The following is a 56,839-nucleotide window of genomic DNA, read 5'->3' as shown; positions in this document are numbered from 1 at the left end:
ATTGGCGCAATACTTAGGGTTGCCAATCGACTACGCCTTTGTCGATCTGCGCAAGGGCGAACATACCCGAGCGGACTATCTGGCAATCAATCCGAACGGCAAGGTGCCTTGTCTCGTCGATGGCGACAAGATCATCTGGGAGGCCGACGCGATCCTGTGCCATCTTGCGCAGCGCGCGGAATCCTCGCTTTGGCCGCGGAGCGCGCAGCAGCAGATCGACGTCGTCCGCTGGTTCAGCTGGAATAGCCAGCATCTGCTAAGGCATGCCGGTGCGCTGTACTTCGAGTATCTGATCAAGCCGTGGGTCGGACTCGGCGAGCCCGATCCTTCGAAAGTCGCCGAAGCGCAAGGGTTTTTCCGCAAGCATGCCGCCGTGCTCAACCAGCATCTGAAGGGACGCAAGTGGTTGCTTGGCGACGACCTGACGGTCGCGGATTTCTCGGTCGGCATCTCGCTGCCGTACGCGAAAGGCGCGGCGATGCCGCTTGAAGAGTTTCCGGAAGTGGTGCGCTGGCACGATCAACTGAACGCGATCGGCGCATGGCGCGATCCGTTTCCCGCGCGTCAGGAGCGCGCCACGGCGAACGCCTGAGGAGGAGTCATGTGCTGCGCGATAGTTGCACTCACCATGACCTTGCTGGCCAGCTGGCGCAGCGAGTCTGGCTCGCTCGCGGGCCGCATCGGGCGGCTGCGCCGGATTGCGATCGCGGTCATCGCAATCGGTGCCGCAGCGGGGTCCGCCATGGCGGCGGACGAGTTTGCGGCGGCGGGTGGCGGACAACAGTCGTCGTTGATCGCGCGGCTGGCGAGCATGCCGATTTGCGGGCACTTTATCCGCTAGTGGCGTGTGACCTGCGATCGTCGAGGCAGGTCGCTTTGAGTCGCATCGACGTGCTGTGCCGATTTGCCGTATCGTACGAAGTCACTGTACTGCGCGCGAATCGGGGGTACGTCATGGCACTTTTGTCGAAAAACGCCGTTGAGAGTGCGGGCAGACGCCGTTTTCTGCGCACGGCTCGTCATACAGCGATCGGCTTGTCGGCGTCGCTCGCATTGCCGCGCATGGCGGCGGCTCAAACGCCAACCCAAACGCCAACCCAAAGGTCATCGCCAACACCTGGCTCGCCAACGCCTCAGTCGCAAACCGAATCCGCCGCCACATCGCTCCCACGCATGTCGCAACGCGTGATTCCCGCCACGGGCGAACGCTTGCCCGTGGTCGGCTGCGGCACCTGGCGCACCTTCGATGTCGGCACCGATCCCGCCGGCCGCGCGCAACTCGCCGACGTGCTGCGCATTCTGTTCGCAGCGGGTGGCTCGGTGATCGATTCATCGCCGATGTACGGCTCGTCGGAAGCGGTGGCCGGCGCTTTGCTTACTCAACTGGATGCGCACAACAAAGCCTTCGTCGCCACCAAGGTCTGGACCGAAGGACGCGAGGCGGGCATCGCGCAGATGGAGGAATCGCTGCGCCGCTTTCAGCAGCCGCGCATCGATCTGATGCAGGTTCACAATCTGCTCGACTGGCGCACGCAAATCGCCACGCTGCGCGACTGGAAAGCGCGCGGCCGGATTCGTCACATCGGCATCACGCACTACACGTCGAGCGCATTCGACGACGTGGCGTCCGTCATGCGCAGCGAGAAACCCGACTTCGTGCAGATCAACTACGCCGCGGACGACCGCGCCGCCGAAGCGCGCATCTTGCCGCTCGCGGCGGACTTGGGCATCGGCGTCGTGATCAATCAGCCTTTCGGTGGCGGCGGCCTGCTGGCACGCGTTGGCAAAACGCCGCTGCCTGGGTGGGCAGGGGAAATCGGCTGCACGAGCTGGGCGCAGATTCTTCTGAAGTTCGTGCTCGCACAGCCGGCGGTGACAGTCGTGATTCCCGGCACGGGGCGTCCGCAATACATGGCGGACAACGTTCGAGCCGGTTCGGGCCCGTTACCCGACAAGGCGATGTGCGCACGAATCGTGGCAGCGGTGAATGGCTAGCCGATTGTTTGCGTATTTATTCGCGCTAATTCCTGGTGAACTCTCCAGCTAGTTCAAATTAAAACCTCATTCGACGTTATTCGCTTAAGTCCTCGCGCTATAGCACACTCTCTCGCAAAGAAAAATAAAGTTTCCCGTAGTCATGCGCGATATTGCAATTCTTAGAGGATTAACTCGGCTTCATTACCGATGCCATTCGATTTGCATACGCGTCGCGCGAATGAAAGAAAGTTTGTGAAAGGAAGTTGACACGGGAACGTTTGCCAAACTAGGCTACGCACTGTCGTCAAAAAACTGATCCGGTTTAATCCGCCTGCCCGGAGACGTAGGTAAGCCGCGGCTTTGCCGATCAGCCGGACGATCGAATAACAGCCCGGGAAAATACCCAGGTCTGTCGAAATGAAAGCATTGTAATAAACGTGTGTCGCAATTCTAAAATCAGCCACAAGTGCTGAGGCGCCAACACGTCTTTATATTCTCGCTAGCAATTCGGTGCTGGTGCGGGAGACCTTTGCCGCTGAAAAAAGAGAAATCCAGCTTAAGCACTCAACGCACTTTATTTTGCCGATATTGTCAGTCGAGGATTAAATTATGCGTATAAATTTCCGATTGCAGATGCAGTGCCTCGCATTAGCCGGAGTTGCGATTCTGGCGGGATGCGGCGGTAGCGACGGCTCGTCTGCCTTGACGAGCAAATCCGGGCAGGCGCCCGCGGCCGCGTCAGGCGCGTCCGAAGTGGCGCTGGTCCCGCCCGCCGCACCGGTCGTGGCCGACACCTCGATCAACAAGACGGTGCCTCCGGTCGAGTTGCCGGACACGGTGACGCCGCTCAACTACAAGCTGTGGTTCCGGCCGAACCCCGCGCTGTCTTCGTTCGACGGCCGCGCCGACGTGCAGATCAAGGTGCAGAAGGCCGTCAACGCGATCACGATCGCCGGGCACCGCGTCAAGTTCACCAACGGCACCATCACCCTTCAGCCGGGCAATATTCCGTTGATCGCCACGCCGCAGGACGACGGCGACTTCTATCAACTGCGCCCCGCGAGCGGGCAGATCGCCGCCGGCAACTACTCGCTGCACATGGAGTGGAGCGGGATCATCAACTTCAAGACCTATGACGATCCGGTCGCGAAGACCGGCGGCAGTTGCGGCGACGATCCCTATCCGGGTTGCTCCGCGGCTGAAGGCGTATTCCGCGTCGACCTGAAGTCGACCGACGGCACGACGAGCGGCGCGATCCTCACGCAAGGCGAATCGAACCTCGCGCGCCAATGGTTCCCCGGCTGGGACGAGCCGGCTTTCCGGCCCACCTACGAGGTGAGCGCGGAGGTCCCGCAGAACTGGAACGTGGTCTCGAACGCGGCCGAGAAACCGGCGGCGACCGTGGATAGCGGCTACAAGCTGGTGTCGTTCGAGAAAACGCCGCCCATGCCGTCGTATCTGCTGTTCTTCGGCGGCGGCCAGTTCGACATTCTCGAAGACGACTTCACGAGCCCGCTGCCCGACGGCAAAGGTCTGCATCTGCGGATTTTCACGCCGCCCGGCATGCGTGACTGGGCCAAACCGGCCATGCAGCAAACCAAGCAGGCACTCGATTACTACTATCGCTACACGGGCATTCCGCTGCCTCTCACCAAGTTCGACACGATCGCGGCCAACGACGCGTTCAAGGAGCAGAAGGACCTGAACTTCGGCGGCATGGAGAACTGGGGCGCCATTCTTGAATTCGCCGACGACATTCTGCCGGCACCGGGCACGACCATGTCCGACTACGGCGTGACGGTGCTCACGCATGAAGCCGCGCACCAATGGTTCGGCGATCTGGTCACGCTCGACTGGTGGGACGACGTGTGGTTAAACGAGTCGTTCGCGACGTTCTTTGAGAACAAGACCAAGGTGCGTTTCTTCCCGGACCGCTTCAGCTGGGTCGACGACGTGAAGAACAAGTACGCGGTGATCAATGCCGACCTGAAGTCCACGGCGTTCCCGGTGCAGCCGAATTTCAACGGCTGGGCGTCGAACGACTTTGTGCTGAGCGCGAGCGCCTTCACGTACGACAAAGGGGGTCACGTGCTGAAGATGCTGGAGAACTACCTGGGTGAAGAAGTGATGCGCAAGGGCCTGCAGTCGTATCTCGCCGACTACTCCCTCGGCAACGTTACGCCCAGGCGTTTGTGGGACGAACTGTCGAAAGCGAGCGGCCAGCCGATGGTGGCGATCGGCGACAGCTTCGTGCGGCAAACAGGCGTGCCGCTGATCACGCTCGACACCCAGTGCGATCTGACGACCAACCAGACGGTGGTCACGCTGAAACAGTCGCCGTTCCCGAATCAGAATCAGTATCCGGGCACCCAGTGGACCATTCCGCTGACGCTCGCATACGGCGACGGCCTCACGTCGCGCAAGACGTTGGCGATGAAGGACACGCAAACGCAGGTGCGTCTGAACGGCTGTTCCGCGGTGCTCGCCGATCCGAGCGGTCTCGATTACTACGTGACCAACTACAGCAATAACGCATGGAGCCAGTTGCTCGCGCAGGGTAGTGCGCTGAAGGATCCGGTCCTGCTGACCAGCCTGCAACTCGAGGCGAAGCTGCTGGTGAACAGCGGTCTCGCGGATCCGTCGCGCGTCACCAGTATCGGCTCGCTGAGCCCGGCGGCCACACCGCTTGCGCGCCAGTTGCTCATGACGGCGCCGACCACGCAGTCGCAGCGTCCGACGATCCGCTATCAGGGCAAGTTCAAACTGAAGCCGCAGGCGCAGCAAGGCCAATAAGCGGCCGTACCGGGTAGTCCAGCGGCCCGCATCGTGTTGCAGCGATGCGGGCCGCTGTTTTGATGCCGCTTCAGATGCCGCAGCAGGTCACGCCGTAGCGCTGGGTCGCGAGGACACTGTGTCGTACCAGCGCCTGAGCGATTTCAGCTCAGCCGGCACTTGCATGTCGATTGCTTTGGCTGCGAAGTCGATCGTCACGAGTGCGGTAATGTCGGCAACCGAGAAGCGCTCGCCCGCCACGAACGCGGACTGTTTCAGACGATCGTCGAGGTCCGCCAGGAAATGAGCGGCCCGTTGCCGGCTGCGCTCGGCGAGCGTCGCAATCTGCTCGTAGTCATGCGGGCCGGCAATCGCGCGACCCTTCAAACCGGGAGCGGTGTTGCGGATCGCTTCCATCACCGAGGCAAATCCCTCCTGTTCCGCGCGCCGTTCCCACATCGTGATCAGCGCCTTGTCTTTCGGCGTGGTACCGAATAGCGGTGTGTCGGGATAGACGTCCTCGATATAGCGCTGGATGGCGGGGACCTCTCCGATCGACGTGCCGTCTTCGAGCACCAGCGTCGGCACCACGCGCCGGGGATTGATCGCGCGATAGGCGTCGCCGTGCTGTTCGCGATTGCCGAGGTCGACCGCCGCGAGCGTGACCGTCACGCCTTTTTCAGCGAGAAAGATGCGTACGCGCCGCGAGTTCGGTGACGCAGTGGAATGGTAAAGCGTCAATGTTTCGGTAGCCATGTTGTTAGTCCTTTGAATGATGCTTCGCGGCGCGCGCTCTTGGCCGCGCGCGCCGCTGCGATCGGGCGAGGATCAGCCGGCCGTCTTGCCGCCGTCGACGGTCACGATCTGCCCCGTGACGAACGAGGCCGCTTCCGATGCCAGGAACACGATGGCGCGCGCCACATCGGCCGGCTGGCCGACCCGGCCGAGCGGCACCTTGGCGGCGAGCGCGGCTTTGTTCTCCGGCGTGCCGGTGAAACGGTCGAGCATGCCGGTATCGGTCGGCCCCGGCGCGACGGCGTTGACCCGCACGCCGATGGACGCCACTTCGAGCGCCGCCGACTTGGTCATGCCTTCCACCGCATGCTTGCTGCCGGCGTACACGGAAGCGAAGGCCGCGCCTTCGTGACCGTACGTCGACGAAACGTTCACCACGCTGCCGCTCTTTTGCGCCGACATCACGCGCAATTCGTGCTTCATGCTGAGCAGCGTGCCGAGCACATTGGTGTCGAACGTCGCGCTGTAGCTCTCGACGGTTTGACTGGTGATCGCGCCGGGTTGGCCTTCGGTGCCGGCGTTGTTGACGGCGGCGTCGAGGCGGCCGAAGCGTGCGACCGTCTGATCGACGAGGTTGGCGACTTCCTCGTCGCGGCGCACGTCGGCCTGGACGAAGTGGGCGTCCGCGCCGAGTTCGCGCAGCTCTTTTTCGAGTGCCTTGCCTTCGGCTTCGCGACGGCCGGACACGACGAGACGGGCGCCGGTTTCGGCGAAGGCGACGGCAGTGGCGCGGCCGATGCCGGTGAGTGCGCCGGTGATCAGAATGACGGGCTGGCTCATTTCGAACTCCTGATGGGTATGTGTTTGCGGTATGGGGCGAAGCGGGCCGCAGCGGGTTGAGCGCGTTGCGATCTGCCCTGAATCGTTGCCTTGAGTGCAATTTAGTGACTTTCCGGGCGGAGTAAAAAGACTTTATAAGCTGGCGGGCATGCCTGTCAGGCATGAGTCGCTTGGGCAGCGCAAACGCTCGACGCGGGCCGTGCGTTCGCCCGCCACGTCGGAAGACCCTCTGTCCATCCATCAGCGCCGCAAGGCGTTTCATCCACTCATTGATCGAAGCTGGAATAAAACCGACGCCGGCCTGGTCATGCCTGACGAACGACTCGCGAGGGCCGCCGGATGATCCACGGCTCGACTGCGACTCTTAAACGTGAGGTCGACATGTCATCACATGATTCATTCAACGCGTCGCGGCGCGGCGCGCTCAGGTGTCTTGCGTTCGGAGGTCTCGGCACGGTGTTCGTTCTGACGGGCGGCATTCTCACGCCCGTGGAACTGGCGCTCGCGGCCGACCAGAATTCATCCGCCGCAAAAGGCGGTGTGCCGCTTTTCCTGCAGATCAGCGACTCGCACATCGGCTTTAACAAGGAAGCCAATCCCGACGTGGCGGGCACGCTGAAACAGACCATCGAGTACGTCAACGCGATGCCGGTCAAACCCGCGCTGACCATCCATACCGGCGATATCACGCATCTGTCCAAGGCGTCGGAGTTCGATCTGGCCGCCCAGTTGATGTCCGGTCTGAATATCACGGAGTTGCACACCGTGCCCGGCGAGCACGACGTGACGGACGGCCCGGGAACCGAATACTTCAGCCGCTTCGGCAAGGCCTCGGACAATAAGGGCTATTACAGCTTCGACCATCAGGGCGTGCATTTCATCGGCCTCGTCAACGTGATGCACTTCAAGCCGAACGGCCTGGGCGGGCTCGGGGACGAACAGCTCGAGTGGCTCGAAAACGATCTGAAAGGACGCTCGTCCAGCACGCCGATCGTCGTGTTCGCGCACATGCCGATGTGGACGATCTACGAGCCGTGGGGCTGGGGCACCGGCGATGCGGGCCAGGCGATGAGCTATCTGAAACGCTTCGGCTCGGTGACCGTTCTGAACGGCCACATCCATCAGATCGTTTCAAAAGTGGAGGGCAACATCACGTTCCATACGGCGCGCTCGACCGCCTATCCGCAGCCGACCGCCGGTAACGGCACCGGCCCCGGACCGTTGACGGTGCCCAGCGACCAGCTTCCGAAAATGCTCGGTGTGACCAGCATCAAGATTGCCCGGCATCCGCTCAAGGCCACGCTAGACGACACGACGCTGGTTTAAACGTCAGTTCTTTTCTATTGCAGGAGATCAGTTATGCAAACTAAAAAAATTCGCCGCGTTTTGCTCGCAATGGCCGCGAGTTCGGTATTGTTCGCGGCCTCGTCGGGGTTGTCCGTGGCGCGCGCGGAGACGCCCAACACAGTCACCATCAAGAATTTCATGTTCACGCCGATGGAGATGACGGTCAAAGCCGGTTCGACGGTGACCTGGAAGAATCTCGACGGCGAGCCGCACACGGTGGTGAACGACTCGGGCATGTTCCGCTCTGCCGCGCTCGACCAGAACGACACGTACCAGTTCAAGTTCGACAAGCCGGGCGTGTACAAGGTGTTCTGCGGCATTCATCCGAACATGAAGGAGACCATCACGGTGCAATGAGCGTGGGCGTTGCAGGAAACCCTCGACAGACTGCGGCCAGGGATCGATGCGCTTGCAAGGACGGCTCAGGCTCACCGCGTTCGTGGAAAACTGCCTCGCCGACGAAACCGCTCCCGCTGCACGCGCGGCGAGCCCTGCGCTCGAATCCGCCAGTCCGGTCTAGAGCGTCACGACGATCTTGCCGAACTGGCCGTTCTCTTCCAGATAGCGATGCGCTTCCATCATGTCGTCGAATCTGAAGGTGCGGTCGATCACCGGCTTGAGCGCGCCGCTCGCGAAGCCTTTCAGCACATAATCCACTGCGGCCTTCTGCCGTACGGGGTCGCCGCTCGTGAGCCAGATGTTATGGGCCTTCACGGTCAGCACCTTGGCGATCATGTCGAGCAACGGCAGCGTCGTGGCTTCCTCGCTCAGCGCGCCATAGATGTAGGCGGTGCCCTGAAACGACAGCGCCGCGAGCAGCTTCGCGAAGCCCGGACCGCCGACCGGGTCGAACGCCACGCGCGCGCCTTTGCGGTCCGTGATGCGCATGACTTCCGCCACCAGATCGGTTTCGCCGGTCGCGACCACGTGCGCGGCGCCGGCTTCGAGCAGTCGCTCGCGTTTCGCCGAAGTGCGCGTGAGCGCGATCGACGTCGCGCCGGCGTAGTTGGCGATCTGAATCGCGGCAAGGCCGACGCTGCTCGACGCGGCGGGCACGATGACGAAGTCGCCCGGGCCCACCTTCGCGTCTTCGATCAGCGCGCCGTAGGCTGTCACGAACATCATCCAGACCGATGCCGCCTCGGCGGACGAGAGCGACTCGGGATGCTTCACGACGGCACTGTCCGGCACGACGATCACTTCGCCATACGTGAAGTACTGGTTCATCGAGAACGACGGCATCACGTTGACCTTGTCGCCGGGCGCGATACCGGTGACGTCGGTGCCGATCGCATCGACGACGCCCGCGGCTTCATAGCCGAGTCCCGCGGGAAACCGGACGGGCTCGATATAGGCGTCGCTGCGCCACATCGACTCGGCGCGATTCAGTCCGATGGCCTCGACCTTGATGCGAACTTCGTGCGGACCAGGCGTGACCACCGGCGTCTCGATGAATTCGAGCACTTCAGGGCCACCGGCTTTCGCAAACATGATGGTGCGTGACATTAACAATCTCCGGGTTGGGTGAGCGCCCTCGCCACGAACAAGGAAAGCGAGGCAAGCGAGGCGCGTGCGCTCGGGCTGTTTCAGCGGTTTGTTCAGCGGCTTCTACAGTAGGCGAATAAACCAGAAAATCCGAGTAGTGCTTTTCGTTGCCGCCCCAGAATGCCGCGCGGGCGTACGGCGTGACCGGCAGTTTCTGCTGGAGGCGGTACGGCAGGCCTTGAGGCAGACGCTTTCCGCAAAGGCTGGCCCCACTGCGAAGCAGACCGTCGGGAACAGCACTTGCGTTTGAAATGCAATCCCCGAAGCGTTGACACCTCCACTGTGTGTGAAGTGGTGGCCGCATGATCGCAGCCATGAGCGGAGCCCTGCCGCGCGCGCCTGCATGTTTTGTCAGGGCGCCCGGCGCGTCTCTCGCGCACATTGCGCGTAGCTATGCGCGGTGTGGAACGTTTTACATGTTTCTTCCGCGCAAAACTGCCTCGCAAAGACTGCGTTTAAAGCGCAGCATTGCCGTGTTGATGTCGTCGTGCGAAGGGCAGGTTGCGTGCTTCGAGAGGCTTTGCATGCACCTGAAATCGTCTGAATAAAGTCGGCCTGCCGGCCGAACGTAAGGATTCCGGAGCGTATTGCGATGTACAACGATACAGACTCGCCAAAATCGGTGCTCGATGGCCAGCATGCCGGCGGCCAGGCGAGCGGTCTGTCAAATTCCGCCACGCCGCCGCCGAGGTTCGGACGCCTCGCGATGTGCATGGCCGCGGCCAGCGCGCTTGCGATCGGCGTATTGGGCACGGTGGCGTATAGCGTCTGGTTCAACCACGATCAGCAGGCGTACGCCGAAGCAATGGCCGGCGCACGCCGGGCGCTGGGCAACGGTGTGTCGGCGAACGCGGCTGTGGCGGCTGTGATGGCGAAAAACGCCAGTGCGACCGCGGTCCCAGCCGCAATCGCGTCGGCCAAGCCGGCGCAAGCGCTGCCTTCGTCACAGGCAATGACGACAGGCGGCGCGACCGTGCCGGCATCGCCAGCGGGCACGGACCCGGAAGCGGGCGGGCAGTTCGCGTCCTGGTCCGGCGAGGTCAAGGCCAAGGCCTTCGCGGCGCAGCCTGTGCGTGTTGCCAATGCGGCATCCAGCACGTCCGCGTCTACGGCGCCGCCGCCCACGCCCGCTCGCCGGTCCACGAACGCCAGCGCTGCACCGACGCAGCAGCTCGCCGCGTCGCATCCCGGCAAGGACGGTCGCGCCGCGCTGCAGGAGCGCCGCGCGCCTGAAAACGCGCGCCACAAAAACAACCTGTTCGCCCGCATGGGGCTCTTCTTTCGTCGTGTGAATTACCGGCAACATGGCAACGCAAATCGGCAAGACATCTATTCCCATCCGTGAGCCGCGTCGTGCCGGACGGGCCGGTTCAGATGGCGCTTTCATGAGCCCCTTCAGACGCGCTCCCGCCATGCTCGCCGGCGCGTCACTGCTTTGTCTGCTCGTGGGCCTGCTTTATCTCGCGTTGCAGATCAGGACCATCTTCTCGGATCAGTTGAAGCAGGAATACGCCGGCCTCGTGCTCGAAGCGGCGGAGCGCGCGGAAAGTGCTCGCGCAATCGTCGACGTATGGCAGCAACACGCGCCGCAGCAAGCCGGCGACAGCCAGGCGCAAACGCAAGGCTACCGCCGTGCACGTATCGAACTCGCCGATCGCCTGAAGTCGCTCGCGGCATTGGTGAATGCCAGCCCGTCGGCGGCGCCGCGGATGCCGCCATCGGCGTTGGCGCCCGATGCCAGTCTGAATGGCACCGATGCGTTGCTCGCCACAATCCAGTCGTATTGGCGCGCGCAACGCGATGCCGATGGCGCCGACGTGCGCCTGCGCATTGCCCATGTGGCGAACGTATTGATCGCGCTGGCCGCGCTGCTGTTCTGCATGTTGCTCACCGCGCTCGGCATGTACGCGAAACGCAATCGTCAACTGGCGGGCGAATCGCATGAATTCGAGTACGCGGCGTTGCACGATTCCCTGACCGGCTTGCCGAACCGGCGCAACCTGTTCGCCACGCTCGACGAGGTGGCGGCGAATTTGCACGCCGGCCCGACGTCTCGCCAGATCGCCGTGCTGTATGTCGATCTGGACGGTTTCAAGCAGGTCAACGACACGCTTGGTCACCGCGTCGGCGATGAATTCCTGGTTGCGGTATCGCGGTCCTTTCGCGAGTCGGTGCGCAAGGAGGATATCGTCGCGCGCATTGGCGGCGACGAATTCGCGGTGCTGATTCGAGAGTATTCGACGGCGGATGAATTGGCCGAGATTGCTCAAAGGCTGATAACGTGCGTGGTCGAGACCGACGCGGAGATGGGCATCGGCGTGGTGCGAGCGAGCATCGGTATTGCCAGCTACCCCGATCCCGTCAGCGATTATCAGCGCCTCGTCGCCGCCGCCGACGACGCGATGTATCACGTCAAGCGCGGCGGCAAAGACGGTTACGCGTTCGCGGCTCGGGCTGAGTGAGCGGCGCGCTCAGGACGTTTGAGTCTCGGGTGCCGGATGCGCCGCTTGCGCCCCTTGCGTCGCCCGTTTCAGTATCGCTTCCCGGCCTGACCGTTCATTGATGACCGCGAGACGCACGTCGTCGCTCATGGTCTTCCACGCGCGGATTTCGTCGCGCGTACGCAGACAGCCGAGGCAGAAGCCCGTTTCGCCGTCGAGTTTGCAAATGTCGATGCAGGGTGACTGGATTGTCATGATCCGACCAGCGGTTCCGTGGGGTTGACCTCGCCGGCGATGGGCGAGAGTCGGTTGGAAAATGCTGCAGCATTGTAGGGGAGAAGCGCGCTTCGCGTGCCAAAGCGCGTGCACCGTCGCGCACGCCGAGTCTTGTTTCGTGTTACAAAACTGAGGCTTGCGCGCGCGCGTCGATGCACGCGCCCGGCGCTGCCGCAGTCATCCGGGTTCATCCACAGCGGAAAAATCCATGTTCAAATATTCATTGATGCGCGCCATCGGGCGCTTGAGCCGGCCTGAGTGGATCGTCACCGTTATGGCCGCGGCGTTAACCGCGTGTGCGCCGGTGCCGCCGGCCAGCAGTCAGGCCGCCGTTCCGCCGGCCGTTATTCAGTCCGCCGGTCAGCCCGCTGTTCCTCCCGCTGGTCTCCCCAATAGCGAAGCGTCCGCGCGCCCGGCCGACGGCCCGCTGCCGGTGCCGCCGAACCTCGTCGCGTTGGCGCAGCCGGCCGGCCAGAAGCGGCTGACGAGTTCCAGCTCCAACCAGTCGTACTGGCCCCTCTCGCAGTATTTCGAAACCCAGCGCAACCAGGCCTATTGCTCCGTCGCGACCTCGGTCATGGCGCTCAACGCATTGGGCATCCGCCGGCCCCAATCGACGCAGTACCCCGACTTCCCGTTCTTCTCGCAGGACGATTTCTTCCAGGGCATCGATCCGCAGGTGGCCAACGCCGCCAGGGTTTCGCAGGAGGGCATGACGCTCGATCAGCTCAGCACGGCTTTGAATTCCTTCCCGGTCGAGGTCAGGAAATATCACGCAGCGGACCTGTCGCTCGGCCAGTTCCGCGATCTGGTGCGCGCGACCACGGGCCACAGCGACCGCTTCGTGCTATTGAATTTCAGGCGCGTGGAAATCGGCGAGGCGGGCGGCGGACATTGGTCGCCGCTCGCTGCGTACGATTCGGCGAGCGACAGCGCGTTGCTGCTCGACGTGGCGCGCTACAAATATCCGGCTGTCTGGGTGCCGATCGCGCAGTTGTACGCAGGCGCATTGGCGGTGGATAGCGTGAGCGGACTTTCACGCGGCATTGTGATCATCGGCAAGCGGCCGACTTGAAGCCAGCCTGCCGGGGCAGCCACGACAGTCAAGTGCGCGACACGAGAGACGGCTCGCGCGAGTGAGGCCACAGCAAACCGGCCCCCGCGCGATCTCGATCAAGCGCGCGTCACTGTTCCTCGTTACGCCATTCGGTCAGGCCTTCGCGCGCATTCAATTCGATGAACGAAGGCCGCGCGCGTAGCTGTCGGATATAACGTGCGAGATTCGGCCAACCGAGCGCGGGCCGCGGCATATTGCGAGTCCAGCGCATCAGCATGACGGCCATGAAGTCGGCGGTGCTGAGCTTGTCGCCGATCAGATAGTCATGGCTTGCGCCGAGATGGGCATCGAGCTTGTCCCACGCCGCGTCGAGACGACGGCAGGCCAGCGCGCGAACCGCTTCGGCGCCGGCAGGGTCGCCGTCGGAGTCCGCATAGAACCAGTCGCGCATGGCGGGCAGAATCGTGTTGGCGAGATAGATCATCATTTCGAGCCATGCGGCGCGATCGACGGAACCCGGCTCCGGGGCGAGCGCCGCCTCGGGATGCCGCTCGGCCAGCAGCATCAGCAACGCGGCCGATTCGTGGCGCGGCGTGCCGTCGACGACCAGCGTGGGCACGCGTCCCGCGGGATTGAGCCGCAGATACGCGGGGTCGTGCTGCCGGCCGGAGTCGATGTCGATCAGTTGCGATTCGAACGAGATGCCGAGTTCGATCAGCATCCAGTGCACGGCCATGCTCGCCGCGCCGGGCGAATAGTAAAGCACGTAAGGGGTGGAGTCGCTGTGCATAGTGGCTTGAGGTCCGGTTTCGATCCGGCGGACAGTCTACCCCCGTTCCCGGCGGATGCCCATGCGCCGGCGCCGAGGAAACGGGACTCGCGGTGCAAGCGTCTGCGTGCAGCACCTTGCCCAACGGTGGCATTAGCTTGTCAAGCAGCTTTCTGTTTATACCCACGCCGCTTGCTGTAAAACGATCCGATACCCGTCCGGGTCTTCGAACGTTTTGCCTTGACGGTCCCAGTAAGGATTCTCCGATGCGCACGCCGGCACGCCGAGCGCTTCGAGCCGGTCGATGGCCGCGCTCCATGCATCGTGTTCGGGGAGATAGAGCACGAGAAGGTGCTCGGTGGTCGGCGCGCGTTCGACGGTCACGCCATGCTGATGAGTGAACTCGATGTGCCAGTGGCAGTCGCGCCGTCCGACAATGACGCCATCGAAGCCTTCATGATTCTCGAAGCTCGCGAGAACTTCGAAGCCCAAGCCCCGCGTATAGAAATCGGCAACCTTGCGCAGATTGTTGGTAGGACGAGCGACTCGGAGAACGGGCGGCTGCATCGGCAACTCCACGAAACACGGATGGGCCGCCAAGCATACCGTGCCGCGCGCGCCGGAGCGCGCCCGAGTGCGTCAAAACCGTTCAGGCGCTGCGCGCCATCTCGCCGATGCCCGCGTTGAACTCTTCCCTGCGTGTACCCGTGGCGGCCGCCGTATGGGCTCGAACCGGGCTCTTGCGAACTTGCGTATCGCGCAGCGCCGGACGTGCGTCCACCAGATCCGCGTACAACGCAAGATAGTTCGCGCTCGACGCGTCCCAGCCGAAGTCGCGGCTCATCGCATTGCGCTGCAACACGTGCCACGACGACGGCTGCACGAACGCGGCCAGCGCGCGGCCGAGCGCATGCATCACGTCGTCCGGGCTTTCGCCGTCGAACAGGAAACCCGTCGCCTGATGTTCGCCGCGAGGATCGTGCGGCGCGTAGTCGACGATCGTATCGGCCAGACCGCCGACGCGCGAGGCTACCGGGATCGTGCCGTAGCGCATCGCATAGAGTTGCGTGAGTCCGCACGGTTCGAAGCGGCTGCCGTGAAGCAGAATGTCCGCGCCCGCGTGCAGCATGTGCGCACGCCGCTCGTCATAGCCGATCTGCACGCCGACGCGTCCCGGCCACGCCGCCGCGACGTCCTGCAATGCCTGTTCGAGACCATGCTCGCCCTGGCCGAGAATCGCGAACTGCAGCCGGGGATGCCGTTCGAGCAACGCCGGCAGCGTATGCACGACGACATCGGCGAGCTTCTGTTCGGTCAGACGGCTGCCGATCGCGACCAGCGGCGCGAACGGATCGCGCGTCAAACCGAAGGCCTGCTGCAGTTCGCGCTTGCAGGCCTGCTTGCCGGCGGTGTCGTCGACGGAGTAGGGGCGCGCGATGTGTTTATCCGTCGCCGGATTCCACACGCTTGTATCGATACCGTTGACGATGCCCGACAGCTTGCCGGCCTGGGCTTGCAACACGCCTTCCATGCCGTGCCCGAAGCGCGGCGTCAGGATCTCGCGGGCATAGCGCCGGCTGACCGTCGTGACGCGATCCGCATGGACGATGCCCGCTTTCATCATGCTCAGCGAGCCGTAGAACTCGATGCTGCGTTCGTCGGACAGCGCGGGTGCCAGCAATTCAGGCGGCACGCCGATCCAGCCGCCCATGGCGAGCGGATGATTGCCCTGGAACGCCAGGTTGTGAATCGTAAAGACGCTTTTCGCGGCGACGCCGGCGAGCCGCAGGTACAGCGGCGTGAGTCCTGCATGCCAATCGTGCGCGTGCACGATGTGGGGGCGCTTCACGTTGCGCACGCCGCGCGCGACTCGCGCGGCCGCTGCCGCGAGCGAGGCGAAGCGCGTGAGGTTGTCCAGGTAGTCACGCCCTTGCGGATCGCGGTACAGGCCTTCGCGCGCGAACAGGTGATCCATTTGCAGAAGCAGCACCGGCACGCCGGTATCGGGCATCTGGCCGCGCAGCAGTCGCGCGTCGCCGCCGGGCAGGCCGGTCATGCGCGCGACAGGCTCGACGTCGACCGCGCGTTCCAGCGCGGCCGGATAAGCGGGCATCAGGATCGAGACATCGACGCCGGCATCGCGCAGCGCGGCAGCATAGGCGCTGACCATGTCGCCGAGGCCGCCGGATTTGGCGAGCGGCAGGGCTTCGGAAGCGACGAGAAGAACGTTAAGCGGCAAAGTGGCCCCCAAGGACGGGTTTTTTGCACTTGCACAGTGCGGTGGGATTCGCGGACGCGTCTGTTCAGCAAGGGGTGTGCCTGAGGTCCGCGGTTTTGCAGGGGGCGGCGAGGTGGGTTTGTGTTGCAGTGCGGATGGGCGAAGCTTTGGCTTGAAAGGCCTATTTATCTGGCTTGACGCCTGGCCGCCCGAAGCGCGGTTTTTTCATTCGTGTGTAGGTTTGACACTTAATTTCAGAAGCCGGAGCGGCGTCTGAAAATAAAAAGGGCTGTCGTCGGAACGACAGCCCTTCATTCACTACGCAATCCGCAAAGTCTGTATCAATGCACCGGCGCGTGCGTCTGCTCGACCGGCCGCGGCTGCGTCATCGCGCTCACCACCGCGAACACGATGATGTTCACCGCCAACGCCAGGAAGCCGATATTGATGTCCTTCAAGGCATCGGGCAAGAACGGCATCAGCTGGCCGATGCTCAGGTGCATCGTGGTCGTCACGGCCACCACGGCCACGCCGGCCAGAATCCCGCAAAACGCGCCTTGTTTGGTCGCGCGGTTATGCGGACGCAGGCTGCAGATCACCGCCGGAAAGAGCTGGGTCACGAAGCTGTAGCCCATCAGCAGCAACGCGACGATGGTTTCGCCGCCTTGCAGCGTGAAGCCGACCGCCACCAGCGCCACCACCGGCACGAGGAAGCGCGCAAGCTTCGCCACCGTGGCGTCCGAGGCGTTGCGGCTCACCATGCCGCGATACACGTCGTTGGCGAGCAGCGTCGACGCGGAGGTGAGGATCATCGAGCCCGGCACGAGCGCGGTCAGAATCCCGGCCGCGCCGATCACGCCGACAAACCATGGGTCGAAGGTCTGCAACGACAGGCGGAACAGCGAGAGGTCGATGTCGCCGCCCTTCAGGCCCGGCACCTTCAGCGTCGCCGCGAAGCCGACGAAGAACACGAACAGCAGAATCAGCTGATACAGCGGCAGCACCATCGCATTGCGACGGAAAATGCGTTCGTCTTTCGCGGTGAAAATCGAGCCGAACGTATGCGGCCACATGAAGAAGCCCAGCGCCGTCAGCAGCACGGTCGACTGGAACCACGTCACGCTCGAGCCCTTGGCCGGGAAGGTCAGGAAGCCGGGGCGCGCGGCGTCGATGGCGCGGAACATGTCGCCGAAGCCGCCGTAATAGTGCAGCGGCAGATAGATTCCCAGGAACAGCACGATCGCGAGAATCAGCATGTCCTTCACCACCGAATTCCACGCGGAGCCGCGCACGCCGGAGACGATCACATAGGCCGTCACGACACAGGCGCCGATCCACGCGGCCGCCGTCGACGAAATCGCGCCGTACGAGGCCGTCGCGACGATAATGCCCAGCCCCTTCAATTGCAGCACGAGGTAGGGAATCAGCGCGGCCACGCCGACCAGCGCGACCAGCGTGCCGAGCGCCGGGCTGTCGTATTTGCGCGTGAAGAAGTGCGGCTGCGAGACAAGGCGGTGATTCTTCGCGTAGCGCCAGATGGGCGGCAGCATCCAGTACGAGAGAATGTACGCGAGCGTGCCGTACGCCAGAATGTAATAGACCGGCGCGCCCTTGCCATAAGCAAAGCCGCTGCCGCCGAGAAAGGTGAAGGTCGTATAGATTTCACCGGCCATCAGCAGGAACACGAAGGCGGTGCCGAAGCTGCGGCCGCCCACGGTCCATTGCTCCAGACTCATGTCGTGGCCGCGCTTGGCGCGCACCCCGAGGTAAAGCGCAAACAGCGTGATGGCCGCAATGATGACGAGTGCGCTCATGAACGGGCCTCCTCGCCATCGGCGGCGAGCTGACGGTTGGACGGATCCAGACGGTAGACGATCGCCATGATGATCGAACTGAGCACCACCCACATGACGATCCAGGCCAGCACGAACGGCATGCCGAGCATCAGCGGCTCGACACGATTCACAAACGGAACACCGAGCAGAATGCCGATGAACGGCAGCGCGGCAAGTACACGAAGCAACATGGGGGCAACTCCTCGAACCGGTAAGTACGTCTCGTTGAAAGTGCGGCTTCGCTGGGGACTGTATGCCGGATGCTTCGGTCCCGTAAAGCTGGTCAAAAAAGTGTAGGCTTTCTGAAAGTTGCGGACGCATCTTTATGGGGACGGTTGCTGCGCTGCAAGGCGGCGTGCATTGCGTGGAGCGCTGCGGCACGCCGCCGTCGGCGCCTGGCTTTTTACCGCTTTGGCTGGCGCGGCGCGATATCATCTCGCCACGCAACGCAAGCAACAGTCGGGCAACATCCGGCGCGCCGGAGAGAGTCCGGCTTCATCAACATGGCGCGGCGCGGCCGGTGCGCAACGCAGCCGCCCGAGCCGTCGCTCGACACGGAACGCATATGGTCGAAAGTCTGATCTCGGACATTCTGTTTGGCTTTACCGGGTTGATCAGCATCATCAACCCAATCGGCATTGCATTCGTCTTCCTGGACCGGACCGCTTCGTTGACCACGGAGGAGCGCACCGCGCTCGCCCGCAAGATCGCCATCAACGTGATGTGCGTGCTGCTGGTGGCGTTTTTCATCGGTACGCCGATCCTGCATTTCTTCGGCATCTCCATGCAGGCGCTGCGCATTGGCGGTGGGCTCGCCGTCGCCGTGGGCGGCTGGCAGATGCTCAATGCGCCCGACACGCAGCCGGCCGAAAAACCGGCGGTCAAGCGGGTGGACGCGGACAACGCGATGTCGAAGGCGTTTTTCCCGTTCACCATTCCGTTGACCACCGGGCCGGGTTCGATTGCGACCGCCGTTGCGCTGACCGCGAACCGCACGCACAAGCTTTCGGAGTTTGTGATTTCGAGCATCGCGTCGGTGGTGATCTCGCTGACAGTGGCCGTCACCGTGTATCTGGTCTATAGCCGCGCGGTGGTGTTCGCCAAATACCTCGGCGTGGAAGGCACCAAGGTCGCCATGCGTGTATCTTCCTTTTTGCTGTTGTGCATCGGCGTGCAAATCATGTTGACCGGCTTCTCCGAATTCCTGATTCCGATCGCGACGATGCAGCCTGTAGCGAAGTAGACGCGCACCCGGCGGCACGCTGTGCCGGGGCGCTTAGGCGTACCCGACAGCCATTTTCTTGCATGGGACCCGACAGGAGAGAACCTCATGTGCCGCTGGCTCGCTTATACCGGCAACCCGATTCAGCTCGAAACGGTGTTGTTCAACGCAAAACATTCCCTGATCGACCAGAGCCTGCATTCCCGGCTCGGCCACACCACGACCAACGGCGACGGCTTCGGCATCGGCTGGTACGGCCATCCGACCGATATTCCGTATCGCTACCGCTGCATCCAGCCGGCGTGGAGCGACCGCAATCTGCGCGAAGCCGCGCGGGCGATCCGCGCGCCGCTGTTCGTTGCGCATATCCGCGCAGCGACGGATACGCCTTCGCAGGAAACCAACTGCCATCCGTTCCGTTATGGGCGCTGGCTTTTCGCGCACAACGGGCTGATCCGCAATTATCCGTCCGTGCGCCGCGATCTGATGCTGGCGATCGACCCCGATCTGTTTCCGTCCATTGAAGGCTCGACCGATTCCGAGGTGATGTTTTTTCTCGCGCTGAGCTTTGGTCTGGAACTGGCGCCGGTCACCGCGCTGGAGCGGATGGTGGCCTTCGTCGAGGAAACCGGTCGCAAGCACGGCGTGGATGAGCCGTTGAACATGACGGTGTGCGCGACCGACGGCGAGCAGATCGTCGCCGTGCGTTATTCGAGCGAGGGGCAGTCGCGTTCGCTGTTTCACAGCACGTCGTTTCAGCATCTGCACGCGCTGTATCCCGACGATCCGCGTATCGTGGCCGCCGGCGAGCATGCGTTTCTGGTGCTGTCCGAGCCGCTCGCCGACCTGCCGGGCTGGTGGCAAGAGATTCCCGAGAGCACGGCGGTGGTGGCGCGCGGCGGTGTGATCGATCGATATCTGTTCAAGCCGCAAGCGGCGTGACTTGTGTGAACCGCGCGAGCGGCGGCATCAGCGCGTGAGCAGCATCGAACTCAACACGGAGAACACGGTCGAGGGCAGGTCGGCGAGGCGGCTGACCACCACGTTGTGCGGATAGAAATCCTCGACCGCGTCCGTCAGCACGCCGATCCCCACCAGTTCGATGCCGCGCTTGCCGATGGCCGCGACGCGCTCGCGCAGATCGCTGCGCAATACCTGCGGATCGCCGTCGCCGGTGGAGGGATAACCGTCGGAGAACATCATCAGAATGCGCCGTTCGGCCTGACGGTCGGCAAGGCGCGTCGCGGCCCAGGCGAGCGCCTCGCCGTCCGGATTCTCGTGGCCGCAGTCGATCGCGGCGATCCCGCTCAGGTCCGTCGCGCCGAAGCGTTTATAGACTTTGAGATCGAGCCGTTCGACGAAGCGGTTGTAGCGCCGCAGATCGGCGCCGCCGGCGAGTTGACGCTCGTAGAGCTGTTTCATGGGCGCGGATTCGACCGAGCAATAGCCGAGCACTTCGCAATCGAACGACAGTTGCGTGAGCGCGTCGCACAACGCAGCCGCGCACTGGCGCGCGAGTTCGATCTTGCGGCCGGCCATCGAGCCGCTGCGGTCGATCAGCAGCGTCACGGCGACATCGCGTCCTTTGGCGGGCCGCTGCGTGCGAAACGGCGTACGGTAACCGGGCGAAGTTGCGAGCTTCGCCAGCGCCGCGCGATCGATCTCGCCACGCTCCTGCTCACGCCGCCAGTGCGTGCGTTCGTCGGCGCTCAGCGCGCGTTCGAGCTTTTCCTTCAGCGGCGCGGTGTCCGCGCGAGCCCGTGCGCGCAATTCGCGCCAGGCGGCGCTGTCGCCCTGGCCCGTGAGATCGCGGATGTCGTCGAATTCGGTGGCGAGCGGAATCGACAGCGTGGCCCGCGATACGCTCGACGTCGCGTTTCCGGCTCCGCCATCTGAGCGCGTGGACGGCTGTCGCGCATCCGTTAGCGACTGCCCCATGCCGACCGCGTTGTCCGCCTGCGCACCGCCGCTTCGGTCGGACGGCGGCGAATTTGCGCTGTCCTGATCGGGCAACACGGCGTCGTCGCCATCGAGCGGCGCGGACGACGAAGCCGCCGTTTCCGTATCGATGTCCTCGACTGGATCCGCCGTGAACATCATGCTATTCACCTCACCCGCCGACAGCGCGCGCACGCGCGCCACCAGCGCCTGCGCCGCCGCGATGCTCTGCGCGGTCGAGCGGCTCGCGCGCGCTTCGTGCAGCAGATCCTCCGCGGCATGCAAGGCGGCGAGCAGCGCATGGCTCGCTTCGATCCGGGCGGGCGGTTCGTTCCACATCGCGCGCTCGACCAGCCAGACCAGCCGGTCGCGCCAGTGCAGCTTCGGCCAGCGCTGCCGTACGCGCTCGGCCGCATGCAGGCGCAGCTTGCCGATGAACCAGCGCGCGCCCGGATATTCGTCGAGCAACTGCGCGCAGACGCGACGGTCGTCGATTACTTGCGCGAGATTCGCCGCGACGCCCGCGGGCAGCGCGTCGAGTTGCGCGAGCGACGCATGTTTGGCGCGCGCGACCAGCAGATCGAGATAGCCGATCAGCACGTCGCGTTCGACCTCGCCATGCAACTCGTAGTCGGGAATCACAATGCGGCCCGGCTCCACGCGCGGGCCGTCCGGACTGAACACGACCGCCACGCCATATTGCCCGGTCAGCACGCGGGCGACCTTGCTGAGCGTGGATTCGAAGGCGAAGCCGCGGGTGTCGCGGCTTGCGTGCATCGCGCTCACGCTTCAGGGGCCGGCGCGATGTGATGACGAATGATGCCGCGAATCAACGCGGCGTCTTCCGGGCTCACCTTCGCGTAGAGGGCCGGCCCGGCGGCGCGTTCGGGATCGCCTGTACGCAGCATCAGTTCGGCCCAGTCCAGCAGGCGCCGGGTGGAGAACGCGCTCGAGAGATCCTCGCGAGCGAACGCCGCGCGGCAGTCGGCGGCAATCGCGGCGAGCGTGGTGGCGAGCGCGCGCGTCATATGCGGGGCGAGGGTGGCGATCAGGACGTCGGCTTCTTCGGCGGGCGTCAGATAGTCGAGCAGATACACGCGCCAGCGATCCAGAAACGCCTCGTTCATCAGATTGGCGCCCTGATACAGATGGCGGAACTGACTCATCGCGCCGACCGCATTCGCCGTGGCGAACAGGCGGAAGGCCGGATGCGGCGCGACGATCTCATTGCCTTTTTCCTTCAGCACGAGGCGGCCGTGCGGTTCGAGCACGGCGGTGAGGGCGGCGAGAATCGACGGTTCGGCAAAATCGATTTCGTCGACGATTAGCCAGAGGCCCTCGCGCATGGCCGTGGGCAGCACGCCGTCCACCCACAACGTCTCGCCGCCCTTGACGGTCCAGAAGCCGACGAAGTCGCCGACGGTGGTCTGCCCGTTCATGTTCGAGCGCAGCACGCCGTGGCGCGAACGCGCCGCGACCTGTTCGATCAGGCTGGTCTTGCCGGCGCCGGTGTGGCCGATCAGCATGACGCGCCGGTTCTCGACAATGTCCTCGACAATGTCGTTGAAGCGCTCGGAGAACAGATAGGCCGGATTGATGCGCGGCACGAGCGGATTGCCGACACCGCACGGCACCTCCACATGACCGATGCGCACGGTCTCGCCGGTGCCTTCCCGCTGCCGATGTTTGGCCGCCGAAGCCCGCGCCGCGGCGCGCTGCAATTCCCGCATGAAGGCGACCCGGCCGGCTGCCGACTGCTCGCTCGCGGCGGTGTCCGTATCCATCGCGAAGCCTTCGCGGCGCCATTTCTTCAGCTTCGCGCGCAGATTTTCCGCGTCCACGACGAGATCGATATCGACCGTGCCAGGGCCGCCGTCACCGTCGACGCCATGTTCGAGCCGGTAGTTTTCCGGCCGGTCGGCCACGCTGACGCGCCACCATTCCGCGCCGTTCTCCGTGGCGCGCTGGTAAAGGCCAAGGTTTTCGTCTTCGGTCAGTTCGGGCGCATTCATGGCAGAGGTTGAATAGTCCATAACGAATCATGCATTGCAATTTGGCTGAGGCCGAATCACCGACTATCTTATCTTGAGCGTCTTTTGATCTTCCCGATCCATTTGCAAGCGAGGTTTGTCGAGCGCATGCCGGGCAAATATTTATTGCGTCAAACGAATAGGCCATGAAGCGCCTGTCGCCTATAGTTCGTCGGACCCGGCGCTATCGTTTTACAAAAATCTTTCACGCCGATCTTGTTGGAAAGCATCCGCAGTCCGCTTTGGCCCGTATCGTGGACACAAAATTTGACGGCACAACAATGAGACTACATACAAAATTAATGGCGGCTCTCGCCGTGGCAAGTCCGCTGGCATACGGTCAAACCAGCGTGAGCTTATATGGCCGCCTCGACGCCGGCCTGGAGTACCTGAATCACATCAACAATGGCGCGGGCGGCAGTTCGAGCCGCTGGAGCGCCGAGGGCGGCGACTGGGGCACCAGCATGCTGGGCCTCAAAGGCAACGAAGATCTGGGCGGCGGCCTCAGTGCGGTCTTCAACCTCGAAACCGGCTTGCAGGTCATGAACGGCACGACGAGCGGCGGGCGGCTCTGGTCGCGGCGCGCCTTCGCCGGTTTGAAAAGCGAGCAGTGGGGCACGTTGCAAGCCGGCCGTAATCTGTTTATCGACAGCGACGGCGTCTGGGAATTCGATCCGTTCGTGCAGCAGGCGTTTTCGTCGGCCTCGCTCGTGCGTGGGCGCAACTGGCAGCAAACCAGCAACAACGTCGAGTATCACAGCCCGGTGTTCTGGGGCTTCGACGTGCAGGCGCAATATGCGTTCGGCAATCAGCCGGGCGCGTTCAACAGCGGCGCGGCCGGCGAGTTCGGCCGCTCGGACGGCATCATGCTGACCTATCACTCGCCGCTCTTCGACGTGCGCGGCATTTACGACGAACTGCGCGACAACAATGGCCGCTTCAGCAACATCTTCCAGGCATCGCGCGAATATTTCGCCGGCGTCAACGTGCATTTCGACGCGGTGAAAATCCAGGGCGCCTACACGCATTACTCCGCGCCCGACTCGCCGGTCGGCGTCGCCGACTCGGCCGATCACTACTGGCTCGGCGCCACTTACAACTTTCTGCCGCGCTGGGCCATGACGGCGGGCGGCTTCTACGTGAAGGTCGGCGACGGTTCCGGCGATGCCGCGCACGACCCCTCCGGACACGCGATGATGTACGTGCTCGGCACCACCTACAACCTGTCGAAGCGCACCTTCCTGTACGGCACCGTGGGCTACGTGCGCAACGGCAGCAACTCGAATTTCTCGCTCGAAGCGTCACCGCGCGACGCGAGCAACAATACGAGTCCGCTGGTGGGCGAATCGCAAACCGGTGCGTATGTCGGGATGCTGCATCAGTTCTGACGCGGTGTAGAGAACGGGTAGTTCGGCATGGCAGAAAGGGCGCCGCGGTTCATGCCGGCGCGCCCTTTGTACTTTCTTACGCCACCAGATCCTCGCTCACCGCCGACTTGCGCAGCCGCACCGGAATCGACTTCGACGCCGGCACCTGACTTGATTCCGCGTGATGCGAGAGCGGAATCAGGCGATTGCATTCCGGGTAATAGCCCATGATGCAGCCTCGCGGAATGTCGAACGCGTGGACATGCATGCCGTCGACTTCGCGCGTCACGTCGTCGTTCGAGACGGTGGAGATGCACACCGCGTCGCCCTCCGCGAAACCGCGCTGCGCCATGTCGTCCCGATGCATCAGCAGCACGTTGCGGCTGCCGTGCACGCCGCGGAAGCGGTCGTCGAGACCGTAGACGGTGGTGTTGAACTGGCTGTCGCCGCGGGCCGTCATCAGGCGCAGCACGTCCGGGCCTCGCGCCGGCATATCCGCGTCTTCGTCGAGCGTTTCGGGCACGATGAAATTCGCCTTGCCGCTCTCCGTCTTCCATTTGCGCTCGCAGGCCGCGAGCGGCCGGTGAAAACCGCCGGGTTGCTTGAAGCGCGCGTTGAAGTCCTTGAACTGATCCGGATAGGTGCGCTCGATTGCGTCGCGCACCAGCGAATAGTCGCCGACCCAGGCATCCCAATCGATCTTCGGGTTGCGCGGCAACAGCGCCTTGGCAAGACCCGCGACGATGGCGGGCTCCGACAGCAGCATGTCGCCGGCCGGCTCGGCGAGCCCGTGCGAGCCATGCACACAGGCCGTGCTGTCCTCCACACTGACCCATTGCTCGCCGCTTGCCTGACGGTCGACCTCGATGCGCCCGAGGCATGGCAGCAGATAGGCGACCTCGCCATGCAGCAGATGGCTGCGATTGAGTTTGGTGGCGATCTGCACCGTGAGCCGCAGACGCTGCCACGCGGGGTCCATCACATGGTGGTCGGGAATCGCCACCTGAAAATTGCCGCCCAGGCCGATGAACGCTTTGACCTTGCCGTCGAGCACGCCGCGGCAGGCATCGACCGTGGTCATGCCTTTGTCGCGCGGCGGCTCGAAGCCGTAGAGCTCCTTCAGCTTGTCGAGGGGCGCGAGTTCCGGCTTTTCCGTGATGCCGACGGTGCGCTGTCCCTGCACGTTCGAGTGACCGCGAATCGGGCAGATGCCCGCGCCCGGCCGGCCGATATTGCCGCGCAGAAGCAGCAGGTTCGACAGCATCTGCACGTTGTGCACGCCGCTGCGGTGCTGGGTGATGCCCATGCCGTACAGCACCATCGCGGCATTCGCTTTCGCGTAGACGCGTGCCGCGTCTTCGAGCGCGGCGCGGCTGAGGTGCGAGTGGTGTTCGATCTCTTCCCATGAAGTCGCGCGCATGGCCTGCGCGAAGGTTTCGAAGCCGTGTGTGTGTTCCGCGATGAAAGCGGCGTCGAGCACGCGTGGCTCACCGTTGCGTTGCGCGTCGTCGTCCCATTCGATCAGCAGCTTGCAGAGTCCCGCAATCGCTGCCGCGTCGCCGCCGATCTTCACCTGATGATATTGCGTGCTGATCCGCGTGTCGGCCGGGGTGAGCATGTCGAGCGGCGACTGTGGATTCGCAAAGGTGACGAGCCCGCGTTCCTTGAGCGGATTGAAGGTGATGATTTCGACGCCGCGTTTGCGTGCATCCTGCAACTGATGCAGCATGCGCGGCGCGTTGGTGCCGGTGTTGTGGCCGAAGAACAGCATGCAGTCGGTATGCTCGAAATCTTCGAGTTGCACGGTCCCGACCGGCACGCCAATCGACTTCGGCAAGCCGACCGAAGTGCTTTCGTGACACATGTTCGAACTGTCCGGCAGGTTGTTGGTGCCGTAGAGGCGCGCCAACAGTGCGTACATGTAGGACGTTTCGAGCGATGCGCGGCCTGACGCATAGAACACCGCTTCATTCGGATCCATTGCCTGCAGTTCGCTCGCGATTTCGGTGAACGCATGTTGCCAGGTGGTCTGCACGTAGCGGTCGGTAACGGGATCCCAGCGCATCGGCGCGGTCAGCCGCCCGCGCGATTCGAGTTCGAGGCCGCTCCACGAGCGCAATTCGCTCAGCGTATGGCTGGCGAAGAAATCCGCGTCGACGCGTTTGCTGGTGATTTCCCACGCGGTCGCTTTCGCGCCGTTCTCACAGAATTCGAAAAGATGCGGGTCCGCGGGTTTGGCCCACGAACAGCTCACGCAGGCGAAGCCGTCAGGCTTGTTCTGCTGCGCAAGGATGCGGCTGCCGTTCAACGTCACGTGTTCCTGCACGAGGATCGACGCGACCGCTTTGACCGAGCCCCAGCCGCCGGCGGCGTGGCGATATGGCTTGATGGGCGCGCTATCGGGTGTGGTGGATGCGCGTTGCGCTGGACTTTCGGACGCGGGTTCGACAGTCGGGCCGGTACTCATGCTGACTCCTCAACGGTTGGCGGTGCTTGCGCACCGGTTTAACCGAAGCCCCGCAATTACCGGACCGCTGGATTAATTTGCGCTTACAACCGTCCCGCAGGACCTTCGGTGTGCGCAAGCGCGTGAGATAGGCACGCGAAGGCACGCGACGCTCTGTGGCGGCGGCCTGCCAGGCGGATCGCCGTCGGGCGCACGATCCGGGTCGTTCGGCGGCACATCGTCGGGCGGCGGCGACGGATCGGGATCGCTGGTCGGGGGCGGCGCGTCGGGGTCGACTTCCGGCGGCATCGGCGTATGCAAATGCAGATCCGGCATGCAACTCGTGTTTGTCATCTTCGTCGTCATGGTGGGTTCCGTGGTGGGCATGCATGTGAAACGCAACCGGCATGCCACCGGCTCGAACCGCCGCCGACGCGGGCGCGCCGCGTGGAACGGCTATTGCTCGACCACGGCAGGCGCGTAGCCCGCAGCGGCGGTACGCGCCGCGATATCACACCGAACATGACGCACAGATGTGCAGGGATAAGGGAAAGACAAATGGCGCGACATAAGGCCGACGTTGCTGACGACGAGTTCGAGATTTACGCCAGCTATCACGGAACAGGCGACGGCCGTTACGTAGGTGGACTGAAGGTTGTCAGAAAAGCGGACAGAAAAATTCTGTTCCCATTCGATGGCGCGCCCGAACTCGGGCCCTACGCGACCGCCGACGAGGCGCGCCGCGCCGCAATCGACTATGGGCGCGAAATCGTGGCCGCCGATCGCGCGACCCCTGAGAAGTGAGGGAGCAAGAAGGCAGGCGGAGGAGGGCGGCGCACGCGCGCCGCTCGCCGGAAAGACGGAATCCTTATGGCATGCCGCCGAGCGACGGTGAGATCGTGCTGCCGCGGCCCGGATCATTGGGATGTTCGTCGGGCAGGGTGGGCTTCGCGGAGACGGGTGGATAGGTGCGGTAGCAACTGTCGATCGAGGAATCGGCGAGGCAGCGCTGGAATGCGTCCGCGTCGCTCTTCTGCGCGAATGTGTACAAAGTGCGTTCGACCTGCACTTCGGTATCGGACACGCGAATTGTGGTCATCGTCATGAAGTTCTCCTTTTTACAAATGTCGGTCCAGACCTTCGCCTCGTTTTTCGCAACGGCCGTGCCCGGCCATACGTTCCTGCGTAATGCGGGAGCGTTGCCCGGGAGGGACCGGATGTTGCTTCAGCGAAGATATATCCCACGTCACGAGGAGAGCGACATGCAGGGCACCAAATCGCAGGACGAGCTGGACGCATTGGTCACCGATGAGGTGAAACAGCGCAACAAGCCAAGCGGCACGCATTATGTCGAACCTAGTCCGCTCGGCATCGAGCCGGTCGAGCAGACCGGCGTCGACAAGGCGACCAATCCGCCACGCTCGAACGAGCGCCCGGCACACAGCGCCGAAGTGCCGCTCGGCACCGGCACGCATGCCGAGCCGCCCGGAGGCGGCGGGCGTGAATCGCAGCGCAAGGAATGACGCAGCAACGTAACCAAGGCGAGTGATACTTCATATGTTTGCGAAATTCGTCCACCGTCACGGCAGCGCGTCTAAACATGCCCGAAAAGAAGCGGACGCGAAGGCAGGCGCGCTTTATGCGGCGCTGAAACGATCGCCGGAGCCGGCCAGCGCAGCGTCTTCCACGCCGGCTTCAACGGAGCACCGCGATCCGCAGGACGCCAAGGAGCAAACCATGTTCAACGATTCAAAGCATGGATTCGACGCCGCCAAAACCGAATACGAAGCCTTCATGCTCAAACCGCACGACTGGGTGCCGAATAACCGCAACTTGCCGGTCGTGATTTACCGGCGCGCCCTCATGCCGGATAGCGGCGACCTGGCGGCCGCCTTCGAAATCCTCTTCGAGCGCAACGCATGGCCGCCGCAGTGGCGCGACGGCATCTTCGACTATCACCATTTTCACGCCACAGCGCACGAAGTACTCGGCGTAACGGACGGCTCCGCGCAGGTGATCATCGGCGGTCCGGGCGGTAAAGTGGTGTCGCTGTCCGCCGGCGACGCGATCCTGCTGCCGGCCGGCACTGGCCACTGTCTGCAATCGTTCGCGCGGCACTTCCGGGTCGTCGCCGGCTATCCGGAAGACCAGCAGTGGGACATCCGCCGCGAGGCGCTCACGCCGGACGAACTGGCGGCCATGGAGGCGTTGCCTTTTCCGCCCCTAGATCCAATCGACGGCAAGCACGGGCCCCTGGTCGAATATTGGCTGCGCGCGGCTTGATCTCGGCGCACGCCGGCTTTTTCTTCGTGTCGGCGCCGCACCGGACGGGTTCCAGTCGCAAGCCGGCTGAAATGACCGCTTCCCGCAGCAAGCCCGCCCGATGCCGCGTGTAACGCTCCGTGCAGATTTGCGCGCATCGGCGCATCATCGTTGAGCCTCGCAGCGGTTCCTCATGCGTTCTTCCACGTAACACGGTTCGCCGGGTGCGCCGACACAGCGCGTTCCGGCTTTCTCTTCAACCGCCGAACAAGGAGTGTCCCATGCAAAACGATCCCGCCCTCGATCAGCTGTGCATCAACACGATCCGCACGCTGTCGATGGACGCTGTGCAAAAGGCCAATTCCGGTCACCCCGGCACGCCGATGGCACTGGCACCCGTGGCCTATCATCTGTGGCAAAACCATCTTGTTTACGATCCGGACGAGCCGTTGTGGCCGAACCGCGATCGCTTCGTGCTCTCGGTGGGGCATGCGTCGATGCTGCTGTATTCGCTGCTGCATCTGGCCAACGTGAAAGCGGTGGACGAGGAGGGCAAGCCGACCGGCAGGCCCTCCGTCTCGCTGGACGACATCGAGCATTTCCGCCAGATCGACAGCAACACGCCGGGACACCCCGAGTACCGCATGACCACCGGCGTCGAAACCACCACCGGCCCGCTCGGCCAGGGGCTCGGCAACAGCGTCGGCATGGCGATGGCGGGGCGCTGGTGCGAGAGCCACTTCAACCAGCCGGATGCGCCGCTCTTCGGCCATCGCGTCTACGCGCTATGCGGCGACGGCGACATGATGGAAGGCATCTCGCACGAGGCGGCATCGCTCGCCGGGCATCTGAAACTGTCCAATCTGATCTGGATCTACGACAGCAACCGCGTGACGATCGAAGGCCACACGGACCTCGCGTACAGTGACGACGTGGAAAGCCGGTTCCGCGGCTACAACTGGCACACGCTGCGCGTGAACGACGCCAACGACGCTGCCGCGCTCGAGGCTGCTCTTGTCGAGGCGAAAAGCATCACCGACAAGCCGACGCTGATTGTCGTGCATAGCATCATCGGCTGGGGTTCGCCGCACAAGCAGGACAGTTCCTCGGCGCATGGCGAGGCGCTCGGCGTCGAAGAAGTGGCGCTCACCAAGAAGGCGTATGGCTGGCCGGAGGACAAGTTCTTCTATGTGCCCGACGGCGTGCACGAGCGCTTCGCGGCCGGCATCGGCGCGCGCGGCAAGGCGGCGCGCGAGGCATGGCAGGCCCACTACGACGCATACACCAAGAAGTACCCGGAACTCGCGCGTGAATTCGCGCAGATGGAAGCGCACGAATTGCCCGCGGGCTGGGACAGCGACATCCCCACGTTCGACGCCGACCCGAAGGGCGTAGCGTCACGCGATTCGTCGGGCAAGGTGCTCAACGCGATTGCCGCCCGCGTGCCGTGGATGATCGGCGGCTCGGCGGATCTCTCGCCATCCACCAAAACCAACCTGAAATTCGAGGGCGCCGGCAGCTTCGAGCACGATAGCTACGGCGGCTGCAATCTGCACTTCGGCATTCGCGAACACGCGATGGGCGCAGCGGTGAACGGCCTGGCGCTGTCGAATCTGCGGCCGTTCGGCTCCACGTTCCTGATTTTCAGCGACTACATGAAGCCGCCGATCCGCCTCTCGGCGATCATGGAAGTGCCGTCGATCTTCGTGTTCACGCACGATTCGATCGGCGTGGGCGAAGACGGTCCGACCCATCAGCCGATCGAGCAGCTGGCCTCATTGCGCGGCGTGCCGGGTCTCACCGTGCTGCGTCCGGGCGATGCCAACGAAGTCGCCGAGGCCTGGCGCGTGGCGCTGTCGGATCCGCGCCGGCCGTCGTGCATCGTCGTGTCGCGCCAGGCGTTGCCCACGCTGGACCGGAGCCGCTATGCCGCCGCCAGCGGAACGCAGAAGGGCGCGTATGTGCTCGCCGACGCAGCCGATGGACAAAAGCCGCAAGTGATCCTGATGGCGACGGGCAGCGAGCTCTCGATCTGCGTCGACGTGTACGAGAAGCTCAAGGGCGAGGGGATCGCGGCGCGCGTAGTGTCGATGCCGTCGTGGGACATCTTCGAGCGTCAGGACGAGGCGTATCAGGAATCGGTGCTGCCCTCGGACATCGACGCGCGTGTCGCCGTCGAACAGGCTGCCTCGCTCGGCTGGGACCGCTATGTGGGTCGGCTCGGCGCGCAGGTCGTGATGCATACGTTCGGCGCATCCGCGCCGCTCGCCGATCTGAAGAAGAAGTTCGGCTTCACGCCGGAGCGTGTGTACGAAGCGGCGAAGCAGCAGATCGAGCGGGTGAAGTCGAAGCGCAGCCAGGAGTGAGGGCACGAAAAGGTGCGAAGTGAAAAGGCCGGCGGTTTGATGAAAACCGCCGGTTTTTTATGAAAACGCGCACCTAGGTGCTCTGCCTTACGCTGGATCGTCCAGCGCATCGGCCGGCGTGTCCGCTGAAACCTCGCGCGTTCCGTCGAGCGTGTTGCGATAAGCGCGCGATTGCATGTCGGCGAGCCGGCTCAGTGTGCGCGACAGATCGTGCGCGCCTTGCAGACCGCTGAGCGCCGTCTCGATTGGTTCATCGGACGCGATAAACAGCGCGCGCTTGCGGTCGTAGAAGATATCGACCAGCCAGATCAGCCGTTGCAGCGTGTGAGATGTGCTCAACCACTCGTTGCGCACATTGTCGAGGATCAGACCGTGCCATTGCTCGGCGAGGTCCAGGTAGTCGAGATGCGAGCGGCTCGCCACGCACAGATTCTCGAAGTCCGCCCATAGCAAAGCCGCTCCCGCCGCGCGTGCGACAAACGGTCGGCCCGCCGCGCTCACCGTGACAGGATCGAGCGTTTCGCTGCCTTCATAGCGTACGAAAATCCGCAGCAATGCCTCGCGGGTGGCGGCATCGAGTGGCGCGAAGAAATGCGGCATTTGCGCCTGTTCACCGCCGAAGCGGTAGTCGCGCGCGCCGTCGAAATGAATCACGCTAAAGCAGCGTTTGATCTGCTCGATGGTCGGCAGAAAACGTTCGTGAAACTCCGGGTCGGGCAGCAGGCCTTCCGGCGCATAGTCGAGGTGAGCACGATGCGGGTGCCGAGCCCGATCGCCGTATCCAGAAAGCGGCCCATCAGGAATGCATCGGCGATATCGTGTACGTGAAATTCGTCGAAGCACAGCAGCTGGATACCGTCGAGCCATTGGCGCGAGACCGAGCCGAGGCGGTCGTCGCCGCTCGGCTCGCTGACGAGCCGTCGGTTCATCTCGCGCAGAAATTCGTGGAAGTGCAGACGCCGCTTGCGGCAGGTCGCCAACTCGAACACAGTATCGACCACCAGACTCTTGCCGCGCCCAGGCAGCCCATGGCAATACACGCCCTGATGCGGCGCTGTCGCGGCGGAACGCGCGCGCGGGCCGTTCGCGCCGAGCAATGTGACGAGCGCGGCGATCGCTTCGCGCTGGTTCGCGTCGGGCACAATGCCGCGCGCGGCGAGGGTGCGTGTGACCTGGGCGTCGTCAAGCATGGGCGGCTGCGCCAGTGCGGGGCGAAACGGTTTCGCACGAGGCAGCGGCGAAAGCGGCGACGGTGTCGAAGGGCATAAAGAGAGGCGGGCGGAAATCGCGTCAGTTTAACAAGGCGCGTTGATCACGCAACCACGCACTCACGCACTCTGCCGGCTCAACACCCGCTGCAACTCGCCGGGGTCGACCGGCTTGGTGAAGTGATGGTCGAATCCCGCGGCGAGAGCAGTCTGCTTGTCCTGCTGCTGGCCCCAGCCGGTGACGGCGATCAGCACAATGCCGGCGTGCTGGTAATCCTGGCGAATCCGCCGCGCCACTTCATAGCCGTTCAGTTGCGGTAAGCCGATGTCGAGAATCACCGCCTGCGGCGCGAACGCGCCGATCAGTTCGAGACCCGCGATACCGTCGCCGGCCGTGCGGACTTCGTGGCCTTCGAGTTCGAGCACCATCGCGAGGCTCTCGGCGGCGTCCGCATTGTCGTCGACGATCACGACGCGCAGGCCGCCCGCATGCGGTGCCTCGGGCGGCGCGCTGTCGGACGGCAGCGCCGCGGTTGTCGTCACCGGCAGCCGGATCACAAATTCGCTGCCTTTGCCGGGACCGTCGCTAAAAGCCGCGACCGTGCCGCCGTGCAGTTCCGCGAGGCCGCGCACCAGCGCGAGGCCGATGCCGAGTCCGCCTTGCGAGCGGTCCAACGCCGGCGCGAGTTGCGAGAACATTTCGAATACGTTGTCCAGATGCTCGGCTGGAATGCCGATGCCGGAATCGCGCACGACGATCACGGCTTCATCGCCTTCGCGTTCCGCCGCGAGCGAGATGGTCCCGCCGGGCGGCGTGTACTTGGCGGCGTTGTTCAGCAGATTCAGGATCATCTGCGACAGCCGTGTGGGATCGGCGACCAGATAGAGCGGCTCGCGTGGCAGCGTCACGCTCAGATGATGGGACGAGGCCTGCACGGTCGGCCGTGCCGCTTCCATGGCCGATTGCATCGCGCGTGCCAGTTCGAGACGCTGCTTGCGCAACTCGAGCTTACCCTGGGTGATGCGCGAGACTTCCAGCAGATCGTCGACCAGATGCGTCATGTGCTGGAGTTGCCGGTCGAACACGTCGCGCGACCAGCTCAATTGCGGATCGGCGAACTCTTTCAGGCGCAGAATTTCGAGCACGTTGCGCATCGGCGCGAGCGGATTGCGCAGTTCGTGTGCGAGCGTGGCGAGAAATTCGTCCTTGCGGCGATCGGCATTCGAGAGTTCGCGGTTCAGCCGCGTGAGTTGCTGCTCCGCGTGCCGGCGCCCGGTGATGTCGCGATTGATGCTGACCGCGCCGTAGATATCGCCGCGCGCGTTGGCGAGCGGCTTGATCACGGTTTCGCACACGCCGCGTGAGCCGTCGCGCCGCACGAACGGCAATTCGCCGCGCCATGTGCCTTCGGCGGCCAGCGCCGCGAGCGCTTCGCGGCGAATGCTCGACGCCTGGTCCGGCGGCAGCAGGAGCGCGACCGGCTTGCCGAGAATCTCGCGCATGCGATAACCCAGCATGCGTTCGCCGCCCACGTTGAAGTCCGTGATATTGCCGCGCAGATCGGTAATCACGATCGCGTCGCTCAGGTGTTCGAAGATTGCCGCCTGGCGCAGCAGGACCGTCTGCGCTTCCTTGCGTTCGGTAATGTCGATGCCGAGGCCGTAGATCGTCAGCGGCTCGCCCTGGCGGTCGTAAGTGGCGCGCCCGCGGCCTTCCATCCAGCACCAGTCGCCGCTTGCGTGCAGAAAACGGAACTCGGCGACATAGTCGTCACCGGTTTCCACCGCGTGGTCCACGGCCTCGTTCAGCGCGATCAGATCGCCCGGATGAATCAGTTCGAAAAAGCCGCCGGGCATGTTGGCAAAGCGGCCTTCGGCATAGCCCGCGAGCGCTTCGAGTTCGCGGCTCCACCAGAGCTTGCCCGACTTCGGCTCGTGCGACCACGCGCCCATGCGCGCGCCGCGCATGGCGAGGCTCAGCACGTCGCGGCTTTCCTGCAACTCGCGCTGCGCGAGCTGATGCGCGGCCACGGACGCCTCGGCATTGCGCCGCGCGAGCAGCAACTCCTGCTCGTACTTGTGACGGTCCGCGACGATCAGCACCGCCACTTCCAGATAAGTCGCCTCGCCGTGACGGCGGCGCACCGCGTTGAGCAGCATCGGCACCATGTGGCCGTCGCGATGCAGCATGTTCAGCTTGACCTCGGCCACCGAACCCTGCATTTGCAGAAGCGGCGCCCAATGCGTCTGATAGAACACCTTGCCGCCGGCGCTCAGCAGATCCTGGATTTGCCTCGCTCCGGCCAGCTCCGCGCTGTCATAGCCGAGCCAGCCGCAGAAGGTCGCGTTCACGCGCACAATGCGGCCATTGGCATCGGTGACAAGCAGGCCGCAGGCGGCGTGCTCGAACAACGCTTCGGCTGAGGGCAGCGGGTGGTCCGTGCTGTGCATCGTGCTACAGGCTCATCGGCGCGAGGAAGGAATTCATCGCGGCCGCGCTCGCGCTCGGCGCGCTTAGATGCGGACAATGGCCGACGTTCTCGATGAGATGCAGCGTGCTGCCGGGAATCGTGCGGTGCAGGTATTCGCCGACCACGCAGGGCGCGATGATGTCGTCGCTACTTTGCAGAATCAGCGTGGGCGTGGTGGCGCGCGAGAGTATCGCGCGCTGGTCGGACAGAAACGTGACGCGCGCGAATTGCCGGGCGATCTCGGGATCGGTGCGGCAGAAACTGTTGGTCAGTTCGACACCGAGTTCCGGCTGCTCCGGCGCGCCCATGATGGCCGGCGCCATTGCGCTCGACCAGCCGAGGTAGTTGCTTTCGAGCGTGCGCAGCAGATCTTCGATGTCTTCGCGCGAGAAGCCGCCGACGTAGTCGCCGTCGTTCACGTAACAGGGCGACGGGCCCACCATGATCAGGGCGGAGAAGAGTTGCGGCGCCTTGAGGCTCGCGATCAGGCCGATCATCGCGCTGACCGAGTGGCCGACGAACACCACCGGGCCGTCGGCAACTTCACGGATGATCTCGATCAGGTCGCTGGCGTAGCCGTACAGCGAGTCGTACTTGTCGATGTCGTAGGCGCTCAGATCCGACGAGCCGCTGCCGACATGATCGAACACCACGGTCCGGTATTCGTCCTGAAACGACGGTGCGAGGTAGCGCCACATGCTCTGATCGCAACCGAAACCGTGCGCCAGCACCATGGTCCGCTTGCCGTTGCCGGAAATCTGTATGTTGTTGCGCTGGGTGATGCTCATGGTGGGATCCTGAAGCCTGCCGGCTGGAAGAGGCGGTTATGCCAGGCGTGCGCCTCGGCCGGTATTCAGCAGAATGTTACCGCAGTCTTGCCCTACGGCTTCGTTGCCTGGCTGTAGCACGCCTCGCGGCGAGCACTCACCCGGTCTTGATGTCGGGCTGCGGCGCCTGAAGCGGCTCGATCCCGAAGCGTTCGTATTGCGAAATCACCTGCGCCCCGAGCAGCAGCAAGGTCGCGAGCCATTCAAGGCTGAACAGGATGACGATGGCCATGGTCAGCGATCCGTAGACCACGCTCACCTGCGAGAGGGTCGCGAAGTACCAGACCAGCACGTGCCGCGTAATCTCCCACAGCACGGCGGCGACCACGCCGCCGAACAGCGCATGCCTGAGCGAAGGGCGACCGACCGGCATCACCATATAGATCGAAGTCAGCACGAAGACCTCGCCCGCGAGGCCGAGCAGATACAACACGACGCGCGAGAGTCCCTGCAGCGAAACATGCAGGCCGAACAGATCGATGCCTTCGGCGCCGATCGCTTCGAGCCCGCTCGACACGAAGGTGACGATCAGGATGCCTACGCCGAGACACAGAATGTAGCAATACGGCAGCATTGCCGAGAGCAGGAAGTGCCGCCGCCGGACCACCACACGGTGGACGAAAATCAGCGACATCGCGTTCTCGAGCACGGTGAAGGCCAGCGAACTGAAGAAGATCATCGTCAGCAGCAAGACCCAGCCGATCACCGCGCGATGCGAGAGAAAATTGGCCAGTTCGTGCACCAGCGCGTTCGACTGGCCCGGCACCAGCCATTGCAACAGATGCGCGAGCGCCGCGAGCAACACATGCTGGGGCACGAAGCGCGACAGGACGATCACGATCAGGATCATGAGCGGTACGATCGACAACAACGCGTAATACGCGACCGCGCCCGCGAGCAGCAAGCCCTGGTTGGCGCGAAATGCCTTCAGCGTTTGCAGCACGAATTCGCCGGGATGTTTCGCCACATATAGCGCGTGGTCATCGATGATGGTTTGCATGGGACCTCGCAGCGCGCGTGGCTGACCTGCCGGAATGCGGGCTTTGCCGATGCGCGTACCTTGTTGCTCCTGCATACTCAAGCAAGAATGCAGCCACGCTGACATTGCTGCTTCTTTTCGGCGATTGCCGCTTCTCTTCGGCGCTTCGGTTCAATAGCACACGCCGGGAATGCAGTTTGCTTGGCGGATGTGTCGAGCTTGCATCGACCTGCCTCAACGCGCCCGCTTTTCCACTGGAACCCCCATTGACTATAGCCTCTGACGAAGCAGACCTCGCGGACCTCGTGGTGGCACGGCCAGAGGGATTGTATTGTCCGCCTGGCGACTTCTATATCGACCCGTGGCGTCCCGTCGACCGGGCAGTGATCACGCACGCGCATTCCGACCACGCGCGTTTCGGGCACCGGCATTACCTCGCGTCGAAAGCGGGGGCGAACGTGCTGCTGTCGCGTTTGCCCGGCATATCGCTGCAAACCCTGGGGTATGGCGAGCGCCTCGATCTTAACGGTACGACGGTGTCGCTGCATCCCGCAGGGCATGTACTCGGCTCGGCGCAAGTGCGGATCGAACATCGTGGCCGCGTGTGGGTGGCTTCAGGCGACTACAAACTCGACCCCGACCCGACCTGCGATGCATTTGAACCGGTGCGCTGCGATACCTTCATTACCGAGTCGACCTTCGGCCTGCCGATCTACCGGTGGGACGCGCCGCAAGCCGTATTCGACGGCGTCGATTCGTGGTGGCGTCATAACGCCGCCGAAGGACGCGCGTCCGTGCTGTTTTGCTATTCATTCGGCAAGGCGCAGCGCGTGCTCGCCAGTGTCGATGCCGGCATTGGGCCGATTTTCTGTCACGGCGCCGTGGAACCGCTCAATCGCGCGTATCGGGACGCCGGCGTGCATTTGCCGCCTGTGCGGCCTGTCAGCGAGATACCGGTCAAGGACAAGGCGGCGTTCCGTCAGGCACTGATCGTGGCGCCGCCGTCCGCGCAAGGCAGCGCATGGCTCAAGCGCTTCGGCGACTATAGCGATGCGTTTGCATCCGGCTGGATGCGTCTGCGTGGCGCGCGCCGCAGGCGTGGAGTCGACCGTGGCTTCGTGCTGTCGGATCATGCCGATTGGCCGAGCCTGCAAACAGCCATACAGGCGACGGGCGCCGAACGCGTGATTGTCACGCATGGCTCGGTCGAGCCGATGGTGCGCTGGTTGCGCGAGCAAGGCCTCGAGGCCGGCGCGTTTGAAACGCAATATGGCGACGATACAGTCGAAGCGGATGCCGCGGGTGCGGATGAAACCGCGGCCGCGCGCAGCGTGCCGCTCGAGTTCGATCAGACAGCAGCAGAGCAGGCTGTGTCGGCTGATGACCAGGGCGACGCGGCCAACCCGGCGAGCCGCGCATGAAACGCTTCGCCGCCCTCTACACCGCGCTCGACGCGACCACGTCCACGCACGACAAACTCGAAGCGCTCACCAGTTACTTCGCCGTGGCCGAACCGGAAGATGCGGCGTGGGCGTCGTATTTTCTCGCCGGTGGCAAACCGCGCCAATCGGTGCCGACGCGTCTGCTCACCGAGATCGCCCGCGAACGCGCGGGATTGCCGGCGTGGTTGTTCGAAGAGTCCTATCACGCAGTGGGCGATCTGGCCGAAACCATCGCCCATATCCTGCCGCCCGCGCAACGCAGTTCCGAACTGGGCCTCACACAATGGATCGAGCAACGTGTGCTGACCTTGCGCGGTGTGGCGCCGGAAGAGTTGCGCACGCGTTTGATCAGCTACTGGGACGAACTCGATTGGGGCGGCCGGTTTCTGCTGACCAAACTGATTGGCGGCGGGTTTCGGGTGGGCGTTGCGCGGCAACTGGTGGTGAGAGCGCTAGCGGAAGTCGCGGGCGTCGATCATAAGCGGATCGCGCAACGCATGGTCGGTTGGACCGACTCGCAACAGAAGCCCGATGCCGCGCGCTATCTGCGTTTGATCGCGCCCGAAGCGACTGGCGACGAGATGCAGCCTGGCGAGCAGCAGCAGGAGAGCGACCTCGGCCTGCCGTATCCGTTCTTTCTCGCGCATCCATTGCAAGCCGATCCGGCAACGCTCGGCGATCCCTCGCAATGGCAGATCGAATGGAAGTGGGACGGCATTCGCGCGCAACTCGTCAAACGTGGTGGACGTGTCTGGTTATGGTCGCGCGGAGAGGATCTGATCACGGATCGCTTCCCCGAAGTGGCGGCGTTGGGCGATGCCTTGCCGGACGGTTTCGTGGTCGACGGCGAAATTCTCGCGTGGGAACCCGGCGCCCTGGCGCCATTACCGTTTGCGCGGCTGCAACCGCGCATCGCCCGTAAAACGCTGACTAAAAAAATCCTCGCCGATTCGCCGGCCACGCTGCTTGCGTACGATCTGCTCGAAGCGAACGGCCGGGACCTGCGCATGACGCCGCTCGTCGAGCGGCGCGCGCAACTGGAGGCGTTGGCTGTTTCAATCGAAGGCACACTCGCGCACGATCTGCTGCGCGTGTCGCCGCTCGTTCGTGCAGCGGACTGGGAGGCGCTTGCCGCATTGCGCGACGAGAGCCGTTCGCGTGGCGTGGAAGGGCTCATGGTCAAGCAGCGCGAATCGATGTACGGCGTGGGCCGCACCAAAGCCTCCGGTACATGGTGGAAATGGAAGATCGATCCGTATGCAGTCGATGCCGTGCTGGTCTATGCGCAACGCGGCCACGGCCGTCGCGCGAGTCTCTACACGGATTTCACTTTCGCGGTATGGGACGAAGCGAACGGCGTGCGCACGTTGGTGCCCTTCGCGAAGGCTTATTCCGGTCTAACCGACGAAGAAATGCGTCAGGTCGACGCGATCGTGCGCAAGACCACGATCGAAAAATTCGGCCCTGTGCGCAGCGTCACCCCCACGCTGGTTTTTGAAATCGGCTTCGAAGGCATTCAGGCGAGTCCGCGTCATAAGTCCGGTGTGGCTGTGCGTTTTCCACGCATGTTGCGTTGGCGCACTGATAAACACATCGACGACGCCGATACGCTCGCCATGCTGAAGGGCTTCATCGACGACCGTGCGGGATAACCCGCTGAGTACAAATCCCTAAAACGGTGCTGGGTTTTTAGTCAGCGGCATTTTATTGCCTGAGCTAAGGTGATGAGGTGAGGGCGTACGCGAACGCGACGCAACCGGAAAACCATCGTGTGGCGAACGATGAGTTTTGTCCGCGTGTCAGGAGCGAATCTTGCGCGCAGGTTTCGAAGTGCCCGCGAGTGGCACAAGGGAAAAAGCCAAGGAGAGAATGGTGAGGTTCGACGACCGGATGGACGATAACGAAGACGTCGTAGTGTGGCGGCCTATCCAGTACGCGATGGCATCGCACCGGCGCGTCCTCGTGGTGGACGATTACCGGGAAGCGGCAGATGCATTGCAGATGTTGCTAGCGGCGGACGGCTTCGAGTGCCGGGCGCTCGAGGATCCGTTCGCCGTCTGCGAGATGGCCTGCGACTGGCAGCCTTTTGCCGTGGTGCTGGACATCAGGATGCCGGGCCTGGATGGTCTCGAACTGGCTCGGCGTCTGCGCGCCGATCCTTCAACTTCGCATATGTTGCTGGTGGCGTGTACGGCGTCTGCCTCACGTGACGACCGCGCGCGTGCCAAAGCCGCTGGGTTTGATGCGCATTGCGCGAAACCGTTGACGCCCGAGCGTCTGCTGCGGGTGCTCGAATCGGCGGCGGCGCTGGATGCGACGGGCCCGTCGTAAAGGCTGCGCATGGTTTGACGCCGGTCTGCAAGGCCGGGCCCTTGCAGCCGGTCAACGCAATTAAAACCCTCTCTCAATCCGGCGCGTACTTGAATTCAGGTAGCGCCTCGAGCGATTTCTTGGTGGCCTCTGGCAGTACCACCCGGCGGTTGTTGATCTGTAAGTCGTTAAACGGCACGGCGACCAGATGTTTGCCCATGCCCAGGAATCCGCCTACCGACAGAATGGCGTAGGTGCTGCGATCGCCGCTCGGCGAGACGATCAGATCGTCCAGCGTGCCGATCGTGTCCTTCGTTTTGTTGTAAACATCGGCGCCACTCAGCTTCGACGCGCGGTAGCCGCTGGCGAGTTGCACCACGTCCGTACGTCTTTCGGTGATGGCCTGAGGCGCGCCCTGAGCGTACGCGTTGCCGTACGACGCCAGCGTGGCGAGAAGCAGGGCGGTGGCGGCCAGTGGCTTGATCTGTATTCGTTGCATGATGATTTCTCCCTGATGGCATATGCGGCGCTTCTCATGCCGCCGCTTCACTGAATCAGCTTTCACCCTGCTGCTGCAAGAGTTGTGCCGCGCCGCACACGCAGCCGTGTCGAACCTTTCAGGTCCGGAATTTGCTAAATCAGCGGGCTGCTGTTCGAAGCTCCGATCGCGCATTCCATGTCGCCGGAGACGCCTGCATCGACTGAATCACGCTTGCACTAAACACGCGCGCCCGCGCCTCTAGCTTCCACAGGAACCCCTATGTCATCCCAGACCAATTACTCGACGCGCATCTCGGAAGGCACGCCTTTTCCGCTCGGCGCGACATGGAACGGAAGCGGTGTCAACTTCGCGCTGTTCTCCGCGCACGCCACCAAGGTCGAACTATGTCTGTTCGATGAAACCGGCGAAAACGAAATCGAACGCATCGAATTGCCGGAATACACCGACGAGGTGTGGCACGTGTTCGTGCCGAACCTCAAACCGGGCGCGGTTTACGGCTATCGCGTGCACGGCCCTTATGAACCGGAGAAGGGCCATCGTTTCAATCCGAACAAGCTCTTGCTCGACCCCTATGCAAAGGCGCATATCGGCGAGCTCAAATGGGCGCCGGAAATCTTCGGCTATACGCTGGATTCCGAACAGGGCGACCTGTCCTTCGACGAGCGCGACAGCGCGCCTTTCGTGCCCAAGTGCAAGGTGGTCGATGCCAACTTTTCGTGGAGTCATCCTGAACGGAACGCGTTGCCGTGGGAGCGCGTAATTTTTTACGAAGCCCATGTGCGGGGATTTACCAAGCGGCATCCAGAAGTACCGGAAAATCTGCGCGGCACGTTCGCCGGACTCGGACAGCAGGTCGTGCTCGACTACATCAGGAACCTCGGTGTGACGTCGGTCGAACTGATGCCGGTCCAGACCTTTGTTAACGACAGTTATCTGCTCGAGAAGGGCCTCACCAACTACTGGGGTTACAACACAATAGGTTTCTTCGCGGCCGACCCACGTTTCTTCGCATCGTCGACTGATTCGGTGGGCGAGTTCAAGGAAATGGTGGACCGCTTTCACAACAACAATCTCGAAGTCATTCTCGACGTGGTCTACAACCACACCGCGGAAGGGAACGAGCGTGGCCCGACGCTCTCGTTCAAGGGCATCGACAATGCATCGTACTACCGCCTGATGCCCGACGAGCCGCGCTACTACATCAACGATACCGGGACCGGCAACACGCTGAATCTGTCGCACCCGCGCGTGCTGCAGATGGTGACCGACAGCCTGCGCTACTGGGTGACGGAAATGAAGGTGGACGGTTTCCGTTTCGATCTCGCCACGATTCTTGGCCGCGAGCAGCACGGCTTCGACGAAGGCGGCGGTTTCCTCGACAGCTGCCGGCAGGACCCCGTGCTCTCTAGCGTGCGGCTGATTGCCGAGCCGTGGGATTGCGGTCCAGGCGGCTATCAGGTCGGCGGCTTTCCGCCCGGCTGGGCCGAATGGAATGACCGCTTTCGCGACACGGTGCGCGAATACTGGAAGGGCGACGAAGGCAAGGTGCCCGATCTCGCCACGCGTCTCACCGGTTCGGGCGACAAGTTCAATCATCGCGGCCGCCGCCCGTGGGCCAGCGTGAACTTCATCGCCGCGCACGACGGCTTCACGCTGAACGATCTGGTCTCGTACAACGACAAACACAACGAAGCCAACGGCGAGGACAACAAGGACGGCCACTCCGACAACAAGTCCTGGAACATGGGCGTGGAAGGTCCGACCGACGACCCGGACATTCGTCAACAGCGCGAGCGCCAGAAACGCAATCTGCTGGCCACGTTGCTGCTTTCGCAAGGCACGCCGATGATACTCGCGGGCGATGAATTCGGCCGTACGCAGCAGGGCAACAACAACGCCTATTGCCAGGACAACGAGATCAGTTGGGTGAATTGGGACGCCATCGACGACGACGGCCGCGCGCTCATCGAGTTCGTCAAGAATCTGACCACGTTGCGCCACCGTCTGCCGGTTTTGCGGCGCGGCCGCTTTATCATCGGTGAATATAACGAGGCGCTGGACGTGACCGACGCGCGTTGGCTCTCGCCCGACGGCACGGATCTCTCGCAGGAACAATGGGACGATCCGTCGATGCGCTGCTTCGGCCTCGTGATCGACGGCCGCGCGCAGGCGAGCGGCATTCGCCGTCCGGCTTCGGACGCGACCTTGCTGCTGGTGCTGAACGCACACCACGATGTCGTCAACTTTACGCTGCCCGACATTCCCGACGGCGATCAGTGGACCTGCCTGCTCGATACCAACATGCCGGTGCGTTCAGAATTGCCGCTGTTCAGCACCGGCGACGCCTATCAGGTGACGGGACGCTCACTCCTGCTGTTCGCACTCGACACACCGAACCGCGCGACGCAGCGTGTATTCGACCGCCTCGAAGAGCAACTCACTACTGACGAAAGCGAACCCGCCGCGGGAGCTTGACGCAATAAGGCCTGAAACGCAGTCGAGCTCGCGCTGCCGGGTATAGCGCTTGCTCGATTGCAAGGACTGCGCGCATGCCGCCGTTGGGCGGCGGGTTGCGTGCAGCGCAGCCGATATCGGCCCACGCCAGGTCAACCGAGGTGATCAAATGGAACAGGAACAAACCTCTCAAGAGGAACAGATTCGCACGCGCGCTTATTACCTGTGGGAGCAGGCTGATGAACCGAAAGGCACGCCTGACGAGTATTGGGACCAGGCACGCGCCGACATCGAGAAGGAAGCACCACCGGTGGAAAGTGGGCCGGTCTCTGGCGAGCCATCGAAGTAAGTGAGCTATCGCGACGGGACAAAGATTGAACGCATGAGCGAGGCACGACATGGCGTCGGCACGTCGACAGCATCGACGTGCTCAACTCGCCTCGTCGGTCTCGCCTGACAGGAATGCGAACTGAGCAGAACCGGACAGACTGGCGCACATGAAGGACATCCCCGAACCGCGCGGCGTGAGGCCGGCCACCCACATTCGCGCGCCCGCCACGGCCTTTGGCCTCGACAGCCTGATCTCGCTCGCGGTGGGCATCACCGTGGTCGCCTGCCTGTATTTCGCGAGCGCCGTGCTAATTCCAATCACGCTTGCGATTCTGCTCAGCTTTCTGGTCGCGCCGCTCGCCAACGCGTTGATGCGTTTGCGGCTCGGGCATGTAGCGTCCGTGTTCGCCGCCGTGGTGATCTCGGTGTCGGTGATCGGCCTGCTCGGCGCGGTGATCGCCACGCAACTGACCGATCTGGCGGCCGGCATGCCACGTTATCAGGCGACCATCGAGCAGAAGATGGAAACGATGCACAGCCTGACCATCGGCAAACTGAACGGGTTTGCAAGCGCCGCCGGCCAGGCGCTGCAACGCGCGACGGTCGAGCCGCCGCAGATCGCGCCGCGGCCTGGCCCGGTGTCGCGCGGCACGGCGCATTCGACAGCTGGCGAACCCGCCGCCGTGCCGGTCGAAGTGCGCGAGCCGGTGCCGACGCCGTTCGAACTCGCAAGACGCGTGTTGTCGCCGGCAATCAGTCCGCTCGAAACGGCCTTTATCGTTTTTGTCGTGATGGTGGTGATCCTGCTGCAACGCGACGATTTGCGCGACCGCGCAATCCGTCTGTTCGGCTCGCGCGACCTGCACCGCACGACCACAGTCATGGACGAAGCCGCGCGGCGTTTGAGCCGCTACTTCGTTTCGCAACTCGGCCTGAATGCGGGCGTCGGCGTGATCATCGGCACGGGGCTGTTCATGATCGGTGTGCCGAGTCCGATTCTGTGGGGCATTCTCGCGGCGCTGCTTCGGCTCGTGCCTTACGTCGGCATCTGGATTTCGGCGACGCTGGCCACCGCGCTCGCCGCCGCCGTGAGTCCAGGCTGGACGATGGCGATCTGGTCGATGGCGCTGTTCGTCAGCGTGGAAGTGCTGGTGGGTCAAATCGTCGAGCCGCTGCTGTATGGACGCAGCACCGGCCTCTCGCCGTTTTCGGTCGTAGTGGCCGCGATTTTCTGGAGCTGGATCTGGGGGCCGATAGGCTTGATCCTGTCGACGCCGTTGACGCTTTGCCTGCTGGTGCTCGGCCGGCATGTGCGGCGCCTGGAATTTCTCGACGTGCTGTTGGGCGACCAACCGGCGTTGACGCCGGTCGAAAACTTTTATCAGCGTGCGCTGGCCGGCGACCCGGACGAAGCGATCGAACAAGCGGAACTGCTGCTGCGCGAGCGCTCCCTGTCGGCATATTACGACGAGGTCGCGATCAAGGGCCTGCAACTCGCGGCCAACGATGTCATGCGCGGCAGCGTCACGGCGACGCAGCTTGCACGCATCGAGGCGACGACGAACGACCTCGTGGACGGCCTCGACGGTTACGACGACAACGAGCCGGCGACCTCCGCCACGGGCGAAACCTGGAACGCGGTGGGGCCGCTGGCGCCTTCGGCTTCCGCCGCCTCCAATGACGCACAAGCTGAAACAGCGAATGCACGGCCCGTTACGCCAGGTAATTCGGGCGAGGCAGGTGCGACGAACCAGTCTTCGCTCCCCGCGAGCAGCCGCGTGCTGTGCATTCCCGGACGCGGCCCGCTCGACGCATTGGCGACAACCATCCTGTTGCAGTTGCTGGGCAAACACGGGTTCATCTCGCGTGCGTTGCCGCATGAGGCCGCATCGCGCTCGTCGATCGATCAGCTCGACGCGGACGATGTCGGCATCGTCTGCATTCTCTACTTGCAGATCGACGGCATTCCGTCGCACTTGCGCTATCTGGTCAGGCGCATTCGCGCACGCTTGCCGAACGTGTCGATCATGGTCGGATTGTGGGCGGCGGAAGATACGGAGAAATGGAGCGCGGATCTGCAAAGCGCAATCGGGGCGGAGTGTTATGCGAGCACGCTGCAGGAAATTCTCACGGCTTGCGGGCGTGTGGAGACAGCGAGAAGCCGGACCGAGGAAGAACTATCCGTCGTCGCGGTCAATGGCTAACTCGCCACGATGCCATTGACGGTGGTTCTCTTTGCGCGGCAATGCTATTGCAGGGCGTCTGACCGGTGCGATACCTCATTAGAAAAAACCGCCCGCCGGCAATCCGGCTGGGCGGTTCATCTCCGCTTGGCGCGGCCTAGTGCGCAGCCGACTTCTTTGCGTCCGATTTGTCTTTCGTAGCGGCGTCCTTGTCGGGGACGATCTTCGTCGTGCCGCCGGTGGAAGGCGGATCGCTCGCGGGGAAGCTGTCTTCGACCTGCTTGTCAATCTGCTTCTCGCTCTTGTTCGAGTGCGGGTGCTTTTCCTTGTGTTCTGTCATCGCGTTTCTCCTTCAGGTTACCGGTTATTCATTTCGTCACACACGAAGCGCCGCCGACAATCGCCAACGCTTCCGCGCGCGACACGCCGCCCCTCATCGCATCGATCAGCCGCGCGGTCTGCGCTTCGCGTTCGCAGGCGAGCACGGCGACCACCTTGTCGTTCTTCACATACAGCGAGACGAATTGCTGACGATCGAGGTCGCCATCGGTCACGATCTCGTCCCACTCGCTCGCATGGCCGAGATACTCGAAGTTCTTGCCGAAGTGATAGGTCCAGAAATACGGCACGCCGACATAGCGATGACGCGCGCCGCACATGTTTTGCGCGGCGATGCGCGCATGCTGCTGCGCGACGCGCCAATGTTCGATACGCACCGGTTCCTGATCTTCATGCAAAGGAAACACGGCGATATCGCCTGCCGCGTAGAGACCGCACGCGGCCTGCATGCCCGCATTGACGAGCACGCCGCCATCTTTCTGCAGGGGCAGGCCTTCGACAAAACCTGTGGCCGGCGTTACGCCCGTGCCCAACAGCACGATGTCGGCGGCGACATGCTCGCCGTTTTCGAGCATCACCTGATGCACGTTGCCTTCTTCGCCTTCGAGCGAAGCGACCTTCGCTTCGAGATGGAACACCACGCCGTTGCGCTCGTGAAGCGCGCGGAACATCGCGCCCGCGCGCTCGCCAAACTGCCTGGCGAACGGCACTTTCTCGGGCGATATGACGGTCACCGGCGTGCCACGTTTGCGCAGCGCGGAAGCCGTTTCGAGTCCGATGAAGCTGCTGCCCAGAATGACGACCTGAGTTTCGCCGGCATCGTCGCCGACGGCGTCGACGAGCGCGGCGGCATCGTCGAGACTGCGCAGCACGTGTACGCCGCCGAGCTCCACACCGGGAATGTGGGGAAGCTTCGGCACGCTGCCGGTCGCAAGCAAGGCCGTGTCGTACGTCAGGGCGGCGCCGCTTTCGAAATGTATCGTGCGGGCGGGCACATCGAGCCGCGCAACCTTCTGGACGATCCGTTCGACGTCGTGCCGTTCGAGCCAGTCCTGCGCCAGAAGCGGCGGTACATCCGTGGGCGCCATTTCACCGGACGGCACGAATTTGCTTAGCGAAGTGCGGTCGTAGGGCGCATGCGCCTCATAGCCTACGAGCGTGATGCGGCCACCAAAGCCACACTCGCGCAGGGCCGCGCAAGCGGCGGCGCCTGCCGCACCCGCGCCGATCACCACGTAATGCGGTTGCTTGTCGCTGGCATTGCGCACCGGCTGCGGGATTTTTTCCGGCGTGACCATCACGTCGTCGCCTGCGACCACCACGGGATAGCGATCGAGCGCGACCAGCGCGGGCGGTTCGAGCACATTGCCGGTGGCGACGTCGAACGTCCCCTTGTGCCATGGACAGATGATCCGGCCGTGGCAGAGCGCGCCTTCTTCGAGTGGGCCGCCGGCGTGCGGGCAATCGGCGGAATAGGCGTGCACGGTATCGCCGTCGCGCACCAGCAGAATCTTTTCGTCGTTCACCACGATACGTTCAGCGCGGTCGGTTCGCAATTGCGAGAGCTGAGCGACGCAAAGAGCTGTCGTAGGCATGGCCGGTTCCTCGCGGACAATGGAATAAGAAAACACAGCGTAGAACAGCGCGAGCCGTGCAAGGCGCATGATCACGCCGCGATACAGCACGCCTTGCAGGCCGCCGAACTCTTACGCAGCAGCAATCCATGTGCCTAGCCGCACGCGCCGATGCAAGCGCGCTCTTGCTCGGCCGCCGCACTATGGAGAACGGCTGAAGTGCGGTAAATTCGGGGAAAAGGAAATAGCGCACGAACATGCGGCGAGCGTGCCGTGCCATGGTGTCCCTGACCTGTGTTGAACCTTATGGAGATCGTGACCGTGCAACGTGCGGAACGTGCAGCAGTCGATTTCCCCATGCCGTCGCGCAATTTCGCGGCAACGCGGCGCATGCTGCTGATCGTCCTCGCCGTTTCGATTGTGTTTCCGCTGATCTGCCTCGCGGGCTACGGCTACTTCGATTACCAGCGCCGGATCGCCGATTCGAACGACATGATCGACCGGCTCGCGCGCGTCGCGGAGGAACAGGCCGCCAAGGTGCTGGACCTGAACCAGCAGATGTCATCGCGCGTCGTCGAACTGCTCGGCAACGACGACGACGCGCAAATCCGCGCGCGCGAAGCGACGCTGCATGACCGTCTGCGTGGAATCGGCGGCGATTTTCCCCAGGTCTCGTCTATCTATCTGCTCGGCGCGAAGGGCGACCTGCTGGTGTCGAGCCGCACGTTTCCCGCGCCCGCCCTGTCGATTGCCCAGCGCGAAGACTTCATCAGCGCGAAAGCGATGCGCCCGCAGCCGTATTTTTCGCTGCCGATGTTCGGCCCGCTCTCACAGACCAATGTGTTCACCACGGCGACGGGCCGCTCCGACGCCAACGGCCAGTTTCTCGGCGTGGTCTCGGTGGCGTTGCGCAACGAATACTTCTCGCGCTTCTATCGTGAACTGACCAATGGCGATGCGTCGCTGGCGCTCGGCCTGTATCGCCAGGACGGCAACCTGCTGGTGCGCTATCCGCCGTGGCCGCCGGGCGCGAAACCTAGTCCGCAGAGCAAATTCACGCAGGCGTTGCGAGACAAACAACTGTCCGGCCATGTCCGTTTGAATTCCAGCGTGGATGGCGTGGAGCGGCTGCTGGCGTTTCGCCGTGTCGGCGACTATCCGCTCTATGTGATGAGCGCCTATGCCACGTCGTCGATCGGCGAAGCATGGCGGCGGCATTTCATCATGATCGCGGCATTGACTGCGCTGCCTTGCCTCGCCATCTGGCTGCTGGTGGTCTACTCGCTGCGTCAACTTGAAGGCGAGCGCCGGGCGTGGGAACGCTGGCAGGGCGAAGTGGCGATGCGTCTGTCCGCCGAAGCCGCGAGCCGGCAACTTCAGCGCATGGGCGCGCTTGGCAACCTCGTCGCCAACGTCGCGCACGATTTCAACAACCTGCTGATGGTCGTTTCCGCCAACACGGAACTCGCGCGGCTCAAGCGCTTCAACAACGTCGAGAAAGAAGTGCTCGCGGTGGAGCGCGCCACCGCCACCGCCGAATCGCTCACGCGACGCCTTCTGAGCGTGGCGCGCAAGCAGCCGCTCAAACAGCGGCCGCTCGAACTCGCCACGTGGCTGCCCGCGGCCGTGCCACTGATCGACGCCGCGCTCGGCGATAAGGTGGAGCTGGCCTTGAACATGGTCGATCAGGTCTGGCAGGTGCTGGCCGATCCGACCGATCTCGAATTCGCGATCACGAACCTGGCCGTCAACGCGCGCGATGCGATGCCGCGCGGCGGACGCTTCGTGATTCGTTGCCAGAACAACCGGCTGGTCGCAAGCGATACCTTGCTGCCCGACGGCGAATACGTGCTGATCGCCTGTTCCGACGACGGCGAGGGCATGCCCGAAGCCGTCGCGCGGCGCGCCTTCGAGCCGCTCTTCACCACCAGGCTGCACGGTTCGGGCACGGGCCTCGGCCTCGCACAGGTGCTTTCCATGTGCGAACAGGCGGGCGGTACGGCGAAGATCGACAGTGTGCCGGGCAGCGGCACGACGGTGCGGCTGTATTTGCCGCGCTATCGCGAACGCCAGAAGGCGGCGACCGTGCAGAGCGGGACAGTCCCAGCGCCGGTGCCGGCGCCGAGCGGCGTCGTGCTGCTGGTCGAAGACAACGAAGATGTCGCGGCGGGTGTGGCGGCGGTGCTGGAGACCTTCGGTTGCGAGGTGCGCCATGAACCCACCGCCGACCAGGCGCTCGACGTCCTCACGGGCGGCGCACGGTTCGAACTCGTGCTGTCCGACATCCAGATGCCGGGCAAGCTCAACGGCATCGACCTCGCCGAGAAGGTGCGCAGCGCGTGGCCGTCGCAGAAGATCGCGCTGATGACCGGCTACGCCGACGAACTCGAGCGTGCACGGCGGCTCGGCGTGGCGATACTCGCCAAGCCATTCAACATCGACGAATTGCACGCGCTGGTGGCGTGTGAACCATAGGCTCGCTGTTGACCCCGTGTGGGATGTTCGAAGTGCTCCATGACTCGCGGCACACCCCTTGCTGAGAGAAAGACGAGGTATGCGCATCTGGTCGAACCGGCTGGCGCAACCCGCTTCTTTTCGCACAGGAGAAAGTCATGAACCTCGGAAACAAGACTCGCAGCGCAATCCTTATCTCGGCGATGCTCGCCGCTTCCTCGATCGCGATGGCACAGGGCAGCGGAGGCGGCGGTGGCGGTCCGGCAGGCAACGACCCGAGCGCGGGCACCAATGCCGGCGCGACGCGCGAAGGCGGCGACATGCAGGCATCGGGCGCAATGGCGCATTCGAAGTCGACTAAAAAGCATCACATGAAGTCGTCGAAGACGAAGCCGGCAACCGACACGACCAATATGCCGGGCGCCGACGCGAGCAGCGATACGAAGGGGCAGTAGCGCAGACACAGCCCGAATTGCACTTCGTCCATAGGTATAGCGCTTGCTGAAATCGACCGCATGCACGGTTGTCGAGCGCCGGTCCTGAAAGCCTCCGATGAGTCCGTGCCCCTTCATTTTTTGCAGGAGCATGGACATGACACTCGGCGATACGATCAAAGGCATGGTCGGCATGGATCCAACGGGACATGCCGACCCCGACATGAAGGCGGTGCTCGACGCGTTCGGGAGTCTAAACCCGAAGCCCATCGAAGAGTGCACGGTGGAGGAGGCAAGGCGCCAGCCAACGCCCGCCGACGCCGTCAAAAAGCTGATGCAGGACCCCGCCTTCAGTGCGCGGCCGGCGCTCGAACTGGAGGCGGTGCGCACCCAGGACATCATGATTCCCGGCGCGGCCGGCAGCAATCCGGCGCGGGTCTACACGCCGCAAGGCGAAGGGCCGTTCCCGCTCATTCTGTATTTTCACGGCGGCGGCTGGGTGATCGCCGACCTCGATACCTACGACGCCACGCCGCGTTCGATGGCGGCGCACAGCCGGGCCATCGTGGTGTCCGCACACTACCGGCAGGCGCCCGAACACCGTTTGCCCGCCGCGCATGACGATGCGTTCGCCGCGTGGCACTGGCTGATCGGGAATGCGGCGAGCCTCGGCGGCGACCCCGGCAAGATCGCGATCATGGGCGAGAGCGCCGGTGCCAATCTGGCCATCAACGTCTCGATCCGCGCGCGCAACAGCGGTGTCCGCATGCCGATGCACCAGGCGCTCATCTATCCGGTGGCGAGCAACAACATCGTGTCGATCTCTTATGAAGAGAACCGCAACGCCAAACCTTTGAACAAGCCGATGATGCTGTGGTTCATGCATAACGTGATCAACAGCGAGAGCGATCTCACCAGTCCGTTAATCGACGTAGTGAGCGTGGATCTGTCACGCTTGCCGCCGGCCGTGATCGTGACGGCGGGCATCGATCCGCTGCGCTCGGACGGTGAGAAGCTCGCGCAGAAACTGCACAGCGCGGGCGTGCCGGTCGAGCATCGCAATTATCGGGGCGCGACGCACGAGTTCTTCGGCATGGCGGCGGTGGTGCAGGCGGCGCGCGACGCGCAGGCCTTCGTATCGCTCGCGCAGCGTCAGGCATTCGGCGGAGCGCCGCTGTGAGGCGGTGAGCGGGTCGTCATTCGCCGATCAGATGCAGCACGATGTCACGGTGCTGCGTGTGACGGCGATGCTCGAACAGGTACAAGCCTTGCCATGTGCCGAGCACCATCTGCGCGTGTTCGACCGGCACCGAGAGTTGCACTTGCGTGAGTGCGGTGCGTAAATGAGCCGGCATGTCGTCCGGGCCTTCGGCGCCGTGTTCGTAGCGCTCGGCGTCTTCGGGCGCGAGGCTCGCGAAGTAGCGCTCCAGATCGCGCTGCACGGACGGGTCGGCATTCTCCTGAATCAGCAATGAGGCGGACGTATGCCGGCAAAACAGCGTCAGCAGGCCGGTGTCGATCGCCTGTGCGGCGACGAAGCGGCGCGCTTCGTCGGTGAATTCGACCAGGCCGCGACTGCGGGCCTTGACGCTCAGGTGATGGATGGCTTGTCGCATGATCCGTGTCGGGTTGGGATGGCGCCGCGCATCAAGCGCGGCATGCGCAGTACGAACTTAGAGCGACGTTAGAACGTCGGCGACTGCTGCGGCGTTGGCCGGGCGTACTACGCGCGCGACTTCCGCGCCGTCGCGCATCAGGATCAGCGTGGGCCAGAGTTTGACCTTGAACGACCGTCCAAGCGGCCGGCCCGGGCCGTCCTCGATCTTCAGATGCCTAAGGCCGTCGTGCGGTTCGAGGGCCTGGGCAATCGACGCCTGCGCGCCCTGGCAGTAGCCGCACCAGTCCGTGCCGAATTCGACCAGGGTGGCACCCGGCAGGGCGTCGAGTTGGGCTCGCGAGGGGGCTTGGGAAGAATAGGCTGTCTGGGTTGCCATGCGTGCTCCGGAGCGGTTTAACCTTTACGGGCAAGGGTTTGCGCCGTCGTGGCGTCCCCTGCGGGCGGATTCGCCAAGAGTAGCAGCTATGCCCGGAATCGTCAGTGAGCGCGGCCTTGCCCGAATGCACGGCGCGGCGGCTGGGTGCGCGGCGGTGTGAATTTCACGCAAACTCATAGTCTTGCCGGCATGGCGTGTTAAATATTCGTCCAGGTGTCGCCATCGTGCGGCGAACCATCGAGGTCGGAAAGGGAAGAAATGGGCGAAAAGATTTATCTGCGGTGCCCCGGTAAGGAAGAAACCGTCGCGGTGGCCACCGGCTTTAGCTGGGGCGCGTGTCTGCTGGGCTTCGTATGGGCGTTGTCGAAGAAGATGTGGTTTGCCGCGTTCATCATGCTGGCCATCAACCTGCTGCTTTTCTGCTCGGGTCTATGGGGCGAAACCGCTGACCTGATCGGACTCGTGCTGTCGGTCCTGTTCGGAATCGCGTGCGGTATGTATGGCAATCAATGGCACCGCTGGACCCTGGAGAAACGCGGTTACGTCGTGCTGTAACGCGCGCTCGGGGAATGCCACACGCCGTCAGCCGTGCGGAAAGCTTGCGGCGTGCAATTTTGGGACGCGGTGGCACGGGTTTACGCGCCCGCGAGCTAGGCCGATAATGCCCCGGTCGTTCCGGCCACGAAGTGTGCGGCGTGCATTGCGCGTCGCAGGCTCGCTTTCCCTGACCCACCGCCCCTCGTGTTAAAGACCTCACGTTTTTTCGATCTACTGCGCATTCCCGGCTTCAAGCCGCTCGCTGCCGCGACGCTCATGCTGGGCGTGGCGATGTCGTTCACCGCTCCGTATCTCTCACTGTTCGGCGTCGAGCGCGCCGGCATGACGCCGTTCAGGCTCGGCGTGTTCATGACGCTGATCGCGGCGAGCGGGGTGCTCGCCAGCACCTTCGCGGGCCGCTGGAGCGACGCGAGCGGACGGCACCGGCCCTTGCTGCTGGCGGCACTGATCGCCGCTGCGCTCGGCTATCTGTGTTTATGCGTGGTGCGTGATTACCGGCTGCTGCTGGTGGTCGGCATCGTCTTTATCGGCGCGGGCGGCTCGGCTATTTCGATGGTGTTCTCGTTCAGCCGCGCCGCCTTGCCGGTGGCGGATCCGGCGGAGCGCGTGTTCGCCAGCGCGACCTTGCGGACCATTCTGTCGGCGGCGTGGGTGTTCGGGCCGTCGGTCGGCGCGCTGGTGCTCGCCGCCAGCAGCTTTTACGGACTTTTCCTGTTCGCCGCCGCCAGTTTCGGCGCCTGCGCGACGATCGTCTGGCGCATGCGCGAGCCGCAAGGCCATCTCGGCGATCACACGGTGGAAGACACCGCGTCGGAGCCGTCGGCTTCGATCACCGTGCCGCCGCTCACCACGCCCGGCGAAGACGCGCACGAGGATTTGCCGGGCGTCGCCTCGGCCAACGACATCGGCCGCGCGGTCGCCGCGCTCACCTTGCTCGGCCTCGCCGCGAACGCGACCATGATCGTGCTGCCGCTCTATATCGTGCACGGGCTGAACGGCACGCATCTGGACGTGTCGGTCATGCTCGGCCTCGGCGCCTTGATGGAAATTCCGATGATGCTCGCGCTCGGCGCGAAGTCGTCGGCGCTGCACAAGCCAAACTGGCTGGCCGCCTGCGCTGCGGTGCACGCGGTGTATTTCGTCGGCATGTCGCTGGCGGGAAGCGTCCACGTGCTGATTCCGATGCAGATGCTCAACGCCTTCGTGGTCGCCGTGACCTCGTGCCTCGGCATGACCTACGTGCAGGATCTGATGCCGCACGCACCCGGCCGCGCCACCGCGCTGTTCTTCAACGCGGCGCGCGTCGGCTCGATTCTGTCGGGCGTGTTGTCGGGTTTGCTGGTGCAGGCGTTCAGCTATCGCGGCACGTTTCTGTTCTGCGGCTTGCTGGCGCTGTGCGCGCTGGTGCTGTTCGCCGTGCCGGGCGATCGCTATCCGTTGATGTGGAAAGCCACCAGGCGTTTCGCGCGTTCGCAATATGGCAAGCTCCAGGCCAGACAGCGGCAACGGCAGCCCTAGACGCGCGGGCGGCAACGGCAAAACGAACTGTAAGAAGGCAGTCGGCCGAATCCAAGCCGGCGCGCGCCACGTCTGACAATCCAGTGCAACCGCAACCGCCAGGAACTTTACGCCGCGCAAAACCTCTGCAAAAGGGCGTATCGTCTTTCGATGCATGCGGCGCTGCCCACTTCGCTGCAAGAGCGCTTCAGGGCTGCTACCGTGTGTCCGGCGCGCGCGAAAAAACACCATTACAGTGAGCGTAGCCACGCGCGACCCCCGGCGCCGCGACTGAAGCGCTCAGCGAAAACGTAGCGGAGCGGCAGTAGAACGAAGCAAATCGTCGAAGCACATCCAGCAGCGCAACGAGGCACTTTCCGGAGCGAGATATGCAGCTAGGCATGATTGGATTGGGACGCATGGGCGCCGACATGGTGCGGCGCCTGACGAAGGGCGGTCAGCAATGTATCGCCTACGACGTGCAGCCGGCGGCGGTCGAGAAGCTGAAACAGGACGGCGTGGCGGGCGCGGCGTCGCTGGAAGACCTCGTCGCGCAACTCGACAAGCCGCGCGCCGTGTGGCTGATGGTGCCGGCCGCCGTGGTCGACATGACGCTGGAGAAACTCGTGCCCTTGCTGGAGCCGGGCGACATTGTGATCGACGGCGGCAACTCCTATTACCACGACGACATCCGCCGCGGCACCGAACTGGCCGAGCGCAAGCTTCACTATGTGGACGTGGGCACGAGCGGCGGCGTGGCGGGCCGCGAGCGCGGCTACTGTCTGATGATCGGCGGCGAGCCGGACATCGTGAAGCGGCTCGAACCGATTTTCGCGACCCTTGCCCCGGGTGCCGGCTCAGAGCCGGTCACGCCGGGCCGTGTCGCCGGCTCGAGCACCGCGGAGCAGGGCTTCCTGCATTGCGGGCCGCAGGGCGCGGGGCACTTCGTCAAGATGGTTCACAACGGTATCGAGTACGGCATGATGGCCGCGTATGCCGAGGGCTTGAACATTCTGCATCACGCCGATGCCGGCAAGCACGCGCGCGAGGCCGACGCCGAAACCTCACCGCTGCGCCGCCCCGAGTTGTATCAATACGATCTGAATCTCGCCGACGTCACCGAGGTCTGGCGGCGCGGCAGCGTGATCAGCTCCTGGCTGCTCGATCTGATCGCCGGGTCGCTCGTCAGCGACGCCGATCTGAAGAACTACGCGGGACGCGTATCCGATTCGGGCGAGGGGCGCTGGACCGTGGCGGCCGCCATCGACGAGGGCGTGCCCACGCCGGTGCTGAGCGCGGCGCTGTTTGCGCGCTTCAGTTCGCGCGGCGAGGCGGATTTCGCGAACCGGGTGCTCTCGGCCATGCGCGCTGATTTCGGTGGCCACGCCGAGAAAGCGGCCGCGCCGTCCGACAAGCCGAAAACCTGATTCCAGGGAGCCGCGATGCCAGCCACCACCTCTACGCCGCACGACGTCGTCTTTCTGTTCGACTGCGACAACACCTTGCTGGACAACGACCATGTGCTCGCGGATCTGCGCGCGCACATGATGCGCGAGTTCGGCGCAGAAAACAGCGCACGGTACTGGGAAATCTTCGAGAACCTGCGCGCCGAGCTGGGCTATGCCGACTATCTGGGCGCGTTGCAGCGGTATCGCTCGGAGCGTCCACGGGATACGCGGCTGCTGTTGATGTCGTCATTCCTGATCGAGTATCCGTTTGCGAACCGTCTGTATCCAGGCGCGCTGGATGCGCTCGATCATGTGGGCAAGCGCGGCCCCACGGTGATCCTTTCCGACGGCGACGTGGTGTTCCAGCCGCGCAAGATCGCCCGCTCGGGGCT

Annotated in this window: 50 protein-coding genes and 2 pseudogenes (2 of these 52 only partly in view); 30 read left to right on the top strand and 22 right to left on the bottom strand. The window is 63.7% G+C overall.

What is annotated here, in order from left to right; genetic code table 11:
* The 4 genes from B0G73_RS04135 to B0G73_RS04120 form a co-directional block, all read left to right on the top strand.
* On the top strand, positions 1-592 hold the 3' portion of the coding sequence (locus B0G73_RS04135; protein ID WP_106278143.1) for a glutathione S-transferase family protein. Its footprint begins 47 nt before the window's first position; the window shows 592 of its 639 coding nt (coding positions 48-639); its start codon lies off the left edge, out of view; it ends in the stop codon at positions 590-592.
* A 9-nt stretch (positions 593-601) separates the two neighbouring features.
* Complete coding sequence (locus tag B0G73_RS04130; protein WP_146144149.1) at positions 602-841, top strand: hypothetical protein; 240 nt, start codon at positions 602-604, stop codon at positions 839-841.
* Between the two features lie 113 nt (positions 842-954).
* Complete coding sequence (locus B0G73_RS04125) at positions 955-1,995, top strand: aldo/keto reductase (RefSeq protein WP_106278140.1); 1,041 nt, start codon at positions 955-957, stop codon at positions 1,993-1,995.
* A 591-nt stretch (positions 1,996-2,586) separates the two neighbouring features.
* Complete coding sequence (locus B0G73_RS04120) at positions 2,587-4,770, top strand: M1 family metallopeptidase (RefSeq protein ID WP_106278138.1); 2,184 nt, start codon at positions 2,587-2,589, stop codon at positions 4,768-4,770.
* Between the two features lie 87 nt (positions 4,771-4,857).
* Here the strand turns inward: B0G73_RS04120 and B0G73_RS04115 are convergent, their stop codons facing one another.
* Together B0G73_RS04115 and B0G73_RS04110 are read right to left on the bottom strand one after the other, a co-directional pair.
* Positions 4,858-5,505: a glutathione S-transferase family protein gene (locus B0G73_RS04115; protein ID WP_106278136.1), complete on the bottom strand. Its 648-nt coding sequence runs from the start codon at positions 5,503-5,505 to the stop codon at positions 4,858-4,860.
* Between the two features lie 72 nt (positions 5,506-5,577).
* Positions 5,578-6,324, bottom strand: coding sequence for an SDR family NAD(P)-dependent oxidoreductase (locus tag B0G73_RS04110; RefSeq protein WP_106278134.1), 747 nt, complete (start codon positions 6,322-6,324; stop codon positions 5,578-5,580).
* Positions 6,325-6,705: 381 nt separating this feature from the next.
* On the opposite strand from B0G73_RS04110, the gene B0G73_RS04105 reads away from it, so the two are divergent.
* Positions 6,706-7,650 (top strand): metallophosphoesterase, encoded by a 945-nt coding sequence (locus B0G73_RS04105; RefSeq protein WP_106278132.1) that lies wholly within the window; start codon positions 6,706-6,708, stop codon positions 7,648-7,650.
* 33 nt (positions 7,651-7,683) lie between these two features.
* Positions 7,684-8,028: a cupredoxin family copper-binding protein gene (locus tag B0G73_RS04100; protein ID WP_106278130.1), complete on the top strand. Its 345-nt coding sequence runs from the start codon at positions 7,684-7,686 to the stop codon at positions 8,026-8,028.
* Between the two features lie 159 nt (positions 8,029-8,187).
* On the opposite strand, the gene B0G73_RS04090 is transcribed toward B0G73_RS04100, so the two are convergent.
* Positions 8,188-9,177, bottom strand: a complete 990-nt coding sequence (locus B0G73_RS04090) for a zinc-dependent alcohol dehydrogenase family protein (protein WP_106278128.1) — start codon at positions 9,175-9,177, stop codon at positions 8,188-8,190.
* A gap of 631 nt (positions 9,178-9,808) precedes the next feature.
* Here B0G73_RS04090 and B0G73_RS04080 point away from each other — a divergent pair.
* Both B0G73_RS04080 and B0G73_RS04075 read left to right on the top strand, forming a co-directional pair.
* Complete coding sequence (locus B0G73_RS04080; RefSeq protein WP_106278126.1) at positions 9,809-10,561, top strand: hypothetical protein; 753 nt, start codon at positions 9,809-9,811, stop codon at positions 10,559-10,561.
* Between the two features lie 40 nt (positions 10,562-10,601).
* Positions 10,602-11,678 carry a GGDEF domain-containing protein gene (locus tag B0G73_RS04075; protein ID WP_106278124.1) on the top strand — a complete coding sequence of 359 codons (1,077 nt, stop codon included), beginning with the start codon at positions 10,602-10,604 and terminating at the stop codon, positions 11,676-11,678.
* Between the two features lie 9 nt (positions 11,679-11,687).
* Here B0G73_RS04075 and B0G73_RS04070 read toward each other — a convergent pair whose 3' ends face one another.
* Positions 11,688-11,912 carry a DUF1289 domain-containing protein gene (locus tag B0G73_RS04070; protein ID WP_106278123.1) on the bottom strand — a complete coding sequence of 75 codons (225 nt, stop codon included), beginning with the start codon at positions 11,910-11,912 and terminating at the stop codon, positions 11,688-11,690.
* Between the two features lie 229 nt (positions 11,913-12,141).
* Between B0G73_RS04070 and B0G73_RS04065 the strand changes: the two genes are divergently transcribed.
* A complete protein-coding gene (locus B0G73_RS04065; protein ID WP_106278121.1) occupies positions 12,142-13,008 on the top strand; it encodes a phytochelatin synthase family protein in 867 nt (288 codons plus the stop codon).
* A 109-nt stretch (positions 13,009-13,117) separates the two neighbouring features.
* On the opposite strand, the gene B0G73_RS04060 is transcribed toward B0G73_RS04065, so the two are convergent.
* The 5 genes from B0G73_RS04060 to B0G73_RS04040 form a co-directional block, all read right to left on the bottom strand.
* The gene (locus B0G73_RS04060) at positions 13,118-13,780 is read right to left on the bottom strand and encodes a glutathione S-transferase family protein (RefSeq protein ID WP_106278119.1); all 663 of its coding nucleotides are present in this window, start codon (positions 13,778-13,780) and stop codon (positions 13,118-13,120) included.
* Between the two features lie 156 nt (positions 13,781-13,936).
* Positions 13,937-14,326 (bottom strand): VOC family protein, encoded by a 390-nt coding sequence (locus B0G73_RS04055; protein WP_106278117.1) that lies wholly within the window; start codon positions 14,324-14,326, stop codon positions 13,937-13,939.
* Between the two features lie 82 nt (positions 14,327-14,408).
* Positions 14,409-15,998, bottom strand: coding sequence for a glycogen synthase GlgA (glgA, locus tag B0G73_RS04050; RefSeq protein ID WP_106278407.1), 1,590 nt, complete (start codon positions 15,996-15,998; stop codon positions 14,409-14,411).
* Between the two features lie 320 nt (positions 15,999-16,318).
* Positions 16,319-17,791: a sodium:solute symporter gene (locus B0G73_RS04045; protein ID WP_106278115.1), complete on the bottom strand. Its 1,473-nt coding sequence runs from the start codon at positions 17,789-17,791 to the stop codon at positions 16,319-16,321.
* The gene (locus B0G73_RS04040; protein ID WP_106278113.1) at positions 17,788-18,003 is read right to left on the bottom strand and encodes a DUF3311 domain-containing protein; all 216 of its coding nucleotides are present in this window, start codon (positions 18,001-18,003) and stop codon (positions 17,788-17,790) included. Before B0G73_RS04040 ends, B0G73_RS04045 begins: the two co-directional genes overlap by 4 nt.
* 374 nt (positions 18,004-18,377) lie before the next feature.
* Between B0G73_RS04040 and B0G73_RS04035 the strand changes: the two genes are divergently transcribed.
* Positions 18,378-19,055, top strand: a complete 678-nt coding sequence (locus B0G73_RS04035; protein WP_106278405.1) for a MarC family protein — start codon at positions 18,378-18,380, stop codon at positions 19,053-19,055.
* Between the two features lie 87 nt (positions 19,056-19,142).
* Complete coding sequence (locus B0G73_RS04030) at positions 19,143-19,976, top strand: class II glutamine amidotransferase (protein ID WP_106278111.1); 834 nt, start codon at positions 19,143-19,145, stop codon at positions 19,974-19,976.
* Between the two features lie 27 nt (positions 19,977-20,003).
* On the opposite strand, the gene B0G73_RS04025 is transcribed toward B0G73_RS04030, so the two are convergent.
* Both B0G73_RS04025 and B0G73_RS04020 read right to left on the bottom strand, forming a co-directional pair.
* Positions 20,004-21,749 carry a cobalamin biosynthesis protein CobT gene (locus tag B0G73_RS04025; RefSeq protein ID WP_106278403.1) on the bottom strand — a complete coding sequence of 582 codons (1,746 nt, stop codon included), beginning with the start codon at positions 21,747-21,749 and terminating at the stop codon, positions 20,004-20,006.
* 5 nt (positions 21,750-21,754) lie between these two features.
* Entirely contained in the window at positions 21,755-22,984 is a 1,230-nt protein-coding gene (locus tag B0G73_RS04020; protein ID WP_106278109.1) for an AAA family ATPase, read from the bottom strand.
* Between the two features lie 320 nt (positions 22,985-23,304).
* On the opposite strand from B0G73_RS04020, the gene B0G73_RS04015 reads away from it, so the two are divergent.
* Complete coding sequence (locus B0G73_RS04015; protein ID WP_106278107.1) at positions 23,305-24,390, top strand: porin; 1,086 nt, start codon at positions 23,305-23,307, stop codon at positions 24,388-24,390.
* Between the two features lie 76 nt (positions 24,391-24,466).
* On the opposite strand, the gene B0G73_RS04010 is transcribed toward B0G73_RS04015, so the two are convergent.
* Positions 24,467-26,836, bottom strand: a complete 2,370-nt coding sequence (locus B0G73_RS04010; RefSeq protein WP_106278105.1) for an FdhF/YdeP family oxidoreductase — start codon at positions 26,834-26,836, stop codon at positions 24,467-24,469.
* Between the two features lie 313 nt (positions 26,837-27,149).
* Between B0G73_RS04010 and B0G73_RS40375 the strand changes: the two genes are divergently transcribed.
* On the top strand, positions 27,150-27,299 hold the full coding sequence (locus B0G73_RS40375; RefSeq protein ID WP_181196488.1) for a hypothetical protein: 150 nt from the start codon (positions 27,150-27,152) through the stop codon (positions 27,297-27,299).
* Between the two features lie 74 nt (positions 27,300-27,373).
* Complete coding sequence (locus B0G73_RS04000; RefSeq protein WP_106278103.1) at positions 27,374-27,619, top strand: DUF6723 family protein; 246 nt, start codon at positions 27,374-27,376, stop codon at positions 27,617-27,619.
* A gap of 64 nt (positions 27,620-27,683) precedes the next feature.
* On the opposite strand, the gene B0G73_RS03995 is transcribed toward B0G73_RS04000, so the two are convergent.
* Positions 27,684-27,920, bottom strand: coding sequence for a hypothetical protein (locus B0G73_RS03995; protein ID WP_106278101.1), 237 nt, complete (start codon positions 27,918-27,920; stop codon positions 27,684-27,686).
* Positions 27,921-28,077: 157 nt separating this feature from the next.
* On the opposite strand from B0G73_RS03995, the gene B0G73_RS03990 reads away from it, so the two are divergent.
* The 3 genes from B0G73_RS03990 (at position 28,078) to tkt (ending at position 31,443) form a co-directional block, all read left to right on the top strand.
* Positions 28,078-28,338 (top strand): hypothetical protein, encoded by a 261-nt coding sequence (locus B0G73_RS03990; protein ID WP_106278099.1) that lies wholly within the window; start codon positions 28,078-28,080, stop codon positions 28,336-28,338.
* Positions 28,339-28,552: 214 nt separating this feature from the next.
* On the top strand, positions 28,553-29,098 hold the full coding sequence (locus tag B0G73_RS03985; RefSeq protein ID WP_106278401.1) for a cupin domain-containing protein: 546 nt from the start codon (positions 28,553-28,555) through the stop codon (positions 29,096-29,098).
* Between the two features lie 260 nt (positions 29,099-29,358).
* Entirely contained in the window at positions 29,359-31,443 is a 2,085-nt protein-coding gene (gene tkt, locus B0G73_RS03980; RefSeq protein WP_106278097.1) for a transketolase, read from the top strand.
* Positions 31,444-31,530: 87 nt separating this feature from the next.
* Here the strand turns inward: tkt and zapE are convergent.
* The 4 genes and pseudogenes from zapE to B0G73_RS03960 all read right to left on the bottom strand — a co-directional run bounded on the left by zapE (position 31,531) and on the right by B0G73_RS03960 (position 36,949).
* Positions 31,531-32,633, bottom strand: a pseudogene (gene zapE, locus B0G73_RS03975) (cell division protein ZapE).
* 138 nt (positions 32,634-32,771) lie between these two features.
* On the bottom strand, positions 32,772-35,102 hold the full coding sequence (locus tag B0G73_RS03970) for a PAS domain S-box protein (RefSeq protein ID WP_106278095.1): 2,331 nt from the start codon (positions 35,100-35,102) through the stop codon (positions 32,772-32,774).
* Positions 35,103-35,106: 4 nt separating this feature from the next.
* Positions 35,107-35,910: an alpha/beta fold hydrolase gene (locus B0G73_RS03965; protein ID WP_106278093.1), complete on the bottom strand. Its 804-nt coding sequence runs from the start codon at positions 35,908-35,910 to the stop codon at positions 35,107-35,109.
* A gap of 136 nt (positions 35,911-36,046) precedes the next feature.
* Complete coding sequence (locus B0G73_RS03960; RefSeq protein ID WP_106278399.1) at positions 36,047-36,949, bottom strand: YihY/virulence factor BrkB family protein; 903 nt, start codon at positions 36,947-36,949, stop codon at positions 36,047-36,049.
* Between the two features lie 245 nt (positions 36,950-37,194).
* Between B0G73_RS03960 and B0G73_RS03955 the strand changes: the two genes are divergently transcribed.
* The 3 genes from B0G73_RS03955 (at position 37,195) to B0G73_RS03945 (ending at position 40,701) form a co-directional block, all read left to right on the top strand.
* Complete coding sequence (locus B0G73_RS03955; RefSeq protein ID WP_106278091.1) at positions 37,195-38,349, top strand: ligase-associated DNA damage response exonuclease; 1,155 nt, start codon at positions 37,195-37,197, stop codon at positions 38,347-38,349.
* Positions 38,346-40,022, top strand: a complete 1,677-nt coding sequence (locus B0G73_RS03950; RefSeq protein ID WP_106278090.1) for an ATP-dependent DNA ligase — start codon at positions 38,346-38,348, stop codon at positions 40,020-40,022. Before B0G73_RS03955 ends, B0G73_RS03950 begins: the two co-directional genes overlap by 4 nt.
* Positions 40,023-40,239: 217 nt before the next feature.
* A complete protein-coding gene (locus tag B0G73_RS03945; protein WP_106278088.1) occupies positions 40,240-40,701 on the top strand; it encodes a response regulator in 462 nt (153 codons plus the stop codon).
* A 73-nt stretch (positions 40,702-40,774) separates the two neighbouring features.
* Here the strand turns inward: B0G73_RS03945 and B0G73_RS03940 are convergent, their stop codons facing one another.
* The gene (locus B0G73_RS03940) at positions 40,775-41,179 is read right to left on the bottom strand and encodes a PRC-barrel domain-containing protein (protein ID WP_181196487.1); all 405 of its coding nucleotides are present in this window, start codon (positions 41,177-41,179) and stop codon (positions 40,775-40,777) included.
* Positions 41,180-41,440: 261 nt separating this feature from the next.
* Here B0G73_RS03940 and glgX point away from each other — a divergent pair, with 261 nt between their 5' ends.
* The 3 genes from glgX to B0G73_RS03925 all read left to right on the top strand — a co-directional run bounded on the left by glgX (position 41,441) and on the right by B0G73_RS03925 (position 46,170).
* Positions 41,441-43,657 carry a glycogen debranching protein GlgX gene (gene glgX, locus B0G73_RS03935; protein ID WP_106278086.1) on the top strand — a complete coding sequence of 739 codons (2,217 nt, stop codon included), beginning with the start codon at positions 41,441-41,443 and terminating at the stop codon, positions 43,655-43,657.
* Positions 43,658-43,805: 148 nt separating this feature from the next.
* Positions 43,806-43,985, top strand: a complete 180-nt coding sequence (locus B0G73_RS03930) for a DUF2934 domain-containing protein (protein WP_106278084.1) — start codon at positions 43,806-43,808, stop codon at positions 43,983-43,985.
* 148 nt (positions 43,986-44,133) lie between these two features.
* On the top strand, positions 44,134-46,170 hold the full coding sequence (locus B0G73_RS03925) for an AI-2E family transporter (protein ID WP_106278082.1): 2,037 nt from the start codon (positions 44,134-44,136) through the stop codon (positions 46,168-46,170).
* A gap of 136 nt (positions 46,171-46,306) precedes the next feature.
* Here the strand turns inward: B0G73_RS03925 and B0G73_RS03920 are convergent, their stop codons facing one another.
* A complete protein-coding gene (locus B0G73_RS03920) occupies positions 46,307-46,489 on the bottom strand; it encodes a hypothetical protein (RefSeq protein WP_106278080.1) in 183 nt (60 codons plus the stop codon).
* 28 nt (positions 46,490-46,517) lie between these two features.
* The gene (locus B0G73_RS03915; RefSeq protein WP_106278396.1) at positions 46,518-48,083 is read right to left on the bottom strand and encodes an FAD-dependent oxidoreductase; all 1,566 of its coding nucleotides are present in this window, start codon (positions 48,081-48,083) and stop codon (positions 46,518-46,520) included.
* A gap of 300 nt (positions 48,084-48,383) precedes the next feature.
* On the opposite strand from B0G73_RS03915, the gene B0G73_RS03910 reads away from it, so the two are divergent.
* The 3 genes from B0G73_RS03910 (at position 48,384) to B0G73_RS03900 (ending at position 52,130) form a co-directional block, all read left to right on the top strand.
* Positions 48,384-50,537: a hybrid sensor histidine kinase/response regulator gene (locus B0G73_RS03910; RefSeq protein ID WP_181196486.1), complete on the top strand. Its 2,154-nt coding sequence runs from the start codon at positions 48,384-48,386 to the stop codon at positions 50,535-50,537.
* Positions 50,538-50,674: 137 nt separating this feature from the next.
* A complete protein-coding gene (locus B0G73_RS03905; protein WP_106278076.1) occupies positions 50,675-50,971 on the top strand; it encodes a hypothetical protein in 297 nt (98 codons plus the stop codon).
* A 136-nt stretch (positions 50,972-51,107) separates the two neighbouring features.
* Positions 51,108-52,130: an alpha/beta hydrolase gene (locus B0G73_RS03900; protein ID WP_106278074.1), complete on the top strand. Its 1,023-nt coding sequence runs from the start codon at positions 51,108-51,110 to the stop codon at positions 52,128-52,130.
* Between the two features lie 16 nt (positions 52,131-52,146).
* Here B0G73_RS03900 and B0G73_RS03895 read toward each other — a convergent pair whose 3' ends face one another.
* Both B0G73_RS03895 and B0G73_RS03890 read right to left on the bottom strand, forming a co-directional pair.
* Entirely contained in the window at positions 52,147-52,566 is a 420-nt protein-coding gene (locus B0G73_RS03895) for a secondary thiamine-phosphate synthase enzyme YjbQ (protein WP_106278072.1), read from the bottom strand.
* A 57-nt stretch (positions 52,567-52,623) separates the two neighbouring features.
* A complete protein-coding gene (locus B0G73_RS03890) occupies positions 52,624-52,944 on the bottom strand; it encodes a thioredoxin family protein (protein ID WP_106278070.1) in 321 nt (106 codons plus the stop codon).
* Positions 52,945-53,202: 258 nt separating this feature from the next.
* Here B0G73_RS03890 and B0G73_RS03885 point away from each other — a divergent pair, with 258 nt between their 5' ends.
* The 4 genes and pseudogenes from B0G73_RS03885 to B0G73_RS03870 all read left to right on the top strand — a co-directional run.
* Positions 53,203-53,499, top strand: coding sequence for a DUF2628 domain-containing protein (locus tag B0G73_RS03885; RefSeq protein ID WP_106278068.1), 297 nt, complete (start codon positions 53,203-53,205; stop codon positions 53,497-53,499).
* Positions 53,500-53,685: 186 nt separating this feature from the next.
* A complete protein-coding gene (locus B0G73_RS03880) occupies positions 53,686-55,020 on the top strand; it encodes a sugar efflux transporter (RefSeq protein WP_106278066.1) in 1,335 nt (444 codons plus the stop codon).
* A gap of 365 nt (positions 55,021-55,385) precedes the next feature.
* A pseudogene (gene gnd / locus B0G73_RS03875) lies at positions 55,386-56,426 on the top strand (phosphogluconate dehydrogenase (NAD(+)-dependent, decarboxylating)); the annotation flags it as partial.
* 15 nt (positions 56,427-56,441) lie between these two features.
* Positions 56,442-56,839, top strand: partial view of an HAD family hydrolase gene (locus B0G73_RS03870; RefSeq protein WP_106278062.1) — the 5' portion only. Its footprint extends 295 nt past the window's final position; the window shows 398 of its 693 coding nt (coding positions 1-398); the start codon lies at positions 56,442-56,444; its stop codon lies beyond the right edge, outside the window.

Source organism: Paraburkholderia sp. BL25I1N1 (genome assembly GCF_003002025.1).
GTDB lineage: Bacteria > Pseudomonadota > Gammaproteobacteria > Burkholderiales > Burkholderiaceae > Paraburkholderia.
The sequence above is the reverse complement of the archived record's forward strand: the minus strand, read 5'-3'. Positions and strand labels throughout refer to the sequence as shown.

Coding starts and splice junctions, on each gene's coding strand:
- B0G73_RS04100 (WP_106278130.1), top strand. CDS start 7,684: ATGCAAACTAAAAAAATTCGCCGCGTTTTGCTCGCAATGGCCGCGAGT.
- B0G73_RS40375 (WP_181196488.1), top strand. CDS start 27,150: ATGCAACTCGTGTTTGTCATCTTCGTCGTCATGGTGGGTTCCGTGGTG.
- B0G73_RS03930 (WP_106278084.1), top strand. CDS start 43,806: ATGGAACAGGAACAAACCTCTCAAGAGGAACAGATTCGCACGCGCGCT.
- B0G73_RS04020 (WP_106278109.1), bottom strand. CDS start 22,984: ATGAATGCGCCCGAACTGACCGAAGACGAAAACCTTGGCCTTTACCAG.
- B0G73_RS03915 (WP_106278396.1), bottom strand. CDS start 48,083: ATGCCTACGACAGCTCTTTGCGTCGCTCAGCTCTCGCAATTGCGAACC.
- B0G73_RS04000 (WP_106278103.1), top strand. CDS start 27,374: ATGGCGCGACATAAGGCCGACGTTGCTGACGACGAGTTCGAGATTTAC.
- B0G73_RS03925 (WP_106278082.1), top strand. CDS start 44,134: ATGAAGGACATCCCCGAACCGCGCGGCGTGAGGCCGGCCACCCACATT.
- B0G73_RS04065 (WP_106278121.1), top strand. CDS start 12,142: ATGTTCAAATATTCATTGATGCGCGCCATCGGGCGCTTGAGCCGGCCT.
- B0G73_RS03890 (WP_106278070.1), bottom strand. CDS start 52,944: ATGGCAACCCAGACAGCCTATTCTTCCCAAGCCCCCTCGCGAGCCCAA.
- B0G73_RS03945 (WP_106278088.1), top strand. CDS start 40,240: ATGGTGAGGTTCGACGACCGGATGGACGATAACGAAGACGTCGTAGTG.
- B0G73_RS03970 (WP_106278095.1), bottom strand. CDS start 35,102: ATGCACAGCACGGACCACCCGCTGCCCTCAGCCGAAGCGTTGTTCGAG.
- B0G73_RS04105 (WP_106278132.1), top strand. CDS start 6,706: ATGTCATCACATGATTCATTCAACGCGTCGCGGCGCGGCGCGCTCAGG.
- B0G73_RS03900 (WP_106278074.1), top strand. CDS start 51,108: ATGACACTCGGCGATACGATCAAAGGCATGGTCGGCATGGATCCAACG.
- B0G73_RS04060 (WP_106278119.1), bottom strand. CDS start 13,780: ATGCACAGCGACTCCACCCCTTACGTGCTTTACTATTCGCCCGGCGCG.
- B0G73_RS04030 (WP_106278111.1), top strand. CDS start 19,143: ATGTGCCGCTGGCTCGCTTATACCGGCAACCCGATTCAGCTCGAAACG.
- B0G73_RS04125 (WP_106278140.1), top strand. CDS start 955: ATGGCACTTTTGTCGAAAAACGCCGTTGAGAGTGCGGGCAGACGCCGT.
- glgX (WP_106278086.1), top strand. CDS start 41,441: ATGTCATCCCAGACCAATTACTCGACGCGCATCTCGGAAGGCACGCCT.
- B0G73_RS04025 (WP_106278403.1), bottom strand. CDS start 21,749: ATGCACGCAAGCCGCGACACCCGCGGCTTCGCCTTCGAATCCACGCTC.
- B0G73_RS03920 (WP_106278080.1), bottom strand. CDS start 46,489: ATGACAGAACACAAGGAAAAGCACCCGCACTCGAACAAGAGCGAGAAG.
- B0G73_RS04075 (WP_106278124.1), top strand. CDS start 10,602: ATGAGCCCCTTCAGACGCGCTCCCGCCATGCTCGCCGGCGCGTCACTG.
- tkt (WP_106278097.1), top strand. CDS start 29,359: ATGCAAAACGATCCCGCCCTCGATCAGCTGTGCATCAACACGATCCGC.
- B0G73_RS04055 (WP_106278117.1), bottom strand. CDS start 14,326: ATGCAGCCGCCCGTTCTCCGAGTCGCTCGTCCTACCAACAATCTGCGC.
- B0G73_RS03985 (WP_106278401.1), top strand. CDS start 28,553: ATGTTCAACGATTCAAAGCATGGATTCGACGCCGCCAAAACCGAATAC.
- B0G73_RS04035 (WP_106278405.1), top strand. CDS start 18,378: ATGGTCGAAAGTCTGATCTCGGACATTCTGTTTGGCTTTACCGGGTTG.
- B0G73_RS04090 (WP_106278128.1), bottom strand. CDS start 9,177: ATGTCACGCACCATCATGTTTGCGAAAGCCGGTGGCCCTGAAGTGCTC.
- B0G73_RS03885 (WP_106278068.1), top strand. CDS start 53,203: ATGGGCGAAAAGATTTATCTGCGGTGCCCCGGTAAGGAAGAAACCGTC.
- B0G73_RS04130 (WP_146144149.1), top strand. CDS start 602: ATGTGCTGCGCGATAGTTGCACTCACCATGACCTTGCTGGCCAGCTGG.
- B0G73_RS04040 (WP_106278113.1), bottom strand. CDS start 18,003: ATGTTGCTTCGTGTACTTGCCGCGCTGCCGTTCATCGGCATTCTGCTC.
- B0G73_RS04110 (WP_106278134.1), bottom strand. CDS start 6,324: ATGAGCCAGCCCGTCATTCTGATCACCGGCGCACTCACCGGCATCGGC.
- B0G73_RS03960 (WP_106278399.1), bottom strand. CDS start 36,949: ATGCAAACCATCATCGATGACCACGCGCTATATGTGGCGAAACATCCC.
- B0G73_RS03965 (WP_106278093.1), bottom strand. CDS start 35,910: ATGAGCATCACCCAGCGCAACAACATACAGATTTCCGGCAACGGCAAG.
- B0G73_RS03895 (WP_106278072.1), bottom strand. CDS start 52,566: ATGCGACAAGCCATCCATCACCTGAGCGTCAAGGCCCGCAGTCGCGGC.
- B0G73_RS04015 (WP_106278107.1), top strand. CDS start 23,305: ATGGCGGCTCTCGCCGTGGCAAGTCCGCTGGCATACGGTCAAACCAGC.
- B0G73_RS04080 (WP_106278126.1), top strand. CDS start 9,809: ATGTACAACGATACAGACTCGCCAAAATCGGTGCTCGATGGCCAGCAT.
- B0G73_RS04010 (WP_106278105.1), bottom strand. CDS start 26,836: ATGAGTACCGGCCCGACTGTCGAACCCGCGTCCGAAAGTCCAGCGCAA.
- B0G73_RS04115 (WP_106278136.1), bottom strand. CDS start 5,505: ATGGCTACCGAAACATTGACGCTTTACCATTCCACTGCGTCACCGAAC.
- B0G73_RS03905 (WP_106278076.1), top strand. CDS start 50,675: ATGAACCTCGGAAACAAGACTCGCAGCGCAATCCTTATCTCGGCGATG.
- B0G73_RS03940 (WP_181196487.1), bottom strand. CDS start 41,179: ATGCAACGAATACAGATCAAGCCACTGGCCGCCACCGCCCTGCTTCTC.
- B0G73_RS04120 (WP_106278138.1), top strand. CDS start 2,587: ATGCGTATAAATTTCCGATTGCAGATGCAGTGCCTCGCATTAGCCGGA.
- B0G73_RS03990 (WP_106278099.1), top strand. CDS start 28,078: ATGCAGGGCACCAAATCGCAGGACGAGCTGGACGCATTGGTCACCGAT.
- B0G73_RS04045 (WP_106278115.1), bottom strand. CDS start 17,791: ATGAGCGCACTCGTCATCATTGCGGCCATCACGCTGTTTGCGCTTTAC.
- B0G73_RS03950 (WP_106278090.1), top strand. CDS start 38,346: ATGAAACGCTTCGCCGCCCTCTACACCGCGCTCGACGCGACCACGTCC.
- B0G73_RS04070 (WP_106278123.1), bottom strand. CDS start 11,912: ATGACAATCCAGTCACCCTGCATCGACATTTGCAAACTCGACGGCGAA.
- B0G73_RS03995 (WP_106278101.1), bottom strand. CDS start 27,920: ATGACGATGACCACAATTCGCGTGTCCGATACCGAAGTGCAGGTCGAA.